This window comes from Bacteroides sp. 41_26 (assembly GCF_949740115.1).
Taxonomy (GTDB): Bacteria; Bacteroidota; Bacteroidia; order Bacteroidales; family Bacteroidaceae; genus Bacteroides; species Bacteroides nordii.
The window spans coordinates 57,672-104,100 of the sequence record NZ_CATJGZ010000089.1; the positions used below are offsets into that span (position 1 = coordinate 57,672).

The following is a 46,429-nucleotide window of genomic DNA, read 5'->3' on the forward strand; positions in this document are numbered from 1 at the left end:
ACTTTATGATCTACACTACTAAAAATTTAATAAAGTGGATATGTGGGGATATTTGCGTTCAAAATATTGTAACTTTTGATTCAGCTCCATTACGCATTCAATAACAAACAGACTACATAACAGAGCTAAATCAAAACTGTCTCTCAGAGTTCTATAGTGAAAGTTGAAAGTAAAACGCCACCAAAAGAATCAATCTTGTGGCATCAATACCACTCCCAGCTTTTTCTTACCATCCATCTTCACTACTATTGGTTTCTCAAACCGCACATGCCGCAAGAATTTAGTTTCCTCAACAGCAGGCTGTGCGTTCAGGAAATCCTGATTGTAAACACCGTCATTCATAAAAGCATTAATAGTGAAGTAACCCACTCCAAACGAAGTAAGGTTCTGGAAGAAGTGTGTTCCCTGGCTGGGATCTACCCGATAGTTCGTCAGCCCGGCTTCCACAATGACACGGGCAGCAGAGATATGCGGCCACTTCACCGGAATACCGAGCCAGGTATCACTACTTCCCCATCGTCCGGGGCCAACCAGCACATAATTCTTCCCTTCGTTTAAGAACTGCTGATTCATCTTTTCTATCTCCCAGGCAATAGCCTGATTATTGGAAGCACTGTATCCGTCGGTCTTAACATAAATGATATCACACACCTCATTCATGATTCCGTGCCCTAATGAGTTGTTAGAACGCAGAATGACATCTTCATCCGGAATGGTGGTGAGATCTTCGTCAAGTATCTCTTTTGTATCGACAATGGGACGAATCTGCAACAGATAGAATGTACCCGTCTTATCCTGTTCGCGGCTCAAAGTAGCAGCAAACTCTATCTCTACAGGGCGACGCATTTCCTGTTCGCTATGCTTCAGAACCAATTGCAGGATACGAGCCAGAGGGAATACATCATGTTGCAGGATATTGGCAAACGTGATCACTTTGCGCCCTCCCGGATACAATCCATCCCGAATCACCTGATCGTAAGGATCATAAGTAGAAGCAATGTAACGCAACGCACCATCTTTTTCCGCCTCTTTCACATGAAGTTTCAGCAGATTGAATCCATCATCAATAGAAAAGTCTTCTCCGGCATTTTTAAGATCGAGCGCATAAAAACGGGTTTGCGTCTCCTTCAAGGCAATCTCCATTTCACTGGTCTGTAATACCTGGTTGGGGTGATAGGGAGAGAAACGAAGCGTCATTCCGCCATCTACGATATATTTTCCCAAACCAAGAGCCAGATTGACAGTACCTTCTTCTGCTTTCTCATCTCCTATCGGATAGTAATGGAGCGAACGAGCCACACCAGACATAGACGGATAATAACGGTCGCCATACTGGTTACCCACCACTTCTTGCAGAATAACAGCCATCTTTTCCTGATCGATCACATTGGAGGTAGCCTGCATATATGCTTTACTATCTTTAAAATAGACAGAAGCATACACCCCCTTGATAGCATCAGAAAGCATACGGAGCATCTCGTACTTATCATCCAGATAAGGAATCATATAAGTATTATAAATTCCGGCAAATGGCTGATAATGTGAGTCTTCGAGTAATGAAGAAGAACGAATGGCAATAGGCGACTTCACTACATCAAAGAAGGTAAAGAAATCTTCCACCAGTCTGTCCGGCAGCTTTGCCTTCAGGAAATATTTCAGAATTATATCATCATCGGCATCGGAAAGAGCTATCTGATATAAATTATTCGTATCCATAAACTCATCAAAGACATCCGTACAGAGTACTACCGTCTTCGGAATGGCAACACGGGCATTCTCAAATTCTTCAAATTCAGGATGGCGCTTCACCATATTATCAATGAAAGCCAGTCCACGTCCTTTTCCTCCCAAAGACCCATCGCCAATACGGGCAAAATTGGAATAACGGTCGAAGCGATCGCGCTTAAAAACAGCCACTACACCCTGATTTTTCATCTTACGATACTTCACAATGGCCTCGAAGATAATCCGCCGGTGAGCATCTACATCCTGCAAGCTATTCCAGGTGATAGGTTTAAGGAATTCGGCAACAGGAAACATAGCCCGCGAATACAACCAGCGCGACACGTGATTACGGGAAATATGATATAAAAATGATTCGGCCGGAACAGCAAAGAGAATATTTTGCAGTTCTTTCAGGTTCCGCACACGGGCAATCTCCTCTCCCGTTTCGGGGTTACGAAAGACAAAATCTCCGAAACCAAAGTTATCAGAAACAATACGGCGCAGATCCACATCCATTTTCTTGGAATTCTTATCAATAAAACTGGCACCATATTTGGCAGCATAAGCAGAATTCTCCGATTCGGACGACTGAATAATAAGGGGCACGAACGGATCTTCTTTTCGTATGGCAGCACAAAGTTTAATACCTGCCAACCCATCTTTTTCTCCACGCTCTACGCGAGGAAACCGTACATCGGTAATCACCCCAAGTATATTGTTTTTATATTTTTCGTACAGCGTAATAGCTTCCTCATACGTACGTGCCAGCACTATTTTAGGACGTCCACGCATACGCAAAGTACGCTGGTGGGCATTCAGGGCCTCAGTAGAGAACTCCTGGCTCTGTTTCAAGACAAACTTATACAGGTTTGGCAACACCGAAGAGTAGAAACGGATACCGTCTTCTACCAGCAAAATAAGCTGTACCCCTACTTCTGCCACATCGTGCTCCAGATTCATCTTATCTTCTATCAATTTAATGATAGATACCAGCAGATCGGTATTACCCAACCAGCAAAATACATAATCAAACGCACTCAGATCTTCATCGGCAATACGCGCTGTAATACCATGACTGAAAGGCGTAAGAATGACTATAGGAATGTGCTCATACAGACTCTTAATGTGACGCCCGATATCAAAACTGTCATTATCTCCCGTACCCGGCATACAAATAACAAGATCAAATGTCATACTTGCAAGCAGTGCCAGAGCCTCCTCTTCTGTAGAAACCTGCGAAAAACGGGGAGGATAGCGAAGCGACAAGGAAGTATATTCGTTAAAAATTTTTTCATCAATACGCCCGTCATCTTCAAGCATAAAAGCGTCATACGGATTGGCTATCAACAGGACATTGAAAATACGCCGCGTCATCAGATTGGCAAACTGCGTATCTTTGAAATAAAGCTGATTTAATTTGTATTTACTGAGCATGGATTTCCTGTAGTTAAAAATTGAAAGACAAAATTCGCCTTTTTTATCGGGAAATGCAAATGAATTTTATAGAATTAAAGGTGGTTATTTCGCCGCTTCTGTATATATTTGTACTTTTCTCACTACAAACAACTATTTATAATGAAAAAAACAGTCTTATTATTAAGTGGAATTATGGTCATGTCATGTACATCCCAACAAAAAAAATTGGTCTATCCTAAAACAGCCAAAGTAGACAGTGTAGATGTATATTTCGGGACAAAAGTCTCCGATCCTTATCGCTGGTTGGAGAACGATACCAGTGCAGCTACTGCCGCCTGGGTAGAAGCAGAAAACAAAGTAACCAATGCATATCTTGCTCAAATACCCTTCCGTGAGCAACTGTTGAAACGCTTAACCGATCTGGCAAATTACGAGAAAATAGGTACTCCATTCAAGAAACATGGAAAATACTATTTTTATAAAAATGACGGATTGCAAAACCAGAGTGTATTATATGTACAAGACTCATTAGACGGAGAAGCCCGTGTTTTTCTGGATCCGAACCAATTGTCGGATGATGGTACGGTAGCACTCACCAGCCTCTCTTTTTCCAACGATGGTAAATATACGGCATATACCATTTCGCGGAGTGGTTCGGACTGGTCCGAGATCTATGTAATGGATACCGCCACAGGTAAACTGCTCGAAGATCATATTAACTGGGCCAAGTTCACAGGAGCAGCCTGGCAAGGAGATGGATTTTACTATAGTGCATATGATGCTCCGGCAAAAGGTAAAGAATTTTCCAACGTCAATGAAAATCATAAGATATATTATCATAAAATCGGTACTCCTCAAACCGAGGATAAACTGATATACGAGAATCCTGCATACCCAAAACGCTTCTACTCTGCCAGTACAAGCAAAGACGAACGTATTCTCTTTATATATGAATCGGGAGCCGGAAGAGGTAACAATCTATTTATAAAAGATTTAAAGAGCCCCAATGCAACACTCTTGCAATTAACCACCGACTTCGACTACCAATACTCTCCTATCGAAGTTATCGATAACAAAATATACATATTTACTAATTACGGAGCTCCGAAAAACCGGATCATGATAGCCGATATCAATAACCCGCTGCTGGAAAACTGGACAGAACTCGTACCCGAAAAAGCTTCGGTTCTTTCGGATGCAGAAATAATTGGTGGCAAACTCTTTCTGACTTACGACAAGGATGCATCCAACCATGCTTATGTTCATGATCTTAACGGGAAAAGACTACACGAAATCGAACTCCCTTCATTGGGTTCTGTAAGTTTCAGTGGTACCAAAGATGATAAGGAATGTTTCTTTGGCTTCACTTCATTTACTATTCCAGGAACTACCTATAAGTACGACATAGACACAAATACCTCAGAGTTATACCGTGCTCCGAAAGTAAAGTTCAATCCGGACGATTTTATAACCGAACAGATCTTCTTCCCAAGCAAAGACGGTGTTATGATTCCGATATTTCTTACGTATAAAAAAGACTTGAAGAGAGACGGCCAAAATCCGGTATTCCTTTACGGATACGGAGGATTTGGTATCAGCCTCAACCCGGGATTCAGTATCAACCGTATTCCATTTCTTGAAAACGGAGGTATCTATGCACAGGTAAACCTGCGAGGTGGTAATGAATATGGTGAAGAATGGCACGTTGCCGGTACTAAGATGCAAAAGCAAAATGTGTTCAATGATTTTATTTCTGCCGCAGAATTCCTTATCAACAATGAGTATACCAATCCGGATAAAATAGCTATTGTAGGTGGTTCAAACGGTGGTTTGCTGGTAGGTGCCTGTATGACACAGCGCCCCGATCTGTTCAAAGTAGCCATTCCGCAGGTAGGAGTTATGGATATGCTCCGCTATCATAAGTTTACCATCGGCTGGAACTGGGCCAGTGATTACGGAACAAGTGAAGACAGTAAAGAAATGTTCGAATACCTTAAGGGATACTCTCCGTTACACAATCTGAAACCAGACACGAAGTATCCGGCCACCATGGTTACTACTGCCGATCATGACGACCGCGTAGTTCCGGCCCACTCATTCAAATTTGCTGCTACATTGCAGGAGTGCAATGACGGTACTAATCCAACCCTTATCCGCATCGATAGCAAAGCCGGACACGGAGCGGGTAAACCAATGAAAAAAGTACTGGAAGAGCAAGCCGATATATACGGATTTATTATGTATAATTTAGGAATGGATCCAACAAAACTTTAAACTATTAAGGGGATTTACGATTAGACAATCCGAAGATTCGGAGATTTACGATTAGACGATTTACAATTTACGATTGAAGTTACTTATAATTTTATGTAATCCCAATCGTAAATCGTAAATCGTCTAATCGTAAATCAAATTATCATTTTATCATTATTTAATCAAAATATCACCATAAAAAAGAGGTTTATAGAAAAGTTTTCCTATATTTGCAGTGTCAGTAGTTGACATTTTATCAGAATGAACCTTTTAAAACATAGTATTATGAACATTCAGAAAATTATGTCCTCTCTTGAGGCGAAGCATCCCGGTGAATCTGAGTACCTCCAAGCAGTCAAAGAAGTACTTCTCTCTATTGAAGATATATACAATCTGCATCCAGAGTTCGAAAAAGCCAAAATAATAGAAAGACTTGTCGAACCAGATCGCATCTTTACGTTTCGTGTAACATGGGTAGATGATAAAGGTGAAGTACAAACCAATTTAGGCTACCGCGTACAGTTCAATAATGCTATCGGCCCGTATAAAGGCGGTATTCGTTTCCATGCATCTGTAACCCTTTCCATTTTGAAGTTCCTGGGCTTCGAACAAACATTCAAAAACGCATTGACTACCCTGCCGATGGGTGGTGGTAAAGGTGGTTCCGACTTCTCTCCCCGTGGAAAGAGCGATGCTGAAATCATGCGTTTCTGCCAGGCTTTCATGCTTGAATTATGGCGCCATATAGGTCCGGATATGGATGTACCTGCTGGTGACATAGGTGTAGGAGGTCGTGAAGTAGGCTATATGTTTGGTATGTATAAAAAGCTGACGCGCGAACATACCGGTACTTTCACCGGTAAAGGCATGGAGTTCGGCGGTTCCCGTATCCGTCCCGAAGCTACCGGTTTTGGCGCCTGCTATTTCGTTCAGCAAATGCTGAAAGATAAAGGGACCAGTTTTGAAGGTAAAACAGTGGCTATCTCCGGTTTCGGAAATGTGGCATGGGGTGCTGCTATTAAAGCTACAGAATTGGGTGCCAAAGTGGTTACCATTTCCGGTCCTGACGGCTACATCTATGACCCGGATGGTATTTCCGGTGAGAAAATAGACTATATGCTCGAACTTCGTGCCAGTGGTAATGACATTGTAGCTCCTTACGCCGAAGAATATCCGAATGCAACTTTCTACCCGGGTAAAAAGCCTTGGGAACAGAAAGTAGATATCGCTATGCCTTGCGCCACTCAAAATGAAGTGAACGAAGAAGATGCCAGACAACTGGTTGCTAACGGAGTGATGTGTGTAGGTGAAGTATCTAATATGGGATGCCGCCCCGAAGCCATTGATACATTCCTTGCTGCACGTATCATGTATGGTCCGGGTAAAGCAGTCAATGCAGGCGGTGTAGCAACTTCCGGTCTTGAAATGACTCAAAATGCAATGCATATTTCCTGGACTTCAGAAGAAGTAGATAAGAATCTGCATCAGATTATGAACGATATTCATGCCCAGTGCGTAAAATATGGTACTGAAAGTGATGGCTATATCAATTATATGAAAGGTGCCAACATTGCAGGATTCATGAAAGTGGCTCATGCGATGCTTGGACAAGGAATTATCTAAGATTTACGATTGGACGATTTACTATTTACGATTGGAATTACATCTATTTATTCACAAGTAACTTCAATCGTAAATGGTAAATCGTCTAATCGTAAATCTTTGGATTGTCTAATCGTAAATAGAAAAACTTTGTTTAGTTGTATTTGTATTTGTGGTTTGCGCTACTCTCCTCCTGTGACAGGACGTGGGTAGCGCACTTTTTTACCAGAAGGTTTCATTTTCAACCAAAATAGCCTAACTTTGCATCTCAAAATCAAAACATAATAACGAGATGTTACAACCGGAATTAAAACTGCGCCGCGATAAAATACGCTGGCTGATGGCTCAACAAGGTATTGATGCCGCCCTAATCACTTGTAATGTAAACTTGCTCTATACGTACGGCCGTGTTGTCAGCGGATACTTATACTTGCCTCTTAACGCTCCCGCCCGCTTATTTGTAAAACGTCCCAACAATATATCAGGCGAACATATCTTCTCTGTCCGTAAACCGGAACAAATCATAGATATCCTGAAAGAGGAGAAATTGCCCATGCCTACTAAACTAATGCTCGAAGGTGACGAGTTGCCCTATACGGAATACGTACGACTGGCTGCCATATTTCCGGATATAGAAGTCGTTAATGGTACCCCGCTTATCCGCCAGGCACGAAGTATAAAGACAGCTATTGAAATAGAATTGTTCCGTCGCTCGGGAATTGCACATGCCAAAGCATACAACCAGATTCCTTCTGCTTATCGTCCGGGAATGACTGATCGCGAATTCTCTATTGAAATTGAACGTCTGATGCGCCTGGAAGGATCACTGGGTATTTTCCGCGTATTTGGTCAAAGTATGGAAATCTTTATGGGAAGCGTACTGACTGGCGATAACGCAGCTGTACCTTCTCCCTACGACTTTGCTTTGGGAGGTGAAGGACTCGATCCGGCACTGCCGGGAGGAGTAAATGGTTCTCCGCTGAAAGAAGGCCAAAGCGTAATGGTGGATTTAGGTGGTAACTTCAACGGATATATGGGCGATATGAGTCGCGTGTTCTCTATCGGCAAACTGAGTGAAAAAGCCTATGCCGCACATCAGGTTTGTCTGGATATACAAAACGAGGTTGCTTCAATGGCTAAGCCTGGAGCTGTATGTGAAGATTTGTATAACACTGCCATTGATATGGTTACCAAAGCCGGATTTGCAGAAAACTTCATGGGCATCAGCCAGCAGGCACGTTTCATTGGTCATGGCATCGGATTGGAAATTAACGAAATGCCTGTAATTGCACCACGTATGAAGCAAGAGCTGGAACCAGGTATGGTATTTGCTTTAGAACCCAAAATCGTTTTACCAGGTGTCGGTCCTGTTGGTATTGAAAACTCATGGGCTGTCACCAGCGAAGGAGTTGAAAAACTGACGATCTGTAATGAGGAGATTATCGAACTCTGAAATAGTGATTAATGTTTAGTGATAAGTGATTAGTACCATGCGGCATGACGCGCAGCCTACTAATCACTTATCACTACTCACTAATCACTACTCCTCCATCTGAGTTTCCAGCCTCAAACTCTCCCACTCCGTCCATGTAGGAGAAACCATGCACTGCGGTTCCTGTATTTTACCAATCATAGCAGTTGCTTTCTTCACGGCAGTACTGGTTTTCTCAAAGAGTTCTTTCATTGAAAGGTTTCCTTTTGCATCCTTAATCGTTTTAATCAGGAAGTAAGTATAATAGCCTTGCTTTTTATCGTGATAAACACTTGAGGTCTGATCACCACTACTTGAAGAGAAACTCAAAGTATTCCCCTGAGGCAATCCTACTTTCGGCACTACGCGTACTCCTTTCTGTGCAAGCAGCGGGGTAGCACTCTTATAGCCACCACTGAAACAAGCATCGAGAAATACGTATGCACCTTTCCGGATACGTAGCCAGTTCTTTATATGCTTCATTCAAAAAAGCAGAACGCGTAGATTCTATTACTGCCAGTATCACTGCCACAGAATCCTCATCGAAACGTTTATTCACGAGAATGAATACAGTTTTATTTGAAAATAAAACAGAAAAGAAAAAAGAATAACATCAGAAACAAATAAAAAGACAAGATCTGTCACGGTTTTCCGTCACAGCACAATATTTTATAAAAATGACACACATACAAAAAGTACCGGTTGCATTTCACTTAATTACAACCGGTACTTTCTCTGAATCCCTATTTTTACTTTATTGGTTTAAGTCCCATTTTTTCTGCTTTCTTGAGCATTAACTCACGGGCAGCCTCATATTCATTAGGAATAACACCATCTAAAATTGCACCCTTCCAACCGTACTTTATTCAGATAAACGGCAAGCACATTGATTGTAAAATCACGACGATTATGATCATCTTCCAATGTACCATCAGAAGCTGTACGAATCCTTATCGTCACAGAGGTTTCGTACAGCTACCAAGTTATTTTAATAACTTTTCAATTATCCCATTGCCTAAAATCGATCCAAACCATCTTCGACATTTTGAGATCTGTCTTTACCGAATCGTGCCCATAGCGAATACCGCAGTTATAATGCACATAGGTCTTTTGCAGATCGATGGCATCAGTGATGGCAACAGAAACTACTCCAGGCTGTGCATCTGAACTCAAAGAATAGATGCACTGTTGTTGTTGTAATTTCATACTGTTATTAATATGGCTCAAATAGTTCTGACGCAGTGTATAACCTCCCCATGTCACATAATTAGGTGTCATGGCCTGCGCGGCATCAATCCAGCGCTTTCCTTCACTTGTTTCGTAAACAAAAGCTTCCGCTCTATCGTAAAACTCACCGGGAATAAACTGCCAAAGTTTACTATACACCCCGTTGCCAAATTGTCCCTTACAAGAATAGTCCATCGACAGAGTTTTATAAGATACATCAGTGGATGATTCCTTGCTAAACGACACCTCTAAAGCCTCCCAGGGCTCTTCTGCCAACTTGGTGGGTGAGACCTCAACAGACACTTTCCAGAAAGAGTTCTCAGTATAGTCGGCTCCATGATTCACCGTTTGAGGCTGATAACTGATTTCCCGGAAGATGCCCCCGTCAGAGTGAATTGTCACCTCACTGGATGATTCCCGCATCATGTTCCAGATATAAGCATATACATTAGCACCCTTGGGAGTTGTATAATCCTTGATATTAGCAGTAAAACCATTGCCGCCAGTATTTGTCACACTCAATATACAGTTATTGTTTTTGCTATATATCTGAAAGTTATAGGCATCTATTGCCCAAACATTATCTATTATAACATCCGGACCAGTACCCTCTCTCATCTTATAGGGAACCGCCTGCATGGAATAGTTCATATCTCCCTCTCCCTGAGTATAACCATAAATACGGTTATAAATTTCAATTCGCTTCAAAGCCTCTTTGTCAGCCATCTGCGCATTGTATCCGGGATCCGGTTTAATACCTTTAGGCTGATTATCAACGGAGCGAGCCAACAACCTCCGGTTGAAAGATTCCACTCCCTTGCCTATCATATTATCCTTAGCATACGGATCGGCAGAAGGAAAAATGCGATAATGCTGCACGTTATCATAATTGATGCTGTAATAGCCTGATTCCATATATACTCCTATTAAAGAAAGCATTTCACTTTTTTGTTCCTGAGTTGTTCCGGTCGCTACGATATAGAAATCCCGTTTATAAAATTTCAGCATACGAAACAAAGACACCGGATATTTACCGGAAATCACATCATTGACATTCAATATAACCGTCGTATAGATATCCGGATTCTTGATATCGGTAGTGAATTCCGTCTCCGGATCTGCCATTTTATCGTAGTCAACGATGGTCTTTTTCCCTATCTCCCAGGAAGCAGGTATGTTGCTAAACAGGCGGGAAGTGATATCTTTTACTTCTGCATCATCGGTTCCCATACGAATCAGGACGACATCCTTCTTTTCTTCGTTACCATCATTTCCTACCGGATCATCATTGATATCATCCTGTACACATGCCCCGAAAAGAAGACTTGAAAGTAGGAGTATCTTATATAATATTTTTGTTTTCATCGTAATCTCTTTTTAATTGTTCGTTTTACCAGTTATTATAATCAATCCATACAGTAGTGGTTTTATGCACATCCACCGTTGTATCGTAGGCTGTGCCGGCACTACTGGGAAGAGGATGTAGTATGGCTTTTCCCCAGCTGGTAAACCAGGCTCCTCCACGTTGCAACACCATTCCGTCAGTAATTTCAACAGCTACCACACCTGCCGATGCACCGGTTGTACGGGCAGTGACAGCACACTCCTGTTGGTAATTGAGCAGGTTTTGATTAAACTGCAAATCGTTGTCATAGTCGCAGAAAACATTGTCCGTACCTGGAGTACCTGCTACATGATCGTAGAGAATATCATACCATGCAGGCGAAATCATGGCAGAACCATTAATCATGCCATTTGCATTCATAGCCTTACTACCCCGAAAGAGAATTTCAGGATACCACTTCCAGCAATACTCCATCTCGGCATCGGTAATAGTACGGGTCACTTCACGGGTCATCTCCGCCAATTGATAAGTGATGGATTTCCCCCAGCGGTAATCACCTTTCAGAACGGGGCTTACTCCCAAATCAAAGCCTACACTCTTATTGTACGAATGTCCGATAGTACTTTCTGTTTCCGGCAGACCGGGTGCAAAATCAATCAGTTTCAGGTTCAGTTGCGAGCGCTGGTCATCACGGATGTTAATCTTCGTATAGGCATTGTTACGTAATCCCCAGATTAATGCCCAAGTTTCATACATGGGTGGATTGTCCAAGAACACCAGTGAATTGTCAAGCCTGTTGGAGAATCCATTGCCACCCGAACTGTAGACGGCAATCATATTATCTCCATTGGTCGGAGCATAGATACGTAGATTATAAGTATCAATGGTCCATTCTCTGTCTACCATTCCATCATACCTTTTATCATCCTTCGGAACGTAATTCCGCGTTTCTGCCGTATAAGGCAAAAGCGATTCATATCCCGTCATGTGATATTTATAGTCGCTGGTATAAACATAGAAGCGGTTGCTGATGTAAATTCTCTTCATAGCATGCAGCGCCCGTGCAGTTACTTCCGGAGCCGATGGATCGTCCGTAGGTCCGGGGGAAAAAAACATACCGCGCGTGTCGGGACTGAGCCCTCCTGTGCCGCAAAGTTTCTTCAAAGCATCCGGATCATTCACATCATAATAAGCATACCGCTGTTCACGTGGAAAACTGACTTTATAATACCCCTTATCCACATAAAGCCCAAAAAGCTTAAGCATCTGCGTTTTCAAGTCCTCGCCTTTACCATCATTGGCAATTAAAATTACTCCCTGGTGATTATGGCGAATATTTTGTATCATTTCAGGAGTATAAGTACCCGCAATAAAATCGACAGCATTACTAACGATAGTCAAGTCATTCAGGGTATCTCTTGCCATTGTGACCAGTGTTGCCGACTTATCCACTCCGGGTAAATCATTAAAAGACAACATCTTGTCATAATGATTCACAGTTTGCAGCCGATCTGCAATCTTCTTTGTTTCTGCACTTGTTCCATTAAGCCAGATGAGATAACTACCTGGTTTGGCAGTTACATCGATAGCATCAGTACTTTTATCGGTCGCAACCGATGAATCTTCTGCGCTAATCGGATCGTCCATATCACAGGAGTAAAATGCAAGCAAAACAAACAGAAAAACAAATAAAGTTTTCATATTCGTATACGTTTAAAGGTGAAACAATATGCCACATTTTCCAACCGAAATGTGACGATTCTGATTACTTCGTCTATATGAAAAGAACGTATGGCAAAACGAATAGGTTCAACTCGACATACTCTGAGGTTAATATACAGTCCATCAACAAGAAGCGATTCATGCATAGAATTCCCATGAACACTGTGATGTAGAAATTTATTAGAACTTTCTAATTTATATTATTTAGTTATTTCAACTGATCGGAAGATCTGATCAGAGTTTATAACCAGGTATAACACATTCAATGTATAAATAAAAATTATATAACAAGATGCCGTTACATATTATATAAAGTTTTCTAACCATTTTAGTTCCATTATTAGAAAGCACTCTCAATACCACTTTATAGGGTGAAACAGATTCTCACATTACTCTTGAAGAGTACACTGCCATAATGTCTGTTATCAATACGGAGCTATTTAACAACTACTGCCATCTGCCACAATGTCTGCTACATTTCACTTCTACCTTCATACTCTTCCATATATGAACATTACTGAAACTACATAGAAAACACCAATCTAATACTTCTCTAATTTTATATTAGAGAAGTATAACCTGATTACCAATCAATTGTGTTAGCATTTGCGGCTTATTATATGAACTAAATTTATAAAAGTATGAAAACAAAAATGTTTTTTTAATGGTAGCCATGCTACTTGGTGGAGATGTATCTTATGCATACGACTCTTCAGTGAACACGCCGGTTCCAAAGTCGGAACAAAGTGAACAATACATTCCAACCCCCTCATTACCGCCCCAAGTATCTGTTTGTGTGGGTGAGGCTGTTGAAATTCAGTATCCTATGATTGGATCAATGGTATGGGAATGCGAAGATCCGCCAATGGGCGTAGAGCAAGAATTATCATACATCGTTGGAGCTGATATTATTCTCTGTATAAAAGGACTTCAGGAGGGAAAATATCTGGTTAATATGATATGGCATAACCCACTTGACCCGAGCCAGCCTCCCAAGGCAAGGCAAACCATTAAAGTTATTGTTCAGCCATGCTGTGATAAATGATAAATAAGAGGAGACAATCTTTAAACGATTAAATTAAAAGCAACTAATTCGCAATGAATTAGTTGCTTTTTTCAATCTTTACAAGACTGATATATCTTCTTATTTTAGTAATACTTCATTAAACATTCATTACTGATGGAAACAGAATGTAAAAAACTCATTCTTTTCCTTTTCTTTCTTCCATTGTTTTGTACCGTATTTACCCAAAAGAAAATGAATCGAATAGCCATAGACTTTACTTTATTGGTTTAAGTCCCATTTTTTCTGCTTTCTTGAGCATTAACTCACGGGCAGCCTCATATTCATTAGGGATAACACCATCTAAAATTGCATCCTTTATAGCACTTTTTAACGAACCAATCTCCTTACAGGGAGAAAGTCCGAATATTTCCATAATCTCCTCACCGCTTACCGGAGGCTGAAAATTACGAATACGATCTTTCTCTTCCAGATCTTTAAGTTTCTGACGTACCAGACTAAAATTATTCAGGAAACGTTGTTTACGCTCCATATTTTTAGAAGTGATATCAGCTTCACACAAAGTCATCAAATCATCAATGTCATTTCCCGCCTCAAAAAGCAGACGACGCACGGCAGAATCCGTCACAACGTCATCGGCAATCACAATAGGACGCATATGCAGACTTACCATTTTCTGCACATATTTCATCTTTTCGTTCATGGGCAATTTCATATTCCGAAAGATGGTAGGAATCATCTTTTCGCCAATGAAATTATGGTTATGGAAAGTCCATCCGATTTTGGGCTCCCACCGTTTGGTAGCAGGTTTGGCAATATCATGCAACAAAGCTGCCCAGCGAAGCCAGAGGTTGTCCGTTTTCTTACTGATATTGTCGAGTACTTCGAGCGTATGATAAAAATTATCTTTGTGTGCACGCCCATTCCGTGTTTCTACCCCTTGCAACGCTGCCAATTCAGGGAAAATAAGCGGCAATAACCCACTCCGCTCCAGATCGATAAAACCTTTGGAAGGTACAGGAGAAAGAATGATCTTGTTCAGCTCATCTGCAATCCGTTCACGCGAAATAATTTTAATCCGTTCGCAATTGCGACACAACGATTCAAAGGTATTATCATCAATGTAGAAGCCAAGTTGGGTAGCAAAACGGATACAACGCATCATTCGCAAAGGATCGTCACTAAATGTTATATCCGGATCAAGCGGAGTGCGTATAGTCTTTTCTTTCAGATCATTAATTCCTCCAAACGGATCGACTAACTCGCCAAACCGCGCTTTATTCAGACAAACAGCAAGCGCATTGATCGTAAAATCACGACGATTCTGATCATCTTCCAATGTACCGTCTTCCACAATGGGCTTTCGCGAATCACGCTGATAAGATTCTTTGCGGGCACCCACAAACTCCACTTCAATGCCGTGATACTTCACCTGCGCAGTACCAAAATTCTTGAAAAGTGCCACATGAGCGCCTTTACCCAAGCGTTTGCCCAATGCTTGCGCCATCTCAATGCCACTTCCCACCACTACTACATCTATATCTTTGGAAGGGCGTTCCAGAAAAATATCACGGACGTATCCGCCCACCACATAACACTCTAATCCGAGTGCATCGGCTGTTTCTGAAATCTGACCGAATATCTTATCGTTAAATTGCTGTTTCAGTTCTTCCTGAGTCAACTCTATCATAATTGGTATTTAGAAGTTAGAATTTTGTAGCCGGAATTGAATTCCAACTGCCAACTACTACTTTTGGAGTGCAAAGGTACAACTTTTCATCCTTCACGCTACGCTCTTCACACTAAATTTGTATTTTTGTCATTCATAACTAAAGAACAACAAAATGAAGAAACTGATTGTAGGACTATGTGCCACGCTTGTATTAGCCTCTTGCGGTAACGATGCAGAAAAAAAAGCCAATGAAAGGCTAATTACAGCCCGTATAGCCTTTGAGCAAGGAGATTATAACGAAGCCAAATTGCAGATAGACAGTATCAAAATACTCTATCCCAAAGCTTTCGATGCACGAAGAGAAGGCATAAGCCTGATGCAGCAGATAGAATTAAAAGAACAACAGCAGAGCCTGGTTTATCTGGACAGTATTTTGCAAACAAAGCAGAAAGAATTTGAATCGATTAAAAACAAATATGTGCTGGAGAAGGATGCAGAATACCAACAAACGGGTAACTACTTCTGGCCTACCCAAACAGTAGAGAAGAATCTACACCGCTCCTTCCTGAGGTTTCAGGTGAATGAACAAGGAGTGATGACTATGACCTCTATTTATTGTGGCGGAAGTAACCTGCATCATTTTGCAGTGAAAGTAATAGCTCCTGATGGCAGCTTTGCCGAAACCCCTGCATCTAAAGATAGTTATGAAACAACTGATCTGGGGGAAAAGATAGAAAAAGCCGATTATAAAATGGGGGCAGACGGCAATGTAATGGGATTCCTCTACCTGAACCGGGACAAAAATATCAAAGTAGAATACATTGGAGACCGCAAATATACTACTACCATGACCCCTGCCGACAGACAAGCACTTGCCGGTATTTATGAATTATCACAACTATTGTCGTCCATCGGGCAAATAAAGAAAGAACAGGAAGAAGCTAACCTGAAAATACAATTTGTAACAAAGAAAATAGAACAGAAACAACAGAAGGAAGCGACTGAAAAAGAAACCAAATAAGTAACAAAGAAAGTACGTATTTAATACTGTGTTAAATACGTACTTTATATAGATAAAAGTACGTACTTTGGTATGTATGAAGTACGTACTTTTGCAAAGTAAAAACAGGATCATTTAATTTATCGTTAGCAATGTTAATTTCAATACCCTATACTAAAAGTACAATTGCGTCAGCCTTCATGAGATTGGCATTGTTAATTTCACTCCTGTTCATATTCGGAAGGTGTATTCAGGAAGATCCGGATGTATTTTCATTAAAACCGGGAGATGCCTTACCGGAGTTCTCGGTAGAGGATAATGATGGAAATATTGTATCAACAGCCACACTGCGTGGTAAGGTATGCCTGATTGCATTCGTCAATACCGGATGCCCCGATTGCCGGAAAGAGCTACCGGAGATAGAAAGTGCTTATCAGCAATTCAAAGATAATGAAGTTGTCCGTTTCGTAATTATAAGCAGATCTCAGGGATACGAAAGTCTGACAGAATACTGGACTAATAACCAGCTTACAATCCCCTACTCCGCCCAGGAGGATGATGCTGTTTTCAAGAAGTTCGCTTCACAGAATATACCTCGCATTTATATTGCCTCTCCCCAGGGGATTATTGTTTTCACTTCCGATGACTCTTCCAATGTTGTTGCAGAAACAATCAGTACACAAATAAATAACCTTATCAAAGTTCCGGAATAATCCGGAAATAACCTGGAACGCAAATGGCCACATTTTTTTTATCGCTTGGCGTACCTCCCCGTGCGGGAAGTACCCTAATTCTTATTTTTGTTTAGCGACTAATACTTCTATATCATATCCTATAAAAAGCCCGCTTTCAATCACCCCTGTGATATTCTTTATCTCTTTTTCTAAGGACTCACCAATTTCCCCAAACCAGGTATCAAGAATAAAATTTCCATTCTCGGTCAGTATGGGGCCATCTTTTCCTTTAGCCATGCGCAAGGTAATCTTTGAAGCTCCAAGTTCTTTCAACTGATTTTCTACATACACCATCGCAGTAGGAAAGACTTCAACGGGAACAGGAAACTTACTACCCAGCCGGGAAACAAACTTACTATCGTCCACAACAATAAAAACCCGGTCACTGCTTTTTATCAATAGTTTTTCTTTAAATAACGCTCCTCCTCTTCCTTTAATAAGATTGCGGGAGGGATCTACCTCGTCGGCACCATCAAAAGCCCAGTCCGGATGTTTCTCCCAAAGAGTTGTCTGTGGAATGCCCAACTGCGTACAGGTCATTGAAATCTCTATCGAAGCAGGAATCACCTCAATATGAAGCTGTTCTTTCCGGATTCTTTCGGCTATGGCAAAAAGAGTGAGATAGACAGTGGAACCGGAACCTGCACCAATTACTTCACCGTCTTTCACCTGTGCAGCCAGCTGGTGTGCCACCTGCTCCTTGCCTTCCCTGTTAATTATATCATCGGACCACTGCAAGCCGGTAATCAAGTTATTCCTCCATTCCATAAGCATGTATTTTGTTTATTATACAATCAGATATGAATAATTAGCCAATGTACCAATGTGTCAATATGCCAATGCCATGCGGTATACAGCGCAGCCAATTGGCACATTGGCATATTGGCAAATTAGCTCATTATTAATCAAATTTAAATAACACTGAAACAAGTTTATCTATAAATAACGAATTAAGTATCCCTTTTGTTATCATCGCCTGGCGTACTTCCCCGTGCGGAAAGCGCTTTCTTTAATTCCTCGGCGATACGCCATTGAAGAGCAGCTTCTGCTTCTTTGCCTGCTTTCAACAGAGCATCTCCAAAGAGTTCATGCGCTTTGGGGTGTTCAGGTTTCAATGAAGTTGCCCTATCAAGATCGGCAATGGCTCCTTCCGTATTCTCGGATTTCAGACGAAGTTTCCCACGGTTATAGAAAGCCTTGAAGCTGGCAGGGCTAATGCGTATAGCCGTACTAAAACAAGTTTCGGCATCAAAATATTCCTTATTATTAAATAAGGTGATACCTTTACGAATCCAGGCATCTATATAGTCAGGATAGAGCTCTAATGCTTTATCATAATTTGCAAGGGCAGCACGGACATCATGTGCCTGCGTGATACATTCATTGCCCATAAGTAAATATTCACGGGCATACTTCTTGAGATATTCCTGCTGTGCCCGCATCTGCTCTTTCAGTTGCCGGTTCTGTTCGCGTAATGTATTTATTACTTCCAGTTTCCGACGGATCAGTCGGCGGGGAGCCGGCTTTTCAATGTCATAACGTGAATGAATGGCGCGGAAGAATTGTTCCAGACACTCCTCCATATCCCCACGATCGAAAGCACGGGCAGCAGCTACATATTGTACATCTGCCTGCGCTTGTTTCAACGCTTTGTCTATGGCCTGCCGGTTATTGAAACGCTGGGCAAAATTCACAATCTCCTGTCGTACAAAAACATCCGCCCGGTTAATCGGCTTTTTAAGTTGAATGCCCTCCAGCGATGTACAACGGCTTAATGCCACATACGCCTGTCCTCCGGCAAAGACTCCTCCGGTGAAATCGATAACCACACGGCTGAATGTCAGTCCCTGACTTTTGTGTACAGTGATAGCCCATGCCAGGCGAATGGGATATTGGGTGAAAGTTCCTAAAACCTCCTCTTCAATCTCCTTTTTTTCTTCATTATAGCGATAACGGATATTTCTCCAGGAATCCAGTTTTACATCACATTCCTTTCCATCATCTGTTATTACATAAATAGTTCCGTCGTCATCGTCAATACCTGCTATGGTACCGATGGTACCATTTACCCAACGGCGGTCATAGTCATTCTTGATAAATATAATCTGTGCACCCGGCTTCAGCACCAGGTCTTTGGAAGTGGGCAGACTACTTTCCGGAAAGTCCCCCTCTATTTCACCTTCAAAAGTTACCGGATCACCGGGAAGTTCGGCCAGTTTTTTATCATTGATATAGTCCACATTATCCCTTCGTGTGGCGAGAGTGATGTACATATCTTCTTCACTCTCTTCTATCTGTGTGCCATATCGGGTATTAAGTAGTTGTAAATCGGCTGCTCCGACAGTATTATTGCGTATATGGTCGAGTACACTGACAAAGACCGGATCACTCTGCCGATATACCTTCTGCAACTCAATTGAAACAAGGTCAATCTCACTAAACACACGTGCAGAGAAAAAATAGGGCGTGGGATAAAAACGATTCAGTATCTCCCGTTCATCGTTTTTCACCACAGGCTCCAACTGGAATACATCTCCTACAAGCAGTATTTGTTTCCCCCCGAAAGGTTCCCGTAAATTACGGGAATATACCCGCAGTATACGATCCACAGCATCAATAATATCTGCCCTCACCATCGAGATCTCATCAATGATCACCAGTTCTATCTGCTCAAGCAATTTCCGGTGTGGCTTTGTATATTTAAAGAATTCATGGATACGACCACGTTGAAGGCTCAGATTCGGATCGTCCGGCAGAATAGGATAAAAAGGAAGTTTGAAAAAACTGTGCATAGTACTTCCACCTGCATTAATGGCAGCAATACCGGTAGGAGCAAGCACTACATACTTCTTTTTAGTATTGGCACAGATATAGCGCAGAAACGTGGATTTACCCGTACCGGCCTTTCCTGTCAGAAAGACGGACTGGCGGGTATACTGGATAAGATTCAGGGCATCCTGAAACTCTTTATTGTTAGTATCTACTGTTGTTGCACCCACTCTAAATCACTCCGAAGTGTTTCAAAGCCTTTGCAATTCCATCTTCATCTACAGAAGCAGTTATATAATCAGCTGTCTGTTTTACATCATCTTTGGCATTTCCCATAGCGACACCAATAGCAGCATGGCGCAACATGCTGATATCATTGCCTCCATCACCGAATGACATAGTCTCTTCCAGTTTAAGACCAAAATGTGCAATCATCTCGTCGATGCCTTTTTGCTTTGTATTTCCTTTTGCCGTGATATCTGCAAAAGCCGGAAACCAACGTCCGGATTCGCTATTCGGAATCAACGATTGTATCTCCTTCTCTTCTTCTACGGTAATAAACGGAGTCATCTGGAAAATGTCCTCTTGTATGGCTTCTTTAAAAGTCTTCACCGGCATCTTGTTCACATGCAGGAAATCGTAAAATATCTGATGAACCAGTTCATTGGGCTGACAAACAGACAAGTTGTGCTCACTGACAAAAATGCAAGGATATCCTTTCTTCTCACAGATTTGTGCCAATGCCTGTACTTCACTGGGAAGAATAGCACTCTTATAAATAACTTCATCACCCACAAAGCAATAAGCTCCGTTCATAGTGATGTAACCGTCTATCAATCCAAGATCCTGAATGGCAGACAAATTGTTGATAATCGCTTTCGGACGTCCTGTAGCAATAAAAATTTTAAATCCTTTCTTGTGAGCAGCAATCAACGCCTCGATAGTAGAGGCTGGGATAGCGTGCGTATCAAAACTCACTAATGTACCGTCGATATCAAAAAACAGGGCTTTCGTCATAGTGTTCCTTTTTATGCTACAAAAGTACAAAAAAGAAGTAGAACGACTGCGGTTTTATTTAATCTTTACGAACATTAATGCTTATCGGGTAACGGAAAAATGACGCTATCATTTCCATCAACCATATATACATGGCATTCATCAGCAGAAACAATAAAGGCTTCTTCTATAACAACTTGTTCGTTCTTATAACCAAGAAACTTGATTTTTAAGGGCTTATTTTCCAATTCCTTCCGGTAATCATCGTTCATAACCGGATATTGCCCGCTATCTTTATAATACGCATCCATAATATAATGCGTATCGCCGCCAAATTCCATTTTTTGTCCGGTCTCTAAATTAATCGTTTCAAACTTATCCAAAACAACCGGAGTTCCATCGGTATAAACAGCACGAATATTGATTTGGCGGAGCTCACACGTACAAACAACACTCTCTTCTTCTTTATCATTATGGCATCCTGCAATAACAACAAGTCCCAATAAAAGGAGAATAACAGATATTTTTTTCATAGGATGAGATGTTTTTAGTTAGCATTCTTTATTAGAAAATGCATAATTATAGTAAATACTGCATATCCCCTACCACATTTGTGGTATTTTTTTCTTTCCGGATTAATTTTCTTACTTCTGTTTTCATTATGCAACAGATGAATTGTACATTTGCAAGCATATTAGTACTAAAACAGAATATTAAGATGAAATATAATTTTGATGAAATAATAGACCGTCGTGGAACGGAATCCGTAAAGTGGGATGCCGTGAGCGAACGTTGGGGACGTAATGATCTGCTCCCTATGTGGGTAGCGGATATGGATTTTCGTACTCCACCATTCGTAATGGAAGCTTTGAGAAAACGGTTGGAACACGAAGTGCTGGGTTATACTTTTGCCTGCGAAGAGTGGTATACTTCCATTATCAATTGGTTACAGAGTCGCCATGGCTGGAAAGTTAAGCGTGAAGAACTGACTTTTATGCCGGGTATTGTCCGTGGGTTGGCATTCGCCATACAATGTTTCACAGAGAAGGGTGACAAAGTAATGGTGATGCCGCCTGTATACCATCCTTTTTTTCTGGTAACAGAGAAAAATAAGCGTGAAGTGGTGTATAGTCCGTTGGTACTTCGTGACGGACAGTATTATATTGACTTTGACCGTTTCCGTAAAGACATACAGGGATGCAAGCTATTGATTCTTAGCAATCCGCACAACCCTGGAGGTCGTGTATGGACACGGGAAGAACTGGAACAGATAGCTGAAATATGCTATGAAAGCAAGACACTCGTCATCTCTGACGAAATTCATGCCGATCTGACCTTGCCACCGCATCAGCATATCACTTTTGCACTTGTGTCAGAGAAAGCACGTCAAAATTCACTCGTGTTCATGTCCCCCAGCAAAGCATTTAATATGCCGGGACTGGCAAGCTCGTACTGCATCATTGAGAACAAAGAGATATGTCACTGTTTTCAGGAATACATGGAGGCAAGCGAACTTAGCGAAGGACACTTGTTCGCTTATCTTAGTGTAGCTGCCGCCTATAGTAACGGTACCGAATGGCTCGATCAGGTTCTTGCCTATATTCAGTCGAATATCGATTTCACAGATACCTTTCTTAGCGAATATATTCCGGATATTAAAATGATTCGTCCACAGGCTTCTTACCTCGTTTTTCTTGATTGCAGAACGTTGGGACTGAATCAAAAAGAGTTGGTAGACCTTTTTGTGGACGGTGCACATCTTGCACTAAACGACGGAACTATGTTTGGTAAAGAAGGTGAAGGTTTCATGCGACTCAATGTAGCCTGCCCGCGCAGTGTGCTCGAAAAGGCATTAAAACAATTGAAAGAAGCATGTGACAACCGATAAACAATAATAAACAGAGAATTAATTACTAAAGACAAAATGAATAAAAACAGCTTTGAAGCGGAACTTCTGCATACTCCTTTTGATAAAGAAGACGCTTATCATTCACTCTCCATGCCGGTATATAATACCGCTGCTTATGAATTTGATACGGCGGAAGCTATGGAGGAAGCTTTTTGCGGACGTACGGCAGATCATGCATATTCGCGAATAACCAATCCCACCGTTCAATATTTTGAGAAACGTATTCAAACAATCACAGGTGCGCTGAGCGTCACAGCATTGAATTCCGGTATGGCGGCTATCAGCAATATCTTTTTCACATTGGCACAAGCAGGAGCCAACATTGTTACTTCCGCCCACCTTTTCGGTAATACTTATTCATTTTTTAAAAGTACGCTCGCTGCATTCGGAGTTGAAGTTCGCTTTTGCGACCTTACAAACCCCGAAGCTGTTCGTGCTCAGGTTGATGAAAACACCTGCGCCATCTTTCTTGAAGTTATCACCAATCCCCAGCTTGAAGTAGCCGATTTAAAAGTACTCTCCGGCATAGCACACCAGATGGGTGCTCCCTTGGTAGCAGATACTACTGTTGTGCCGTTTCACATCTTTCATGCCAATGAATTCGGGGTAGATATCGAGATTGTGTCCAGTACCAAATACATTTCTGGCGGAGCCACCAGTCTGGGTGGTCTTATTCTCGATTATGGTACCTTCGACTGGAGCAACTCGAAGAAACTTCGTTCCATGGCAGATCAGTTTGGTGCTTCTACCTTTACTGCGAAGTTACGTAAGGAAATCCACCGTAATTTAGGTGCTTACATGACTCCCCAGGTTGCTTATATGCAGACGTTAGGCATCGAAACAATGGAAGTACGCTATGCACGGCAGGCTGCCACTTGCCTACAGTTAGCACAACGCCTGCAAACCCTGCCTCAAGTGGAAGCGGTTAACTATACCGGCCTCGAATCCAATCCGTTCTATCAATTAAGTACGAAACAGTTTGGTGTTTACCCCGGTGCTATGCTCACATTTGACCTCGCATCACGCGAAGCCTGTTTCCGTTTTATGAATCGCTTGCAGCTCATTCGGCGGGCAACCAATTTATTTGATAATAAAACACTTGCTATTCATCCGGCCAGTACCATCTACGGTTCTTTCACCGAAGAACAACGGCAAAGTATGGATGTCAGTCCCAAAACGATCCGCCTCTCGGTTGGGCTTGAAAGTGCAGAAGACTTACTAACCGATATCAGCCAGGCATTGGCATAACCCTGCCTGAGAGATTCTACGGATTATATCGTTTTCCACAAACTAATATTTTGTTTCACTTATTGTGAGAAAATATTAGTCTGTGGAATTTTTATATACTAAATATAGAAGTCTGTTTTAAGTTTTATTCAAAGCTGATCCGAAATGAATCAGTTCACCACAGAGGACACGGAGGGCACAGAGATATTATTTTCTCTGATGAAACGCGGATGATCGCAGAACGCAGATTAAAAAACTGTAGTTCTTTATTTTATCGTTATTTCCCTTTGCGAGAATTTGCGTTCATCTGCGTTTCATTAAAAATTTAAACTCTGTGCCCTCTGCGACCTCTGTGGTGAAATACATTCAAAACCGTACAAAAACGAGTCAACTACGTTATTATAACCTCTCTTCATAAAAAACATTAATACATATAAGAATATCTTCCTTTTCCATCGCTTATATCAAAAAATAAATGATATATTTGTGATATCAAAATGATATCACTAAAATCACAACTTATGGAAACAAAAGAAACTCTTTTCACTGGTTTTAAGATGAATGGTTTTGCCATGCTGTTTATTATTGCTTTATTACTGGGAGTAAGTATTGCTTCGTTCTTTCTCATTGCTCGCCCCAATGGTTTCACTGTCACTGCAGGACTTTTGGGAATTATCATTTCCATGCTTTTTATACCTGGATTCAATCGCCTGGAACCAAACGAAGCCCGTACTATGGTTTTCTTCGGCAAATACAAAGGTACATTCAAAGAAACCGGTTTCTTTTGGATGAATCCCTTCCTGGATGCAAAAAAGCTTTCTCTCCGCGCTCGTAACCTCGACATAGAACCTATCAAAGTAAATGATAAAATCGGAAACCCGATTCTTATCGGACTGGTACTCGTATGGAAATTAAAAGATACCTATAAAGCCATGTTTGAGATAGATTCTCAGACCATGGCCAACGTGGCAACCGGTAGTAATGCTGTAGCCAGTCGTATGAATGCCTTTGAGAATTTCGTGATGATACAGAGTGATGCCGCCCTCCGACAGGTAGCCGGACAATACGCCTATGACGATAGTGAATCCAACGTCGAAGAACTTACTCTACGCTCTGGGGGTGAAGAAATCAACGAACAACTGGAACAAAAACTCAACGAACGGCTCGCCATGGCAGGAATGGAAGTTGTTGAAGCCCGTATCAACTACCTTGCCTATGCTCCCGAAATTGCCGCAGTCATGCTACGCCGCCAACAAGCGTCAGCCATTATCAGTGCAAGAGAAAAGATAGTAGAAGGAGCTGTTTCTATGGTAAAAATGGCACTTCATAAACTTTCGGAGGAGGAAATTGTTGAACTGGATGAAGACAAGAAAGCAGCAATGGTGAGCAACCTGCTTGTTGTACTCTGCGCTGATGAGGCTGCCCAACCAGTAGTAAATACCGGAACATTGAATCATTAATCAGAATGAGTTTCGTGGCGAATATCACTAATGCTGCAAACAGAGTGTTTGAATAATAAAATAATAAATCTCTCTGCGCCTCATTATCAGACATTGATGATGGGGCGTAGGGCATAAAAACTGGAATAAGTACCGTGGCTAAAAAAGAATCTTCAACTAAAAGTTTCGTTCTGCGCGTAGACGCCGAAACAATGGATGCTATTGAAAAATGGGCAGCCGATGAGTTTCGTAGTACGAACGGCCAGCTTCAGTGGATCATCGCCGAAGCGTTGAAGAAAAGTGGGCGAATTAAAAAATCTAAGAATCCAAAACCGGAACAAGAAGAGGAAAACACATAAAATGCAAGTCACTTAAATAGACTTCCCTGTATAAATCATCTCTTTAGTTTTTATTAACTACAAAAATTAGTTTATCAACTAAAACTTTTCGTTCTTTGTCTTAAACATAGATAAAGTTATGAAAGGACTAACAGCAAAAGAAGAAGAGATCATGGGTTTTTTCTGGGAAAAAGGCCCTTTGTTTGTAAAAGAGATGCTGGCTTTCTATAATGAACCGAAGCCACATTTCAATACACTGTCCACCATTGTCCGCGGACTGGAGGATAAAGGTTTTCTTGCACACAATACTTATGGCAATACCTATCAATACTATGCTATCGTCAGTGAAGAAGCTTTCCGTAAGGGTACTTTAAAAAATGTCATTAGTAAATATTTCAATAACTCTTACCTCAGTGCAGTATCTTCTCTGGTCAAGGAAGAAGATATCTCTCTTGATGATCTCAAGCAGCTCATTGATGAAGTAGAACGAGCAAATAAATAAAAATCGAATACTATGGGACTCTTTTTTGCCTACATACTCAAATCGGCCATTTGCCTGGCATTGTTCTATCTATTCTACAGACTGTTGCTAAGCAAAGAAACCTTTCACCGCTTCAACAGGATTGCCCTGCTCGGGATTCTACCCCTGTCATTGCTCATCCCTCTGATTGAGGTCACTACTACGCAGCACACCGAAATGGCAAAAACGATGCTCACCCTCGAACAACTTCTGATAATGGCAAATTTCTATCAGGATACAGTCAGTGTTACTACTCCTGTAGAGGCTAATAGCAATACATTATCGGGCATACAGATAGGGCTGATTATTTACCTTGCAGGTATTCTGTTTTTTGCCTGTCGAAATCTCTGTTCACTCACCCGGTTATTACTACTGCTCCGTTCGGGTAAAAAAGAGAAATATCACTCCGGAATACAGGTTATCACGCATAATAAGGAGATAGCCCCTTTTAGCTGGATGAAATATATCGTTATTTCACGTACTGATCTCGAGGAAAACGGGCGTGAAATACTCATCCACGAAACAGCACACATCCACAACCGTCATTCTATCGATTTACTGATAGCAGACGTCTGCATATTCTTCCAATGGTTTAATCCCGCAGCCTGGTTACTGAAACAGGAATTGCAAAACATTCATGAATATGAAGCAGATGAAACGGTTATTAAAGAAGGCGTCGATGCAAAACAATATCAACTATTATTAATTAAAAAAGCTGTCGGCACAAGGCTCTACTCTATGGCCAACAGCTTTAATCACAGTACACTTAAAAAACGTATCACTATGATGTTAAAAGAAAAATCCAATCCATGGGCACGCTTAAAGTATCTGTATGTACTCCCGTTAGCAGCCATTACAGTAACAGCCTTTGCCCGTCCCGAGATCTCTGAAAAAGCTGCAGAGATTTCAGCCGTCAAAGTTAATGATTTGACAGCAATTGTAGAAACGAAAGTGGCAGAAAATATTCCTTCTGCTGAGAGTAGCGTAGTAAATCCAACAGTTATTCCAGCACCTTTGACCGTGAAGGATACCGTGAAAACAAAACAAAAAGAGGCCGTTATCGTTACTATCTCTTCCAAAGAAGACGCTCTGTCAGATATGGAGGAAATGCCAGAGTTTCCTGGTGGTACAGAAGCCCTTAAGGAGTATCTGGATAAAAATATGAAATACCCGGCCGAAGCCAAAGAGAAAGGCACACAAGGGCGCGTTATCGTACAATTTGTAGTAGATGCAAAAGGGAAAGTGACTTCTCCTAAAATCGCACGTAGCGTAGATCCTTCCTTAGATGCAGAAGCCCTCCGGTTAATAGAGAATATGCCGCAATGGACCCCCGGCAAGAAAACAGACGAGAAAGGAAAAAGCAAAGCAGTAGCTACCCAGTACACCCTTCCTATAGCATTCCGCCTGGACGGGAGCACTTCATCTTCCATTAAAGAAAATTTTCCAATTGAAAAAACAGACTATCCGCTCATTATCGTAGATGGCAAAGAAATTAGTAATAATATGATGAATGCGATAAATCCGGACTGGATAGAATCTATTTCTGTACTGAAAGATGCTTCGGCAACTGCTATTTATGGTGCACGCGGAGCGAATGGTGTTATTCTGATAAATTTGAAAACCAAAGAAGAATATGCGGCCCAAAAAGAAAAACCAGCAAAAACTTTAGGTGAAAGATTAGATGCCCTCTATCAAGAAAATAATGTGAAAGCTAAAGACGTTTCCTATTTTCTGAATGACAAACCTGTTTCTGCTACAGAAATCCAGGCACTGCGCCCAGAAAAAGGTAACACATATGGAGTAAAAGTTATGGATGTATCCGGAAAAACGGAAGTAAGAATAATAACCAGATCAAATGATACAGGAATACGCATCCGTGGGGTTCGTGGAGAAGTTCAAAGCGTAAATATGCCCTCTGACGGAAAGATCAGAATAGCAGGTAAAGTACAAGACACAAGCGGTAGCCCTGTAGTAGGTGCCAGCGTACTTATTGAAGGAACCACCATCGGCACTGTTGCAGACCGTGATGGAACTTTCGTACTGGATGCCCCTAAAAATGCAACTCTTTCTATCAGCTATATTGATATGAAAACAGCGAAAGTAAAAGTAGAGAACACTACTCCACTTATTGTTACCCTAAAGGCTGATTAATAAACAAATACTCTCTCTCTTAATTGTTTCAACAAGGAGTGCCGGACATAGGGGCCGTCATTCCTTGTTTCATTTTACAAATGAAACTGTTTGATGCCAACGGCCCTTAATCTATTTTTAATCTCTTCAGACTCAGAAAGAGATTAATTAATTTTTGCCGGCAAGTCATCGAATGCTTCCGGATTTTCTATCTTTGTCCAAATTTCAATAAGATATGAAAGAGAATAAATACGATGACGAGAAATTCTTCAACCAATATAGCCAGATGGCACGTTCGGTAAATGGATTGAAAGGTGCGGGAGAATGGCACATACTAAAAACAATGTTACCGGACTTCAAAGGAAAACGTGTATTGGATCTGGGCTGCGGTTTCGGCTGGCACTGCCAGTATGCTATCGAACAGGGTGCTACATTTGCTTTGGGCATAGATATTTCTCAAAACATGATAGAGGGTGCCAAAGAAAGAAATGCTTCTCCCGCTATAAAATACCAATGTATGGCTATTGAGGATTATGATTTTCCTTCCGAATCTTATGATGTTGTTATCAGTTCACTGACATTCCATTATCTGGAATCATTTGGCGATATATGCAAAAAGGTATACAAATGCCTTAGACAGGAAGGTACATTTGTCTTTTCTGTGGAACACCCGGTCTTCACAGCTTACGGTACTCAAGACTGGTATTACGATAAAGACGGAAAACCTATACACTGGCCTGTAGATAACTATTTCACAGAAGGAAAACGCAAAGCTGTCTTTCTTGGAGAAGAAATTACTAAATTCCATAAAACACTAACCACCTATGTAAACGGATTACTCCAGGCTGGATTTCATATCACCGGATTAATAGAACCGGAACCGGACAGAGAGTTATTCGGAGTCATTCCCGGTATGGAAGAAGAATTACGCAGACCAATGATGTTACTGGTTTCGGCTACAAAAGTGTACTAAAATAAAAGCACAGATGAACGCTAATTAGCGCAGATACAATTTTATCTTTGTGCAGATTAACGTTAATCTGTGTTTCTTAAGCTATACATACCGGAGCTTTATCAGACTTTTGACACAACCCCTGATTTAGTACATTATTTCACCCGTCTATTCAGTTGATTGTTCGCCTTAGCGGGTTTTGACTTTCCAATTCGTTTCCCGGTAGGCTTTGCCTTTCCGCTACTTTTAGGACGGGAAACACCAGAACGGGTATTATTATTTCTTATCGTCATAACTATGTTCCTTCGTAATATTCACCCAGAAAGTAACGGGCAATAAAATCCCAGTTCTTTCCTAATATTTCTTTTCCATTCTCAAACGGCAACCGGATATCAGGGAACAAATTCTGTTCTACACCATATTTCAACAAATCAAACGGGCAATAACCCTTATCCGTAAACAACTTATAGCCCTCTTTTACTGCCATTTCCTTATCGTATGCCACTTCATTACGCTTATCACAAAAGAAGTATGCTACGCCAGGTGCTACGAGAATTCCTTTGGGATTGGCAAAAACAACCGTATTACCAAACTCCGCATCCAGCTTATTCGGTATATCTGTCCGACTCCAATGCAAATGTTCCACAAAGAAAGTCTCCATCTGTTCATAAAGCGGGAAATACATAAGTTGCTCCCCTCCCGTAGCAGCCAAAAACAATCTCACGCTTTCCGGTAAGACTGTATCCGTCTGTATAGAAGGTATTTCTGTTCTTTCCTTCAACAATTGCTCAGAAGGCAATACCCAGTCATCGGAAGAAATTTCACAAATTGGTGCTTGTTCAAAAACAATATCCATTGCCTCATACACATTATTTGCCAATTCCAATATCTTTTCATCAAAAGGATTGGCAATGACTGCTTCATCATCATCATTTGAATTAAGCTTCCACAGTACAAAGGCAATGTCCACTTCATTTATTTCATCAGAGACATAATCTACCGGAATTTCATAAAAAGGAAGATTACGACCATATAACTTATAACATAAATCACTAAAACGTCTCCAGCCACCATCATTCGCAATACTATCTTCCAGATATATAGTAAGCAGGAGAGCGGCATTTTGTATATTTTCCGGTGTTTTATCTGCATACAACCGGGAAGAAGCGATCAGTGAAAAAAGCTCATCAGCAAATCGCAGATACCACCCATCAGTAGAGGTAATCCTTGTACGGGAATGACTTCGTAGCCATGAGGACATTGGTATCTTTCTATTTTTTATCATACTATACGTTTATTTTTTACGTAGACAAAGGTAATGATTTTCAAGACATACTATCGCGTGAGTGAGAACTTCAGACGCATACCGAAGTCAGCACTGGTCACCGGATAAGAGGAAGCAGACACAAGCGGGGTATTCTTCTGCCGGTCATAATAGAGACTCACACTAAGTAAGCGGCTGAGCGTATAATCCGCAGAGAAAGATATCTTGAGTGCTTTGTTACCACTGGTAGCCTGCGTAGTGACTTGCTGAATATCCCGGCAAAGTGCAAACTGATTACGGAAAGATACATCCGCACGCAAAGCAAGGTCATTACTTATTTTATTCTTAGAGTTCTTCGTATTACGTCCGGGGAAAAGTTCCAATCCCATAATCTTATAACCCATGCCTACCACAAAATCCTTCGTTCCACTCTCTACTACCTGATTGGCAGCAAGGCTAAGATTCAGAATACGCGTAGTCTTGTACTCCACTTTGGTAGTGATACCATTTTTAAAAGTAACATCCACTCCAAATAAAGGAGAGAATTGCTCATTGATAGAAACAGCTGAAACATCGTATATAGATGAAGGAACAGGGATACCAGTTTGTACATCATCCACAAATCCCAAATCGCCCATATAACTATGGAAACTCTGGAAAGTACTATAACTACCCACACTATAAGTACTACGATAGCCATGAGTCAGAGTCACACTCTTAAAGTACTTCTTAAAAAATTCAAGTTTACTCAGTCCGCTATAAGTTATACGCCAGTTAGGCATCATCGAGAGTATTCCCGGAAAAATATCCAGCGAACTTTTACCCGCATCCCTACCCGTATAAGCCGCCAGAAAGGCAGGTATCATTACACTCGAATTGTATTTACTAATGCTATTAAAGGTCTGTGGATAATGCTCCATTCCCGGAAGAGAAACACCTTGATACAATTGTTCTACTCTCTTTTGAATCACATCCAGATTTCCTAAGAAACGATTGAAAGAAGACGAGGAATATCCATTGGATGGATTATGACGTTCAAAAGAGCTACCAATCGTTATAACAGTCATATTAAAGTTACCACTCTGTACCTCAGGCATTCCATCGTACATAAATTGTATGGAGCGGGAATCATTACGTGTACGCCCTGCATTAAGGTCTATCTTCAAATCACGCAGAGGCTCCAGAGTCATGCGTATCTGTAGATCTTCCTGGGCATTAGTCGTAGCAGGCTCTATATTAGAATTATTCTGAATAAGCCAGTTATTCCGGATTGCCTTATCAATATAATCATCACCTGTCATACCAAAAGCAAAATCAAGACCGGGAGCGAAACCGGAACTCCCTCTCGTTTGCCCAAGCATATCCCCTATTTCGGGCTGGAAACCCGGTAAAGTCATAGCATATGTATTCTTATATGTAATGCTTACATTACGCACCATCATAGCAACACGTGCTGCCGATTGTGCAATTTTATACCAGGGGTTATCCTCTGGCTTCGGCCCTTGGATAGCCGTCAGCTTCACCCGGACACTGTCTCTGGTTTCAATACGAATCGTGTTAGCATCTATCACCTTATAGCGGATAGGATAGCGATCACCATCAACCGTCAGTGCTGAAACCTTAGGCTTTTTCGAACCTAAACTGTGGCGAACGGTTATAGTGGTATCTTTCTTCAACTGTATCTCTTTCTCATACCGTTTAGGCTTTGCTTTCTGACGACTATCGGGACGACGCGTCGAAGAGGTAGTAGCAAAACGGCGGTTAGTCTCTTTAAGAAAAGGTACCTTATTATACAGAGTCTCCAGATTGAGACGGCCATTCACATCAAAAGTCCGTTGGTTTGCAATTGTATTACCCATTTCTTTCCCATCAGCTAGAGAAACACCACGATCCCAGCTATAAGAAGAATTAAAACGCGTATCTGCTGTCATCCAGTCTGTAACAGGGAACTTATCAAACGGCAATTTATACGTAGCATTAAATGTCTGTTGATAATCAATCGGACGTCCGAAACTAAGCAGACTACGCCGTATTGTATCTTTCTTTGCTTCATATTCATCCGGTTCGAGTGTTCTGTTCACTACTCCGTAAGGTTCTTCTATCTCAGCATGGGTAGCTGATGTGAAGTTCATACGAAGATTTTTAGTCAGATCCCAACGCAAAGAGAAATCACGATTCCAAAGAAAATCCTTTGCCACACTAACAGGTATTTCCGCCGGATCACTCAAGTTCTCCATATCACGCAACTGAAGCTCATAGTAATGCCGGTTCATATCTGTATTGAAAGAAATATTCTGCGGCAGATAGCTTAAGTTGAGTTCTTTAACGAACTTCATCCATTTTGATTTACTCTTCAGTCCTTTGAACGGTTCCCAGGCTTTATACACAGGTGCATAATTGTAAGAAAGCGCTCCACGCCAGTCCGTTTCGTTCTCATAGACAGTAGTACTACCCTGATTATGTCTGTTCGTGCGACTATAGCTCATTGTGAAGTTCCCCGGATCATAAGGCATCGGATTCTTACTGGTAACTCCCACACGCATATTACTCAAACTAAAATTCTTATAGGTCGTTATCGTATTAGCGATATTACGTAATGAATCTCGTTCGGCATTTGTAGACAAAGCATCCAGCGCATCTTTCAACAGCATATCCTGATCCAAGGGATTATACTTGGGAGAAGTCTTCTCACGGGAATATGAAAAATAGACCGGAGCGGTAAGTTTCACAGCCTTCGGGAAAAAACGTCCCAACTCAAACGTAGTAGTAAACTGATATTGATAATAATCATCCAGGCGACGTTCGCTTACACTCTGTTCCAGTCCACCAAAACCGGCAGTCTCTACATGTCCCGCCATACTGATACTTCCAAGATCCGACAACTGCACATTCATATTTCCCTGTGCTGCCCAGCCACCCTCTTCGTCAAAATCGGACAGACGCAATTCGTTTACCCAGATTTCGGCCGATTTCTTGGCGCGTGAATTATTACGCACACCAATCATCATCGTCTTCACCTCTGCAAGTGACGGATTACCTATGATACTTACCTTATTGGCTGGTTTGTCGGGGTCATATTCAGAATAAAGCTTTCCATAACTTACCCCCGAAAGCGAATTATTCTTTGTTTGGTTGCGCTTTTTCTTTATGTCAGTAAACACAGAAAGTGCAATATCCAACATATTGTCTTTAGGCCATACTATCAGTTTATCAACATCTGAGTCTCCATTATAATTGCCTGCCGGAGTTAGCTTCAACGGGATTTCGTATTCATAAAAGTTAGAGCTATAATCGGAACCCAGACGAATGAAAACAGATAATTCTCCGTCTTTAGGGTCAGTTACATCACCTGTTAAAGCCCCGGCATGAGTGAACATCTTCAACCGGCGGTACTGGCGCATATCCATTGTAGAATTTTTGTAAACAGCACGTGCATCACCCGGCGCAAGGTTTTCAACTTTCAAGCTCATAGCCTGTTCATTTTGCTGACGCAACTGTGGTTGTCCCGGATCAATAACACGACTAATACCCGGAGGCATTACATAGTTAATAGGTGTCTTATCTCCATTCTCTTCAATATTAACAGTTGAAACATCCAAAGTACCTGTCACTGTAGGTGCAGGATTTTGAAGGTTATATAACGGATCTGTATACGTACGCCAATCACCACGCACCAGTTCAAGAGTGGCAAAACGCAAAATTACAGGTTTAGAGAACCCGGTAAGGAACATACGCATAAACCGTATCGACTTGAAATCTCGGATACTTCCGACAGGTGTACCGCTGCGCACAGGCACTTTAAACTGATACCAGGTCACCTCTTCCGTTTGGCCGTTACGCAATTTCACTTTAGTGACACGCTTATCGGTAATATTGTTCGTACCCACTTTCAATTCAGAAGGAGTCAGATGAATACGATACTGGAAATATTTTTCTGTTTCCGAAAGTGTATTATCTTGATTAATATCTTCTATATCAGGAGAAGTCTTAGCAGCCGTCGGATATCCCTCAGGAGAATCTTCATTAGCGGCCGAGTTCCCTTCGGTATTATTGATATATTTATAACGTTCGAGAATACTCTTCTCCTCAGCATCGTAATCGGAACCCCGGAAATAATGATATTTATCACCTGCAGGCGACTCGTAGAACTTTTCAAAAACAGAAGCATTCAACTTTGGCCGGATTTCTTCCAAATACTTAACATAAGTAGGATAGGCACGTTCATCTTCTACCGAAAGTCCATTCAATCCGACATCCTGTTTTTTACGTGCTCCTGCCGTATTATCAAAAGCATATACAAGGCTACGATCTTTAGGAACACGCCCCCAGTTTGTATAGTCTACTTTTGATTCATCACCATCAATAGGCAAACCATTTTCAAAAAACTTCCTACCATCTTTCAGGATATCCTCAGATACATCTCCTAAATTAAGATACAGATATCCGCCCTCTGTTGTACTCCGGGCGTTTTTTCTACGCGTATTATCCGCTCCCGGTTCATCTCCATCTGCATAAATAAAAGGATCGAGCAACCAAAATTCAACATATTCAATATTGGCCTTCTCAAAATCGGTTGTTTCAATCTTACGCATCATACCTCCCCACCGCTTTTCCGGTTCCAGCAAGTTACCATTTTCGTCAAGGTCTCTGTCCAGATTGTAAGGGCCACGTTCCTGAGGGTAATAAGCCACATTCAATATAGACATAGTAGATGCTTCCATATTATTCAACTCCTTTTTAGGATACAGCTCAGATTCGTACACCTCACGGACATAGTGATTGGAGAGTTGATCGAGGTCATTCTTAATGTGTGTCGGAGTAAGTGAAGAGTTACGGCGCGTAAATAATCCGTCGATATGATACCATGCCAATAAAGCACGATTCTTTCCATAGGGAATACTATCAGACAATCTCGATTCGGGAAACAATTCGAGATTATCAGGTCCCGTTGCCTTAAAGGGCGTAGAAGAGAGTTGCCAATACAAAGGCTGATGCAAATCGATACCACTTTGTGCACTCTCAAAATCATCTATATAAGAAGAATTGTCCTGCAATCCTCCCCCATGTCCCGGAAGAAGCTGAGCAAATTCCAATCCGAGATTAATATTGGAAGGAGCAGTAGCCTCCACAAACGGTAACTTATCTACCATATTAGTTAACCATTGGCTCTCACGTTTCCAGGAGGTATTCAACCCCCACAAGGTGTTCGATATAGGTTCGTCTCCCATAGCCACTTTGGTAGTCAGCGGCTTCTCTTTCAGATACATCACAGTACCTCCGAACTGGAAATCAGGCGAAAAATCATACGTAAAGTTCAATCCCAACATTGTCTTACGCTGCATATTATAAGACGTATTGCTTTCGAGATTTACACTGATAGGAGTCCCGGCATCAATAATACTCTGATTGAGAATCGTAACTACTCCCATTGTATAATCAACCGAATAGTCGGAATTTTCAGTCAGTGTCCGTCCACCGGCCGTAACACGTACCGATCCCCGTGGCACATTCATCGAACCAAGACGTATTTCATTGGCAGACGAAGCACGATATTCACCTTGTAAACGGAATTTATTCTTCTCAGCCAACTGACGCGCTACGGTAAGAGTAGAGTCATATAATTCCTTGAAAACATATTTCTTAGCAATGTTCGGATTATCAAATTTTTTCTCCAGATACGATCCAAAAGGCTCTACTACCGGGAAAAAGATACGGCCATTCTGTGCATTAACCGTATATCCCTCTACAAAATCGAAAAATCCGTCACCTCCGAGCTGATTCTTACTATTCAAGCGATCCAGATTCATTACTTTAAGTAAAGGTATCTTATTGATCTTACCCTCCGGAATATAACGTAAATAAACTCCGGTGGTGTCACTCAGATAAGTGATATTTAATGTAAATTTTTCTTTCTGTACCTGATAGGCATTCAGTGAGTAAACGTTCTTCATCATCAAGTCCCAGCAAGCAGCATCCGGAGAGTTGGAAGTATTTTTTAACAGTTTAACGAAAAGACAGTCGGACGTCTCCTTGATATCGGATGAAAATTCACCGACCTGATAGGTCTTTCCATTAATAGTATAATCAAAAGCTACAGCAAGTACTTCATCTGATTGTAGAGTCTGTTTTAAAGAGATGTAACCTAAAGTAGTATTCACCGTATACTCCGAGGAGGTCAACAACCGGGCCGTCTCTATCTTTTCATAGTTCATGCCGCTTTCCATCCCAGGAATTGATCCTATCACAGAATTTACTGCACTTATATTACGTGCAGCACTATAGGTGCTTGTCATCTGCTGATAAAGATTATTATCACCATTAGCAGGTGGAAGGGTGTCCTTAGAGATTGCGATCCACGAAGCTCCCTTACTAATATAGGCTTGAGACTCTCCTAAATCCGTAAAAGCTACAATATTACGCGGGTTCTCATAATTACCTCGTTTATTCGTTACCCAAACCTCAACCCGGTTAATTTTCACTCCGGAAAGAATATTAGGTAATTGTGCCATATTACGGTCATACCTATCACGAAAATAGTGTGCCAGAAAGAAGTGACGGTTCTCATCATATTCATCTGCTGAGAAATCAAAAGGAATGGTCTGTGCCCCTCCTTTACTATTAACGGTTTTTGATTCACTCTCCTGCTGGCTGATCACCGTTTGCAACTTTAACTTTCCGAACTGCAAATCGGCACGTACACCAAACAAAGAGGTAGCACCACGTATCAGCGAGTTACCGGTAGTCATACTCACGTTACCCGCTTCAAGCAGTTTTATTATCTCATCCTCTTTGCCCTCATATTTCAGTTTCAGTTTTTTACTATCGAAGTCAAAAGTAGCGTCCGTATTATAATTCATGTCAAGGTTTACCTTATCTCCTACCTTACCGTTGACATTAATATTAATTTTCTCATCGAAATCAAATCCCCAGGTTTTACGCATACTTTCAGGCAAAGTAGGGTTCTGAACATTGTTGTACTTTACTCCAAAACTGAGTTCAGCACTTCCCTGAGTACGAATCTGAACACCACCCGGACCAAATATTTTTTCAGCCGGACCAAGATTAAATTTCATATTCGTAAAGTCAAACTCCTCTTTTCCCTTAGAAAATACGGAGTCATTACGCTGACGGTAGTAATTCTGCATGGAGCGTTTCATACTCCAGTCTAAGTACTCAGCGGGAGTCATTATGATAGGAACGTCCATTTCCTGCCCACCGATAATAGTACGGATCAAATAGCGGTTAGTCAATGCATCATACTCTACCTTTTCCTCAACAATGGGCATAGGTTGCAGTATCTGCGCTGCAACAGGCAAACTACCTAAAAATAAGAATAATATGACAATGAAATAATATACCAATGTACTAATATGCCAATGCGCCAATGTGCCAATGAGTCTGCGATATAACAGCACAGCACATTGGCACATCGATACATTGGCATATTGGCACATCATTCTCATAATCTCTTCAAGGCCAGTTTTATCACTTGTTCTACAGCAGCATCGGGTTCTTCCTTCAAAATGGCAAGTACTACCTTTTGTGAGGGAGCCGCAGCAAACCCAAGCATCGTCAGTGCAGCAACAGCTTCTTCCTGTATTTCGGTATTCATGGCAGACAACAAAGTACTCTGCCCTCCCCCTGCTACAGGGGCAGCAGTCTTTATTTTGTCTTTTAAATCTACAATCACACGCTGTGCAGTTTTCAATCCGATCCCCTTCACCGTCTTCAGCAAATTAGCATTCTCCGTACTGATAACATTAACCAACTCCGACGGCGAAAGTGCCGAAAGAATCATTCGTGCCGTATTGCCACCAATACCAGATACAGAAATCAACAACAAAAAGAGTTCACGTTCCTGCTTGTCAGCAAAGCCATACAGCACATACGCATCTTCGCGAATGGCTTCATAAATATATAGTTTACAAGTGTTTTTCCCTTGAATCGCAGAGTATGTATTTAATGAAATATTCACGGCATACCCCAAACCGTTACAATCGATTATTGCTGTTGCCGGACTAAGTTCGGCAATCTCGCCTTTGACGTATTCTATCATAATACTTTATTAACGCACGCGCACGACAAATATTGTGCTTCACTAACCTTGAGTAACAAAAACTAACTTTAACAACCATTTCACCGGTAGAAACAGAAAAAATGATTATTTTTGCAGCATAAAGAAAGAAATATGTTAAACGAAACCCATAAAAGAATGAAAAAAGTAAGAGCAGCCATTGTTGGTTATGGTAATATTGGCCGTTATGTACTGGAAGCCCTCCAGGCAGCCCCGGACTTTGAAATAGCAGGTGTAGTTCGCCGCGCAGGAGCTGAGAACAAGCCAACCGAACTAAACGATTACGCCGTAGTAAAAGATATAAAAGAACTGCAGGGAGTAGATGTAGCTATCCTTTGTACCCCTACCCGCAGTGTAGAAACATACGCCAAAGAAATTCTGGCATTAGGAATCAATACAGTAGATAGTTTCGATATTCACACAGGTATTACTGCGCTCCGCCGTGAGCTCAGCGTTTCTGCAAAAGAGCACGGAGCTGTATCTGTCATCTCAGCAGGTTGGGATCCGGGTAGCGACTCCATTGTACGTACTATGCTGGAAGCTATTGCTCCCAAAGGTATCACTTACACAAACTTTGGTCCGGGCATGAGTATGGGACATACCGTAGCAGTAAAAGCTATTGACGGAGTAAAAGCCGCCCTTTCAATGACTATTCCTACCGGAACCGGAATCCATCGCCGTATGGTATACATCGAGCTGAAAGATGGCTACAAATTTGATGAAGTGGCTGCTGCAATCAAATCTGACGCTTATTTTGTAAACGACGAAACTCACGTACAACAAGTACCTAACGTCGACGCACTTCTTGACATGGGGCATGGCGTAAACCTGACCCGTAAAGGTGTATCCGGTAAAACACAAAATCAGTTATTTGAATTCAATATGCGCATCAATAACCCTGCCCTGACAGCACAGGTTCTGGTTTGTGTTGCCCGCGCTTCTATGCGTCAACAACCGGGATGCTACACGATGATTGAAATTCCCGTAATTGATCTTCTCCCGGGTGACCGCGAAGAATGGATCGGCCACCTGGTGTAAATAATAATAACCGAACTCTACATTCATGCAAAGGGATTGCTCAAAAAATGAGCAATCCCTTTGCTTTTTACTCCTTTTTTACAAAAAAAATACTGAAAAGAACCGTTATTATGTCTTTTTACATATATTTGTAATATTAACAAAAACACAAATAATTATGAAATACACACTAACTATACAATTTCTGGTATTCTTCTTCAATTTGCACATTTCCGGACATACGATAGAGCCGACCTTGAAATTTGGAAAACCATCGGATAATGAACTAAAAATGACTGTTTACGAACCCGATACCACAGCAACAGCCATTGTATTATATGATATAGGGAAAAGCAATTACAGATATACTAATAATGAATTCGTACTTATCACACAACGTAGTGTGAAAATAAAGATACTAAAGTCAGAAGGCAAACAATATGCCGACATCAATATCCCCTATTACGCACCGGAACAAACATCAGAGAACAGAGATAATATCTATGATCTGGAGGCCTATGCCTACAATCTGGAAAATGGTAAACGAGTAAAGACAACCACTAAAAACAACTTTATCGTACGAGAGCGCATCAATGAACGGTATATGCAACTCAAGTTTTCCATACCTGCCGTAAAAGAAGGAACCGTTATTGAATATCGTTATAAACAGGCATCCGATTATTATCTTCAACTGGAAGACTGGGTGATGCAAACAGAAATTCCTACAATATACAGTGAATACAGTATCCTGATACCCAATATCTTTATCTTCAACATCGAAATGCAAGGCAGAGACCGGATAAAAGTAAAAGAGAAAGATGGTGGATACACAATAGAACATACTACTTTAGGAGGATTGGGACAAGTCAAAAAAACTCTCTCGGTACACGCACGCGAACTCACCTTTACTGCACACCATCTTCCGGCATTACCCAATGACGAAGAATATATATGGTGTAGCAATGACCACAAGGTAAGTGTTTCTTTTGATCTGCAAGGAGTGAAACAAGGCGAAAATTATAAGTCGTATACTCAAACCTGGGAAGATATTGATAACTTCTTACTGAAAGAAGATTTTGAAGATTTCGGCCAGCAGCTTTTCCTATTTAATCCTTACCGTGATGAAATGGCGGCATTACAACTAACAGATATGCCATTTGAAAAGAGAGTAGAAGCCATCTTCAAATTACTAAAACAGAAAATGACATGGAACGGAGAGTACAAACTCTATAGCCCCGATCTTAAAAAAACGATAAAAAAAGGAACAGGAAGTAATGCCGACCTTAATTTTATCTTTATAAATATGTTGCGTGATTGTGGCATTGAAGCATGGCCCGTAGTATTACGTATGCGTAATACGGGAAGACTTCCCATTCATTATCCATCCCTACAAAAACTAAACACTTTTGTAGTGGCTATACATACTGACAAGCAAAAGAATATCTATCTTGACTGTTCTATGCCGGAAGCTTTCCCAAATGTATTGCCCGAAAAATTAACCGTAGAAAAAGCCCGTATCATTAACAGATTAAGTGACCAAGAAAAGTGGGTAGACCTCACCCGGATCCCTAATAATACAATTAACATGACGATTCGTGCGACATTGACACCCGAACATCTGCTCAAAGGAACACAAGAAATTAAACGTACAGGTCATTTTGCATTCGACCGTATCAATCAGTACAGACAAGCTAAAGATAGTATAGATTTCATCAGAAAACATGAAACCCAAAATGATTGCCACATAATAAATTATACACAAAAAGAGATTAATGCAACCAATTCCTCTGTTTACGAAACTATAGAGTTCACCCGAAAAGCAGACAATACCAACGGAGAATATTTGTATATCAATCCGATGTTATTTACGCACATCAGCAAAAATCCTTTTATACAGGCAGATAGAGTAATGCCCATAGATCTGCCTCAAACCTATATGTACACCATAACAAACACCCTCATATTACCTGAAGGATATCAAATAGAAGAGATTCCCAAAAGCCAGATATATATCACCGAGAAAAAAGGGGTCAGTTGTCATTATTATGTAGAGAAAGAGGAGAAAGTTATCCGACTGAAATATATGTTCATAGTGAAACAGCTTCACTTCGAACCGGCAGAATATCCTAACTTACAAGCATTGTGGGCCGCCACTGCCGAAAAAAACAATGCACTCATTGTACTCAAAAAACTTTAAAACATATAAGAAATGAAGCGCACACTATTCATTGTTATCGCCTGTTTCATAACAAGCGGTATTTGTGGACAAGAGACAACGATCCCAGAGGTTAATACGAAATTCGGAAAACCATCGGATGAAGAACTCAAAATGACAGTTTATGAACCGGACACCACGGCCGCAGCTGTAGTACTCTGCAAGAAGACGAATGTTTTCTATGATGTTGTCAACAATGACTTCCGGATCAACTACATTTATGAAACTAAAATCAAAGTACTCAAACCAGAGGGAACCTCTTTTGCCGATGTTGTTATACCTTATTATGAAGATAAGAAAGGAAGTTCCATGAAAGAGATAGTAAGTCAGATAGATGCCTTCGCCTATAATATAGAGGAAGGTAAAACAGTACGTACGAAGATGAAACGGGAATTCATCTTCAAAGAACGGCTCAATGACAAATACATGCAAGTCAAATTCTCTGTTCCTAACGTAAAACCGGGAACCGTCATTGAATACAGATATAAGATATTATCTGACTTCTATTTCCATATAAATAACTGGAGTGCCCAACAGTCTATTCCTGTTCATTATACAGAATATGATATCACCGTGCCCGAATATTTCAAATTTAATTTGGACATGCACGGAACAGAGCGACTGCAAACCGAGGACGAAACAGTTGGCGTCAATCTCGTTATCGGAGGACAAGTATTTCAATGTAACGGCCGGCATTTGTGTTTCAAAGGTAACAAGCTACCGGGCCTGCATGATGATAATTACGTCTGGTGCGTAAAAGATTACGGTACACAGGTCAATCTTGAACTGAGTGGGCTTGATTTTCCGGGAGCACTCTATAAATCATTTACCCAAACCTGGGAGAACATAGATGAAGCATTACTGAATGACAGTGAATTTGGCGGACAACTTAAAATACAGAATCCATATCGGGAAGAAATGGCTGCCTTAAACTTAGATAACTTAAAAAGTAACGAAGATAAAATAGCTGCTATTTATACTTTATTGAAGAAGAAAATATCCTGGAATGAAGAATATGCACTTTATGGAGGTAAAAGTAAAAAAACAGTAAAAGAAGGTATAGGCAACAATGCCGAAATCAACTTCATCCTAATGAGCATGCTCAAGGATGCGGGTATTCCCTCTTTCCCGATAGTTATGAGCCGTCGCAGCATGGGAATACTTCCTTATGCACACCCTACCATACAGAAACTGAACACCTTCATTGTAGGTATAGCCAACACAGACAGTACACTTGTCTATCTGGATGGTTCAGTAACCAATGGCTACCTGAATGTACTCCCTCCCGTGCTAATGGTAAACCGGGCACGGGCAATAATAGGAGGCCGCCAAAGCAGATGGGTCGATTTGAGTCAAACCTGTAAAAATCAATTACGCTCCATGGTAAGTGCAGTAATCAGTCCGGATGGCAAAATATACGGTAGCCGTAACACAAGCTATATGGGACAATATGCCTCTGCCTTCAGAAAAAAATATCAGACAGCCAAAGACAGTACCGAATTTGTAAACGGACTGGCATCGAAAGAAGACGTGAAAATAAGTGTATTCAATGCACAAGGTATCAACAAATTCTCTCCGCAGGTCAAAGAGACTATCATATTTGAAAAACAGGCTACCGTTAACGATAACTTCATTTATTTGAATCCGCTTGTATTTCTGCACACAGAAAAGAATCCCTTCACTCAAACCGAACGAAAGCTTCCTGTGGAATATCCCCATGCAGAACAAATCACATTGTCCGTTAATCTGACCATACCCGAAGGATATGTAGTAGATGAACTGCCGGAGGCACTACAGGTAAAAACAGAAGACGGCCAAGGCATGTGTCGTTACAATATTGCCGTACAAGGCAATAAGCTAATAATCAATTACATCTTCAATTCCAACAAATTGCTTTATCTACCAACGGAGTATCCCGGGCTACATCACTTCTGGAAAGTAATAGCAGAAAAGAATAATGAAACAGTAGTACTAAAAAAATTGTAAAGCGATCATGACAAGAAACAAATTATACAGTAGTATTCTGTTACTCTTGCTTGTACCATTTGCCATGCGGGCGCAGGTAGACATTACTCGTGACGCCTACTCCGTTGTACAAAATGCCTCCACAGAGATCATCTGCGAATCGGCTACAAGTGCTCTGCAAAAAGAAAGTTATACTATCACCATTCTTAATGAAAAGGGACGGGATGCTGCACACTTCTTCTGCATGTGTGACAAGTTTCGTTCTCTGCGAAAATTCTCCGGAGAGATTACAGACCCGACCGGTAAGGTCATCCGTAAAATTAAGAAATCGGATTTACAAATGACCGAATACTCTTCGGGGCTAACCAGTGATGACTATACCTATTATTACGAGTGTAACCTCCCACGCTATCCGCTTACGATAAAATATGAATGGGAAGTGAAATGCAAAGATGGGCTAATAGCCTATCCGAATTTTGTTCCTCAAAAAATGTACAATCAATCGGTAGTGAAGGCTGTATATAGCCTCCGGACTCCTCAAAATATGATTACCCGTTACCGGACAATCAATACTCAGGCAAATGTTACACAAAAAACAATGCCGGATGGAAACACCCTCACAGAGGTATCTATGGGACCGATAGCCGCCCTCGAATATGAACCATTCGGTGCATCACTATCCGAGCGTATCCCCCGGATTTATTTTTCGCCAGGGCAATTTACCTTTGATGGCACACAAGGAGATATGAGTACCTGGCAATCATACGGTGCATGGCAAAACGGCTTACTTACGGGACGTGACCAACTGGCCGAACCTATAAAAACAAAACTGCACGAATTAACAGTCCATTGTACAACTCCCCGCGAAAAGGTACAAGCCATCTATAACTACCTGGCTACCACAACGCGCTATGTGAGTATCCAGTTAGGTATCGGAGGATTGCAGCCCATTGCAGCAGCTGATGTCTGCCGTGCAGGTTTCGGCGACTGCAAAGGATTATCCAACTACACCCGTGCTATGCTAAATGAGCTGGGAATCTCTTCTGTATATACTGCCATCAGCACGGATAATGAACGGTTACTGCCCGACTTTTCCAGTGCCAATCAGATGAACCATGTCATCCTGCAAGTTCCACTCCCCGGAGATACGCTTTGGCTGGAGTGTACCAATCCGCAATTACCTTTTGGATATATACACAGTGACATTGCCGGACACGATGCTCTCCTCGTTACACCGGACGGAGGTAAACTTTACCGGTTACCCTCCTATCCCGATTCACTTAATACACAAACAACAATTGCCCGAATCACGCTTACCCCCACCGGAGGGGCCAAAGTAAAGGCTTGTGAAACCTCCTGTCTTTTCCAATATGAAAGCATGATAGGCATTACCCGACTTGACCCCGCCCGACAAAAAGATCATTTGCGCTCTAATATCAATCTGGTACAGGCAAACATAAGTGATGTACAGATAACCGAGAAAAAAGATGCAATCCCCCAGATTGATCTGCAATACGTGGTGGATACCGAGCAATATGGAAATAAGACAGGCAACCGACTATTTATTCCTGCCAATATCTTTCGTAAGGGTTTCACCACGCCCGAACTCAAACAACGTATTCAGGACGTTCATATCAACTACGGTTATCTGGATACAGACAGTATTCTTTTGCAGATACCGGAAGGATATGCCATAGAATCTCTTCCCAAAAGCTATAAAGCGAAAAACAAATTCGGCACCTTTAGCTCTTCTTTACAGGTGAAGGGTAAGGTAATATATATTGTACACCGTTTATTAATGCACAAAGGCGTTTACCCTAAAGAATCTTATAAAGATTTTCTTGAATTTCGCAAGCAGATAGCAGGACAATACAATAGTAAGATTATCTTAAAAAAAGAGGTGCTTCCCGCACAGGGAGGTGCGCCAAGCGATGGTTAATTGAAACTCTGTGAAATTCTGTGATTCTATGGTGAGTTTAGTTCATTAGAATCTATTTTGTGCAAAATGGTGTTTGTCATTACCATCAGTTTCTTTTTCCGGTATCAATAAAGCTCTGTCTCATAGAGGAACGTATGATGCCTCGGTGGGCAACGTTGTTTTAGATGTACATGTAAAGCAGTACGACATGTACATGTGGGACAGTACGACATGTACATGTGGAGCAGTGAAACATGTACATGTAAAACAATACTGCTCACCGGGAAAAGGAACGTTCCTTTCTGAGAAAAACAAAGTACGACACCGGGCAACGGTGACGATGTCGTTTAGGGACACTTCCGCTACCGAAAAGATATACCCATAATCTTCGTTACTGTACGGTTTTGAGTGTATTTCACCACAGAGTAACACAGAGTTCCACAGAGTAGTATTTATCTGATGAAACGCGGATTAACACAGATGAACGCAAATTAAAAGACTGTAG

The 46,429-nt window shown here is 41.3% G+C and carries 29 protein-coding genes and 2 pseudogenes; 17 read left to right on the forward strand and 14 right to left on the reverse strand.

All coding sequences use genetic code 11. The features are described from left to right. Positions 1-189: 189 nt before the first annotated feature. Positions 190-3,159 carry a PEP/pyruvate-binding domain-containing protein gene (locus QX565_RS13755; protein ID WP_289293069.1) on the reverse strand — a complete coding sequence of 990 codons (2,970 nt, stop codon included), beginning with the start codon at positions 3,157-3,159 and terminating at the stop codon, positions 190-192. Between the two features lie 141 nt (positions 3,160-3,300). Between QX565_RS13755 and QX565_RS13760 the strand changes: the two genes are divergently transcribed. The 3 genes from QX565_RS13760 (at position 3,301) to QX565_RS13770 (ending at position 8,449) form a co-directional block, all read left to right on the forward strand. After that, positions 3,301-5,415 carry a prolyl oligopeptidase family serine peptidase gene (locus QX565_RS13760; protein ID WP_289293071.1) on the forward strand — a complete coding sequence of 705 codons (2,115 nt, stop codon included), beginning with the start codon at positions 3,301-3,303 and terminating at the stop codon, positions 5,413-5,415. Positions 5,416-5,679: 264 nt separating this feature from the next. Next, positions 5,680-7,017 carry an NADP-specific glutamate dehydrogenase gene (gdhA, locus tag QX565_RS13765; RefSeq protein ID WP_221649610.1) on the forward strand — a complete coding sequence of 446 codons (1,338 nt, stop codon included), beginning with the start codon at positions 5,680-5,682 and terminating at the stop codon, positions 7,015-7,017. A gap of 271 nt (positions 7,018-7,288) precedes the next feature. Beyond that, a complete protein-coding gene (locus QX565_RS13770) occupies positions 7,289-8,449 on the forward strand; it encodes a M24 family metallopeptidase (RefSeq protein ID WP_221649609.1) in 1,161 nt (386 codons plus the stop codon). 87 nt (positions 8,450-8,536) lie between these two features. Here the strand turns inward: QX565_RS13770 and QX565_RS13775 are convergent. The 4 genes and pseudogenes from QX565_RS13775 to QX565_RS13790 form a co-directional block, all read right to left on the reverse strand. Beyond that, a pseudogene (locus QX565_RS13775) lies at positions 8,537-8,954 on the reverse strand (caspase family protein); the annotation flags it as partial. A 368-nt stretch (positions 8,955-9,322) separates the two neighbouring features. Continuing rightward, positions 9,323-9,400, reverse strand: a pseudogene (locus QX565_RS20650) (hypothetical protein); the annotation flags it as partial. A gap of 66 nt (positions 9,401-9,466) precedes the next feature. Continuing rightward, positions 9,467-11,059 (reverse strand): hypothetical protein, encoded by a 1,593-nt coding sequence (locus QX565_RS13785; protein ID WP_289293077.1) that lies wholly within the window; start codon positions 11,057-11,059, stop codon positions 9,467-9,469. 25 nt (positions 11,060-11,084) lie between these two features. Continuing rightward, a complete protein-coding gene (locus QX565_RS13790) occupies positions 11,085-12,740 on the reverse strand; it encodes an ATP-binding protein (protein WP_221649607.1) in 1,656 nt (551 codons plus the stop codon). 685 nt (positions 12,741-13,425) lie between these two features. On the opposite strand from QX565_RS13790, the gene QX565_RS13795 reads away from it, so the two are divergent. Beyond that, positions 13,426-13,806, forward strand: a complete 381-nt coding sequence (locus QX565_RS13795; protein WP_289293079.1) for a hypothetical protein — start codon at positions 13,426-13,428, stop codon at positions 13,804-13,806. Between the two features lie 235 nt (positions 13,807-14,041). Here QX565_RS13795 and QX565_RS13800 read toward each other — a convergent pair whose 3' ends face one another. After that, complete coding sequence (locus QX565_RS13800; protein ID WP_289293082.1) at positions 14,042-15,475, reverse strand: CCA tRNA nucleotidyltransferase; 1,434 nt, start codon at positions 15,473-15,475, stop codon at positions 14,042-14,044. A 154-nt stretch (positions 15,476-15,629) separates the two neighbouring features. Here QX565_RS13800 and QX565_RS13805 point away from each other — a divergent pair, with 154 nt between their 5' ends. Then, positions 15,630-16,478: an outer membrane protein assembly factor BamD gene (locus QX565_RS13805; RefSeq protein ID WP_221649605.1), complete on the forward strand. Its 849-nt coding sequence runs from the start codon at positions 15,630-15,632 to the stop codon at positions 16,476-16,478. A 179-nt stretch (positions 16,479-16,657) separates the two neighbouring features. Beyond that, entirely contained in the window at positions 16,658-17,170 is a 513-nt protein-coding gene (locus tag QX565_RS13810) for a TlpA family protein disulfide reductase (protein ID WP_289293084.1), read from the forward strand. An 81-nt stretch (positions 17,171-17,251) separates the two neighbouring features. On the opposite strand, the gene rpiA is transcribed toward QX565_RS13810, so the two are convergent. The 4 genes from rpiA to QX565_RS13830 all read right to left on the reverse strand — a co-directional run bounded on the left by rpiA (position 17,252) and on the right by QX565_RS13830 (position 21,489). Beyond that, positions 17,252-17,959 carry a ribose 5-phosphate isomerase A gene (gene rpiA / locus QX565_RS13815; RefSeq protein WP_289293086.1) on the reverse strand — a complete coding sequence of 236 codons (708 nt, stop codon included), beginning with the start codon at positions 17,957-17,959 and terminating at the stop codon, positions 17,252-17,254. A gap of 182 nt (positions 17,960-18,141) precedes the next feature. Next, positions 18,142-20,190 carry a tetratricopeptide repeat protein gene (locus QX565_RS13820; RefSeq protein WP_289293087.1) on the reverse strand — a complete coding sequence of 683 codons (2,049 nt, stop codon included), beginning with the start codon at positions 20,188-20,190 and terminating at the stop codon, positions 18,142-18,144. A gap of 1 nt (position 20,191) precedes the next feature. Then, a complete protein-coding gene (locus QX565_RS13825) occupies positions 20,192-20,977 on the reverse strand; it encodes a Cof-type HAD-IIB family hydrolase (RefSeq protein WP_289293090.1) in 786 nt (261 codons plus the stop codon). Between the two features lie 74 nt (positions 20,978-21,051). Next, on the reverse strand, positions 21,052-21,489 hold the full coding sequence (locus tag QX565_RS13830) for a hypothetical protein (protein ID WP_289293092.1): 438 nt from the start codon (positions 21,487-21,489) through the stop codon (positions 21,052-21,054). A gap of 185 nt (positions 21,490-21,674) precedes the next feature. Here QX565_RS13830 and QX565_RS13835 point away from each other — a divergent pair, with 185 nt between their 5' ends. The 7 genes from QX565_RS13835 (at position 21,675) to QX565_RS13865 (ending at position 29,492) form a co-directional block, all read left to right on the forward strand. Continuing rightward, positions 21,675-22,844 (forward strand): MalY/PatB family protein, encoded by a 1,170-nt coding sequence (locus QX565_RS13835; RefSeq protein WP_289293093.1) that lies wholly within the window; start codon positions 21,675-21,677, stop codon positions 22,842-22,844. Between the two features lie 36 nt (positions 22,845-22,880). Beyond that, positions 22,881-24,113 (forward strand): PLP-dependent transferase, encoded by a 1,233-nt coding sequence (locus tag QX565_RS13840; protein ID WP_289293095.1) that lies wholly within the window; start codon positions 22,881-22,883, stop codon positions 24,111-24,113. A gap of 500 nt (positions 24,114-24,613) precedes the next feature. Next, on the forward strand, positions 24,614-25,552 hold the full coding sequence (locus tag QX565_RS13845) for an SPFH domain-containing protein (protein ID WP_289293096.1): 939 nt from the start codon (positions 24,614-24,616) through the stop codon (positions 25,550-25,552). Positions 25,553-25,686: 134 nt separating this feature from the next. Beyond that, positions 25,687-25,890, forward strand: a complete 204-nt coding sequence (locus tag QX565_RS13850) for a type II toxin-antitoxin system antitoxin (RefSeq protein WP_221649597.1) — start codon at positions 25,687-25,689, stop codon at positions 25,888-25,890. A 118-nt stretch (positions 25,891-26,008) separates the two neighbouring features. Then, entirely contained in the window at positions 26,009-26,371 is a 363-nt protein-coding gene (locus QX565_RS13855) for a BlaI/MecI/CopY family transcriptional regulator (protein ID WP_195349826.1), read from the forward strand. 12 nt (positions 26,372-26,383) lie between these two features. Continuing rightward, positions 26,384-28,540, forward strand: a complete 2,157-nt coding sequence (locus QX565_RS13860; RefSeq protein WP_289293099.1) for a M56 family metallopeptidase — start codon at positions 26,384-26,386, stop codon at positions 28,538-28,540. Positions 28,541-28,754: 214 nt separating this feature from the next. Continuing rightward, a complete protein-coding gene (locus QX565_RS13865) occupies positions 28,755-29,492 on the forward strand; it encodes a class I SAM-dependent methyltransferase (protein ID WP_289293101.1) in 738 nt (245 codons plus the stop codon). 134 nt (positions 29,493-29,626) lie between these two features. Here QX565_RS13865 and QX565_RS13870 read toward each other — a convergent pair whose 3' ends face one another. From QX565_RS13870 to ruvA, 4 genes are read right to left on the reverse strand one after another with little or no spacing between them, the layout of a single operon-like run. After that, on the reverse strand, positions 29,627-29,764 hold the full coding sequence (locus QX565_RS13870) for a hypothetical protein (protein ID WP_221649594.1): 138 nt from the start codon (positions 29,762-29,764) through the stop codon (positions 29,627-29,629). Positions 29,765-29,766: 2 nt separating this feature from the next. Then, positions 29,767-30,756 carry a DUF3843 family protein gene (locus QX565_RS13875; protein ID WP_255585550.1) on the reverse strand — a complete coding sequence of 330 codons (990 nt, stop codon included), beginning with the start codon at positions 30,754-30,756 and terminating at the stop codon, positions 29,767-29,769. A 50-nt stretch (positions 30,757-30,806) separates the two neighbouring features. Further along, positions 30,807-38,198, reverse strand: coding sequence for a T9SS outer membrane translocon Sov/SprA (gene sov, locus QX565_RS13880; RefSeq protein WP_289293103.1), 7,392 nt, complete (start codon positions 38,196-38,198; stop codon positions 30,807-30,809). Beyond that, entirely contained in the window at positions 38,195-38,791 is a 597-nt protein-coding gene (gene ruvA, locus QX565_RS13885) for a Holliday junction branch migration protein RuvA (RefSeq protein WP_195349839.1), read from the reverse strand. Before ruvA ends, sov begins: the two co-directional genes overlap by 4 nt. A gap of 156 nt (positions 38,792-38,947) precedes the next feature. On the opposite strand from ruvA, the gene QX565_RS13890 reads away from it, so the two are divergent. The 4 genes from QX565_RS13890 (at position 38,948) to QX565_RS13905 (ending at position 45,945) form a co-directional block, all read left to right on the forward strand. Beyond that, positions 38,948-39,847, forward strand: a complete 900-nt coding sequence (locus QX565_RS13890; protein ID WP_289293105.1) for a diaminopimelate dehydrogenase — start codon at positions 38,948-38,950, stop codon at positions 39,845-39,847. 157 nt (positions 39,848-40,004) lie between these two features. Continuing rightward, positions 40,005-42,023 carry a DUF3858 domain-containing protein gene (locus QX565_RS13895; RefSeq protein ID WP_289293107.1) on the forward strand — a complete coding sequence of 673 codons (2,019 nt, stop codon included), beginning with the start codon at positions 40,005-40,007 and terminating at the stop codon, positions 42,021-42,023. Positions 42,024-42,035: 12 nt separating this feature from the next. Continuing rightward, the gene (locus QX565_RS13900) at positions 42,036-44,027 is read left to right on the forward strand and encodes a DUF3858 domain-containing protein (RefSeq protein WP_289293108.1); all 1,992 of its coding nucleotides are present in this window, start codon (positions 42,036-42,038) and stop codon (positions 44,025-44,027) included. Between the two features lie 7 nt (positions 44,028-44,034). Then, positions 44,035-45,945, forward strand: a complete 1,911-nt coding sequence (locus QX565_RS13905; RefSeq protein ID WP_289293110.1) for a DUF3858 domain-containing protein — start codon at positions 44,035-44,037, stop codon at positions 45,943-45,945. Positions 45,946-46,429: the final 484 nt, after the last annotated feature.

Coding starts and splice junctions, on each gene's coding strand:
- QX565_RS13865 (WP_289293101.1), top strand. CDS start 28,755: ATGAAAGAGAATAAATACGATGACGAGAAATTCTTCAACCAATATAGC.
- QX565_RS13755 (WP_289293069.1), bottom strand. CDS start 3,159: ATGCTCAGTAAATACAAATTAAATCAGCTTTATTTCAAAGATACGCAG.
- QX565_RS13835 (WP_289293093.1), top strand. CDS start 21,675: ATGAAATATAATTTTGATGAAATAATAGACCGTCGTGGAACGGAATCC.
- QX565_RS13895 (WP_289293107.1), top strand. CDS start 40,005: ATGAAATACACACTAACTATACAATTTCTGGTATTCTTCTTCAATTTG.
- QX565_RS13845 (WP_289293096.1), top strand. CDS start 24,614: ATGGAAACAAAAGAAACTCTTTTCACTGGTTTTAAGATGAATGGTTTT.
- QX565_RS13800 (WP_289293082.1), bottom strand. CDS start 15,475: ATGATAGAGTTGACTCAGGAAGAACTGAAACAGCAATTTAACGATAAG.
- QX565_RS13805 (WP_221649605.1), top strand. CDS start 15,630: ATGAAGAAACTGATTGTAGGACTATGTGCCACGCTTGTATTAGCCTCT.
- QX565_RS13830 (WP_289293092.1), bottom strand. CDS start 21,489: ATGAAAAAAATATCTGTTATTCTCCTTTTATTGGGACTTGTTGTTATT.
- QX565_RS13905 (WP_289293110.1), top strand. CDS start 44,035: ATGACAAGAAACAAATTATACAGTAGTATTCTGTTACTCTTGCTTGTA.
- QX565_RS13890 (WP_289293105.1), top strand. CDS start 38,948: ATGAAAAAAGTAAGAGCAGCCATTGTTGGTTATGGTAATATTGGCCGT.
- gdhA (WP_221649610.1), top strand. CDS start 5,680: ATGAACATTCAGAAAATTATGTCCTCTCTTGAGGCGAAGCATCCCGGT.
- rpiA (WP_289293086.1), bottom strand. CDS start 17,959: ATGGAATGGAGGAATAACTTGATTACCGGCTTGCAGTGGTCCGATGAT.
- sov (WP_289293103.1), bottom strand. CDS start 38,198: ATGAGAATGATGTGCCAATATGCCAATGTATCGATGTGCCAATGTGCT.
- QX565_RS13770 (WP_221649609.1), top strand. CDS start 7,289: ATGTTACAACCGGAATTAAAACTGCGCCGCGATAAAATACGCTGGCTG.
- QX565_RS13825 (WP_289293090.1), bottom strand. CDS start 20,977: ATGACGAAAGCCCTGTTTTTTGATATCGACGGTACATTAGTGAGTTTT.
- QX565_RS13840 (WP_289293095.1), top strand. CDS start 22,881: ATGAATAAAAACAGCTTTGAAGCGGAACTTCTGCATACTCCTTTTGAT.
- QX565_RS13810 (WP_289293084.1), top strand. CDS start 16,658: ATGAGATTGGCATTGTTAATTTCACTCCTGTTCATATTCGGAAGGTGT.
- QX565_RS13860 (WP_289293099.1), top strand. CDS start 26,384: ATGGGACTCTTTTTTGCCTACATACTCAAATCGGCCATTTGCCTGGCA.
- QX565_RS13795 (WP_289293079.1), top strand. CDS start 13,426: ATGGTAGCCATGCTACTTGGTGGAGATGTATCTTATGCATACGACTCT.
- QX565_RS13790 (WP_221649607.1), bottom strand. CDS start 12,740: ATGAAAACTTTATTTGTTTTTCTGTTTGTTTTGCTTGCATTTTACTCC.
- QX565_RS13870 (WP_221649594.1), bottom strand. CDS start 29,764: ATGACGATAAGAAATAATAATACCCGTTCTGGTGTTTCCCGTCCTAAA.
- ruvA (WP_195349839.1), bottom strand. CDS start 38,791: ATGATAGAATACGTCAAAGGCGAGATTGCCGAACTTAGTCCGGCAACA.
- QX565_RS13855 (WP_195349826.1), top strand. CDS start 26,009: ATGAAAGGACTAACAGCAAAAGAAGAAGAGATCATGGGTTTTTTCTGG.
- QX565_RS13900 (WP_289293108.1), top strand. CDS start 42,036: ATGAAGCGCACACTATTCATTGTTATCGCCTGTTTCATAACAAGCGGT.
- QX565_RS13785 (WP_289293077.1), bottom strand. CDS start 11,059: ATGAAAACAAAAATATTATATAAGATACTCCTACTTTCAAGTCTTCTT.
- QX565_RS13760 (WP_289293071.1), top strand. CDS start 3,301: ATGAAAAAAACAGTCTTATTATTAAGTGGAATTATGGTCATGTCATGT.
- QX565_RS13875 (WP_255585550.1), bottom strand. CDS start 30,756: ATGATAAAAAATAGAAAGATACCAATGTCCTCATGGCTACGAAGTCAT.